Annotated in this window: 49 protein-coding genes and 1 pseudogene (2 of these 50 cut by a window edge); 28 read left to right on the top strand and 22 right to left on the bottom strand. The window is 60.6% G+C overall.

The window, feature by feature from the left end:
- The 6 genes from QF031_RS15175 to QF031_RS15150 all read right to left on the bottom strand — a co-directional run.
- Positions 1 to 227: the 5' portion of an HPr family phosphocarrier protein gene (locus QF031_RS15175; RefSeq protein WP_307429833.1), read on the bottom strand. 61 nt of this gene lie to the left of the window's left edge; 227 of the gene's 288 nt are visible here — the first part of the coding sequence; the start codon lies at positions 225 to 227; the stop codon falls past the left edge of the window.
- 57 nt (positions 228 to 284) lie between these two features.
- Positions 285 to 1796 carry a PTS ascorbate transporter subunit IIC gene (locus tag QF031_RS15170; protein ID WP_307429830.1) on the bottom strand — a complete coding sequence of 504 codons (1512 nt, stop codon included), beginning with the start codon at positions 1794 to 1796 and terminating at the stop codon, positions 285 to 287.
- Positions 1797 to 1873: 77 nt separating this feature from the next.
- On the bottom strand, positions 1874 to 2146 hold the full coding sequence (locus QF031_RS15165; RefSeq protein ID WP_307429827.1) for a PTS sugar transporter subunit IIB: 273 nt from the start codon (positions 2144 to 2146) through the stop codon (positions 1874 to 1876).
- Between the two features lie 36 nt (positions 2147 to 2182).
- Entirely contained in the window at positions 2183 to 2641 is a 459-nt protein-coding gene (locus QF031_RS15160; RefSeq protein ID WP_307429824.1) for a PTS sugar transporter subunit IIA, read from the bottom strand.
- A gap of 113 nt (positions 2642 to 2754) precedes the next feature.
- The gene (locus QF031_RS15155; protein ID WP_307429822.1) at positions 2755 to 3933 is read right to left on the bottom strand and encodes an ROK family protein; all 1179 of its coding nucleotides are present in this window, start codon (positions 3931 to 3933) and stop codon (positions 2755 to 2757) included.
- Positions 3934 to 4128: 195 nt separating this feature from the next.
- Positions 4129 to 4710, bottom strand: coding sequence for a TetR/AcrR family transcriptional regulator (locus QF031_RS15150; protein WP_307429819.1), 582 nt, complete (start codon positions 4708 to 4710; stop codon positions 4129 to 4131).
- A 152-nt stretch (positions 4711 to 4862) separates the two neighbouring features.
- Between QF031_RS15150 and QF031_RS15145 the strand changes: the two genes are divergently transcribed.
- Complete coding sequence (locus QF031_RS15145; protein WP_307429816.1) at positions 4863 to 6032, top strand: MFS transporter; 1170 nt, start codon at positions 4863 to 4865, stop codon at positions 6030 to 6032.
- A 100-nt stretch (positions 6033 to 6132) separates the two neighbouring features.
- On the opposite strand, the gene QF031_RS15140 is transcribed toward QF031_RS15145, so the two are convergent.
- Together QF031_RS15140 and QF031_RS15135 are read right to left on the bottom strand one after the other, a co-directional pair.
- Positions 6133 to 7062: an NADP-dependent oxidoreductase gene (locus tag QF031_RS15140; RefSeq protein WP_307429813.1), complete on the bottom strand. Its 930-nt coding sequence runs from the start codon at positions 7060 to 7062 to the stop codon at positions 6133 to 6135.
- A gap of 200 nt (positions 7063 to 7262) precedes the next feature.
- Complete coding sequence (locus tag QF031_RS15135; RefSeq protein ID WP_307429810.1) at positions 7263 to 8156, bottom strand: DUF308 domain-containing protein; 894 nt, start codon at positions 8154 to 8156, stop codon at positions 7263 to 7265.
- A 229-nt stretch (positions 8157 to 8385) separates the two neighbouring features.
- On the opposite strand from QF031_RS15135, the gene QF031_RS15130 reads away from it, so the two are divergent.
- Positions 8386 to 8508, top strand: a complete 123-nt coding sequence (locus QF031_RS15130; protein ID WP_307429807.1) for a hypothetical protein — start codon at positions 8386 to 8388, stop codon at positions 8506 to 8508.
- Here QF031_RS15130 and QF031_RS15125 read toward each other — a convergent pair.
- From QF031_RS15125 to QF031_RS15115, 3 genes are all read right to left on the bottom strand, one after another.
- Entirely contained in the window at positions 8495 to 10042 is a 1548-nt protein-coding gene (locus QF031_RS15125; RefSeq protein ID WP_307429800.1) for an HD domain-containing phosphohydrolase, read from the bottom strand. The genes QF031_RS15130 and QF031_RS15125 overlap by 14 nt on opposite strands.
- A gap of 46 nt (positions 10043 to 10088) precedes the next feature.
- Positions 10089 to 10841: a hypothetical protein gene (locus QF031_RS15120; protein ID WP_307429797.1), complete on the bottom strand. Its 753-nt coding sequence runs from the start codon at positions 10839 to 10841 to the stop codon at positions 10089 to 10091.
- 373 nt (positions 10842 to 11214) lie between these two features.
- A complete protein-coding gene (locus QF031_RS15115; RefSeq protein WP_307429794.1) occupies positions 11215 to 11955 on the bottom strand; it encodes a FadR/GntR family transcriptional regulator in 741 nt (246 codons plus the stop codon).
- Positions 11956 to 12051: 96 nt separating this feature from the next.
- On the opposite strand from QF031_RS15115, the gene QF031_RS15110 reads away from it, so the two are divergent.
- Genes QF031_RS15110 through QF031_RS15100 form a run of 3 tightly spaced genes read left to right on the top strand, consistent with a single transcriptional unit; the run spans position 12052 to position 15117 of the window.
- Positions 12052 to 12930 (top strand): carbon-nitrogen hydrolase family protein, encoded by an 879-nt coding sequence (locus QF031_RS15110; RefSeq protein ID WP_307429791.1) that lies wholly within the window; start codon positions 12052 to 12054, stop codon positions 12928 to 12930.
- A gap of 9 nt (positions 12931 to 12939) precedes the next feature.
- A complete protein-coding gene (locus QF031_RS15105) occupies positions 12940 to 14289 on the top strand; it encodes an APC family permease (protein ID WP_307429788.1) in 1350 nt (449 codons plus the stop codon).
- 48 nt (positions 14290 to 14337) lie between these two features.
- Positions 14338 to 15117 (top strand): carbon-nitrogen hydrolase family protein, encoded by a 780-nt coding sequence (locus QF031_RS15100; RefSeq protein ID WP_307429785.1) that lies wholly within the window; start codon positions 14338 to 14340, stop codon positions 15115 to 15117.
- Between the two features lie 97 nt (positions 15118 to 15214).
- On the opposite strand, the gene QF031_RS15095 is transcribed toward QF031_RS15100, so the two are convergent.
- A complete protein-coding gene (locus QF031_RS15095; RefSeq protein WP_307429783.1) occupies positions 15215 to 15847 on the bottom strand; it encodes a hypothetical protein in 633 nt (210 codons plus the stop codon).
- A 690-nt stretch (positions 15848 to 16537) separates the two neighbouring features.
- Here QF031_RS15095 and QF031_RS15090 point away from each other — a divergent pair.
- The 3 genes from QF031_RS15090 (at position 16538) to QF031_RS15080 (ending at position 18634) form a co-directional block, all read left to right on the top strand.
- Entirely contained in the window at positions 16538 to 17212 is a 675-nt protein-coding gene (locus QF031_RS15090; RefSeq protein WP_307429781.1) for a DUF6308 family protein, read from the top strand.
- Positions 17213 to 17215: 3 nt separating this feature from the next.
- Positions 17216 to 17656, top strand: coding sequence for a DUF7255 family protein (locus QF031_RS15085; protein WP_307429778.1), 441 nt, complete (start codon positions 17216 to 17218; stop codon positions 17654 to 17656).
- 756 nt (positions 17657 to 18412) lie between these two features.
- Complete coding sequence (locus QF031_RS15080; RefSeq protein WP_307429775.1) at positions 18413 to 18634, top strand: hypothetical protein; 222 nt, start codon at positions 18413 to 18415, stop codon at positions 18632 to 18634.
- A gap of 31 nt (positions 18635 to 18665) precedes the next feature.
- Here QF031_RS15080 and QF031_RS15075 read toward each other — a convergent pair whose 3' ends face one another.
- A complete protein-coding gene (locus tag QF031_RS15075) occupies positions 18666 to 20324 on the bottom strand; it encodes a thiamine pyrophosphate-binding protein (protein ID WP_307429773.1) in 1659 nt (552 codons plus the stop codon).
- Between the two features lie 119 nt (positions 20325 to 20443).
- Positions 20444 to 20695: pseudogene (locus QF031_RS15070) on the bottom strand (Lrp/AsnC ligand binding domain-containing protein); the annotation flags it as partial.
- A 272-nt stretch (positions 20696 to 20967) separates the two neighbouring features.
- Between QF031_RS15070 and QF031_RS15065 the strand changes: the two are divergent.
- The 6 genes from QF031_RS15065 to QF031_RS15040 all read left to right on the top strand — a co-directional run bounded on the left by QF031_RS15065 (position 20968) and on the right by QF031_RS15040 (position 28056).
- Complete coding sequence (locus QF031_RS15065) at positions 20968 to 22653, top strand: DUF4407 domain-containing protein (protein WP_307429770.1); 1686 nt, start codon at positions 20968 to 20970, stop codon at positions 22651 to 22653.
- 234 nt (positions 22654 to 22887) lie between these two features.
- Entirely contained in the window at positions 22888 to 23643 is a 756-nt protein-coding gene (locus QF031_RS15060; protein WP_307429768.1) for a vWA domain-containing protein, read from the top strand.
- A gap of 15 nt (positions 23644 to 23658) precedes the next feature.
- Positions 23659 to 24588, top strand: coding sequence for a protein phosphatase 2C domain-containing protein (locus tag QF031_RS15055; protein WP_307429765.1), 930 nt, complete (start codon positions 23659 to 23661; stop codon positions 24586 to 24588).
- A complete protein-coding gene (locus QF031_RS15050; RefSeq protein ID WP_307429762.1) occupies positions 24585 to 26186 on the top strand; it encodes a hypothetical protein in 1602 nt (533 codons plus the stop codon). Before QF031_RS15055 ends, QF031_RS15050 begins: the two co-directional genes overlap by 4 nt.
- A 56-nt stretch (positions 26187 to 26242) precedes the next feature.
- Positions 26243 to 26572 (top strand): hypothetical protein, encoded by a 330-nt coding sequence (locus QF031_RS15045; protein WP_307429760.1) that lies wholly within the window; start codon positions 26243 to 26245, stop codon positions 26570 to 26572.
- 5 nt (positions 26573 to 26577) lie between these two features.
- Positions 26578 to 28056, top strand: a complete 1479-nt coding sequence (locus QF031_RS15040) for a type IV secretory system conjugative DNA transfer family protein (RefSeq protein WP_307429757.1) — start codon at positions 26578 to 26580, stop codon at positions 28054 to 28056.
- A gap of 13 nt (positions 28057 to 28069) precedes the next feature.
- Here QF031_RS15040 and QF031_RS15035 read toward each other — a convergent pair whose 3' ends face one another.
- Both QF031_RS15035 and QF031_RS15030 read right to left on the bottom strand, forming a co-directional pair.
- The gene (locus tag QF031_RS15035) at positions 28070 to 29746 is read right to left on the bottom strand and encodes a hypothetical protein (protein ID WP_307429755.1); all 1677 of its coding nucleotides are present in this window, start codon (positions 29744 to 29746) and stop codon (positions 28070 to 28072) included.
- Positions 29747 to 29864: 118 nt separating this feature from the next.
- On the bottom strand, positions 29865 to 30368 hold the full coding sequence (locus QF031_RS15030; protein WP_307429752.1) for an Lrp/AsnC family transcriptional regulator: 504 nt from the start codon (positions 30366 to 30368) through the stop codon (positions 29865 to 29867).
- A 93-nt stretch (positions 30369 to 30461) separates the two neighbouring features.
- On the opposite strand from QF031_RS15030, the gene hisC reads away from it, so the two are divergent.
- From hisC to QF031_RS15015, 3 genes are all read left to right on the top strand, one after another.
- Positions 30462 to 31571, top strand: coding sequence for a histidinol-phosphate transaminase (gene hisC / locus QF031_RS15025; protein ID WP_307429749.1), 1110 nt, complete (start codon positions 30462 to 30464; stop codon positions 31569 to 31571).
- Positions 31572 to 31615: 44 nt separating this feature from the next.
- The gene (locus QF031_RS15020) at positions 31616 to 33028 is read left to right on the top strand and encodes an amino acid permease (RefSeq protein WP_307429746.1); all 1413 of its coding nucleotides are present in this window, start codon (positions 31616 to 31618) and stop codon (positions 33026 to 33028) included.
- A gap of 254 nt (positions 33029 to 33282) precedes the next feature.
- Positions 33283 to 35076 carry a serine/threonine-protein kinase gene (locus QF031_RS15015; protein ID WP_307429743.1) on the top strand — a complete coding sequence of 598 codons (1794 nt, stop codon included), beginning with the start codon at positions 33283 to 33285 and terminating at the stop codon, positions 35074 to 35076.
- Positions 35077 to 35128: 52 nt separating this feature from the next.
- Here QF031_RS15015 and QF031_RS15010 read toward each other — a convergent pair whose 3' ends face one another.
- Positions 35129 to 35380, bottom strand: coding sequence for an FCD domain-containing protein (locus QF031_RS15010; protein ID WP_307429741.1), 252 nt, complete (start codon positions 35378 to 35380; stop codon positions 35129 to 35131).
- A 750-nt stretch (positions 35381 to 36130) separates the two neighbouring features.
- The gene (locus QF031_RS15005) at positions 36131 to 36421 is read right to left on the bottom strand and encodes a hypothetical protein (RefSeq protein ID WP_307429738.1); all 291 of its coding nucleotides are present in this window, start codon (positions 36419 to 36421) and stop codon (positions 36131 to 36133) included.
- Between the two features lie 346 nt (positions 36422 to 36767).
- On the opposite strand from QF031_RS15005, the gene QF031_RS15000 reads away from it, so the two are divergent.
- On the top strand, positions 36768 to 39887 hold the full coding sequence (locus QF031_RS15000; RefSeq protein WP_307433396.1) for a DUF3427 domain-containing protein: 3120 nt from the start codon (positions 36768 to 36770) through the stop codon (positions 39885 to 39887).
- A gap of 54 nt (positions 39888 to 39941) precedes the next feature.
- Here QF031_RS15000 and folE2 read toward each other — a convergent pair whose 3' ends face one another.
- The 4 genes from folE2 to queC are packed head-to-tail and all read right to left on the bottom strand — an operon-like array spanning position 39942 to position 42438.
- Positions 39942 to 40757: a GTP cyclohydrolase FolE2 gene (folE2, locus tag QF031_RS14995; protein ID WP_307429735.1), complete on the bottom strand. Its 816-nt coding sequence runs from the start codon at positions 40755 to 40757 to the stop codon at positions 39942 to 39944.
- Positions 40732 to 41115: a 6-carboxytetrahydropterin synthase QueD gene (gene queD, locus QF031_RS14990; protein WP_307429732.1), complete on the bottom strand. Its 384-nt coding sequence runs from the start codon at positions 41113 to 41115 to the stop codon at positions 40732 to 40734. Before queD ends, folE2 begins: the two co-directional genes overlap by 26 nt.
- On the bottom strand, positions 41112 to 41747 hold the full coding sequence (queE, locus tag QF031_RS14985) for a 7-carboxy-7-deazaguanine synthase (protein ID WP_307429729.1): 636 nt from the start codon (positions 41745 to 41747) through the stop codon (positions 41112 to 41114). The genes queD and queE overlap by 4 nt, the downstream gene beginning before the upstream one ends.
- 1 nt (position 41748) lies before the next feature.
- Complete coding sequence (queC, locus tag QF031_RS14980; RefSeq protein WP_307429725.1) at positions 41749 to 42438, bottom strand: 7-cyano-7-deazaguanine synthase QueC; 690 nt, start codon at positions 42436 to 42438, stop codon at positions 41749 to 41751.
- Between the two features lie 110 nt (positions 42439 to 42548).
- Here queC and QF031_RS14975 point away from each other — a divergent pair, with 110 nt between their 5' ends.
- The 10 genes from QF031_RS14975 to dpdJ all read left to right on the top strand — a co-directional run.
- Complete coding sequence (locus tag QF031_RS14975; RefSeq protein WP_307429722.1) at positions 42549 to 43433, top strand: hypothetical protein; 885 nt, start codon at positions 42549 to 42551, stop codon at positions 43431 to 43433.
- On the top strand, positions 43430 to 44563 hold the full coding sequence (dbpB, locus tag QF031_RS14970) for a DGQHR domain-containing protein DpdB (protein WP_307429719.1): 1134 nt from the start codon (positions 43430 to 43432) through the stop codon (positions 44561 to 44563). The genes QF031_RS14975 and dbpB (QF031_RS14970) overlap by 4 nt, the downstream gene beginning before the upstream one ends.
- Positions 44560 to 45807, top strand: coding sequence for a tRNA-guanine transglycosylase DpdA (dpdA, locus tag QF031_RS14965; RefSeq protein WP_307429715.1), 1248 nt, complete (start codon positions 44560 to 44562; stop codon positions 45805 to 45807). Before dbpB (QF031_RS14970) ends, dpdA begins: the two co-directional genes overlap by 4 nt.
- Positions 45800 to 46903: a DGQHR domain-containing protein DpdB gene (gene dbpB / locus QF031_RS14960; protein WP_307429713.1), complete on the top strand. Its 1104-nt coding sequence runs from the start codon at positions 45800 to 45802 to the stop codon at positions 46901 to 46903. Before dpdA ends, dbpB (QF031_RS14960) begins: the two co-directional genes overlap by 8 nt.
- 393 nt (positions 46904 to 47296) lie before the next feature.
- Positions 47297 to 50515, top strand: coding sequence for a protein DpdE (gene dpdE, locus QF031_RS14955; protein ID WP_307429710.1), 3219 nt, complete (start codon positions 47297 to 47299; stop codon positions 50513 to 50515).
- Positions 50478 to 53090 carry a protein DpdF gene (gene dpdF, locus QF031_RS14950; protein ID WP_307429707.1) on the top strand — a complete coding sequence of 871 codons (2613 nt, stop codon included), beginning with the start codon at positions 50478 to 50480 and terminating at the stop codon, positions 53088 to 53090. Before dpdE ends, dpdF begins: the two co-directional genes overlap by 38 nt.
- Positions 53090 to 53923, top strand: a complete 834-nt coding sequence (gene dpdG, locus QF031_RS14945) for a protein DpdG (protein WP_307429704.1) — start codon at positions 53090 to 53092, stop codon at positions 53921 to 53923. Before dpdF ends, dpdG begins: the two co-directional genes overlap by 1 nt.
- Entirely contained in the window at positions 53923 to 56931 is a 3009-nt protein-coding gene (gene dpdH / locus QF031_RS14940) for a protein DpdH (RefSeq protein ID WP_307429700.1), read from the top strand. Before dpdG ends, dpdH begins: the two co-directional genes overlap by 1 nt.
- Positions 56918 to 57598, top strand: a complete 681-nt coding sequence (locus QF031_RS14935) for a hypothetical protein (protein ID WP_307429697.1) — start codon at positions 56918 to 56920, stop codon at positions 57596 to 57598. The genes dpdH and QF031_RS14935 overlap by 14 nt, the downstream gene beginning before the upstream one ends.
- Positions 57595 to 57671 carry the start of a protein DpdJ gene (gene dpdJ, locus QF031_RS14930; RefSeq protein WP_307429694.1) on the top strand. The gene runs 4324 nt beyond the window's last position, so 77 of the gene's 4401 nt are visible here — the first part of the coding sequence; the start codon lies at positions 57595 to 57597; its stop codon lies off the right edge, out of view. The genes QF031_RS14935 and dpdJ overlap by 4 nt, the downstream gene beginning before the upstream one ends.

Raw genomic sequence — 57671 nt, 5'->3', positions numbered from 1 at the left:
TGATCCGATCCCGGACCGTCGGCGCGAAGTACTACTACGTCGCCGCAGGAAGCGCCGAGGCTCATCAGGGAGAGGATGCTGGCCGCATCGAGTGCTTCATCGGAGCTCGCACCTTCGGAAGCGATGGTGACCTCCACTCCGAGTTGGCTGGCCGCCTCGGCGAAAATCGATGCGGGGCGGGCGTGGAGGCCCACGCGACTGGCGATGGTTGCTGTGCGTTTAGGCATTTGATTCCTTGGTCTCGGGGGGTGGGTGGGGTGAGCGAGGAGGCTGGGGACAGGCTGCTATGCAGCAGGACTCTTCTGCTTCGTTTCGCTCTTTTGCTTGGTTTCGGTCTTTTCGCTTTCCTTTGCTTCGGCGAGCCAGGCGTCGCGCTTAGCGCCGGGGACCCATCCCGCATCGACCACCCGCCGTTGGAAGACGACGGCGGCTGTCACCAGGGCAGCGGCGATAAGGACGGTCAGGATGGCACCGATGGCAGGGCCGCCGCTGAGGCTGACACCGATGAGGGTGCCGAACCATCCAAAGTCGGCGTCGCCGAAGGTGCTGTTGGCCAGTCCAAACTGGCCCAGCACGAGCAGCAGGACGGCGGGCAGGATGGTGATGATGATGCCGTTGACGAAACCTCCCAGCATGGCTCCTTTACGGCCCCCGGTTGAATTGCCATACACACCGGCACCGCCGCCGGTGAAGAAGTGCGGGACCATTCCCGGGAGGATGAGGGCGAGTCCGAACGCGGGATTCAGCCAGAGGGCGAGCACGCCGAGGGCCACAAGGCCTCCGGTAAAGGAGCTCAGGAAGCCGATGAGCACCGCGTTTGCTCCGAAGGGGAAAACGATGGGAATGTCGAGGGCGGCCTTGGCGCCGGGGACTACCTTGGCGGCGATGCCCTGGAAAGCCGGGACGAGCTCGCCCAGTACGGTACGGACGCCGTAGAGAATGACGGCCACACCGACGCCGAACATCAGCGCCTGTTTGAAGCCTGCCATGACGAAGGCTCCGGCGTCAGGGACGTCAAAAATTGCAAGCGCTTCTGCAGACGGAAGGGCGATAAGTCCCCAGATGGTGAAGACCATGTAGATCATGACCATGGACAGCGAGGTGGCAACCATTGAGTCGCGGAGGAACTTCAGCCCCTGCGGGAACTGGATGTCTTCGGCCGACTTGCTGCGCTTGCCGGCGGCCTGCCCAACGGCGCCCGCTGCAATGTAGCCCAGGGAGCCGAAATGGCCGATCGCGATGGTGTCATTGCCAGTGATTTTCTTCGTCCAAGGATGGAGGAACGCCGGCATGACCACCATGATCACGCCAAGCAGGACGGCCCCGAGGACCACCACCAGCCAGTCAAAGCCCTGTCCCAGGCCAACGGACAGAATGACGGTGAGCATGGTGGCCATGAACACCATGTGGTGGCCGGTCAGGAAGACGTACTTCAACGGTGTGAAGCGCGCCAGTACCAGCATGATCAGGAAGCCAAAGGTCAGGACGTAAGCGCTTTGGGCACCGAACTGTTCCTGGGCCATCGCGGTAATGACCTCGTTGGTCGGAATCACCCCCTGGGCGCCGGTCACGGTGAGGATGAGTTTCCCGAGGGGATCCAGTGATCCGGTAACAACGGTGGCACCCACGCCGAGGATGAAAAAGCCCAAGGCCGCCTTGAGCGCGCCTCCGATGACCTGGCCCGAGTTGCGTCGCAGTGCGATCAGGCCTGCTGCGGTAATGATGCCGATCAGGTACGCGGGCACGTTGAGAATCTGCTGCCCTATGAAATTCAGTACTACTACGAGCCAGTCCATGCCGTAGGCACTCCCTTATTGCTGAAAATGTTGGTTGGTTTTTGTGGTGGTGCGGGTGGAGGAGCCACCGGGAACGGCTACTGGACGGCGGCCGACAGTTTCTTGTGGATTTCATCGAGATCGAAGAAGTTCTCGATGACAATGACTCTTGCGGGGACATCGCCAATTTCAGGGGCGAGTTCCTCGGACGTGAGGACGATTTCGGCCGTTTGCGCCGCGCCTCGGGCCACCCCAATGTCGGCGGCCTCAATATCGGCGTCGATGCCGAGGTCCTGGAGGACCTTTTCTGCGTTCATTTTCAGGAGCACTGATGTTCCAATGCCCATTCCACATACAGCGACGATCTTCATGGTTCGTTGCCTTTCAGTTCTTTAGAAGGGTGTTGCTTATTTCGGGGAGGCGGCGCGCGCCAGGAGGGAGCGGACTTCTTCCGCGCTCGCTGCGGCGTCGAGGCCACTGCGGGTGGCCGGATCCGAAAGGATCCCAGCCACTGCCCTCAGGACTTCGATGTGTGCAGTGTGGTCAAGGGCCGCGAGGCCTATGACCAGGGAGACGGGGTCGTTGGATTTGTGCCCGAACTCGACAGGGGAGGCCAGGCTGACCCAACTCAGCCCTCCCTTTTTGACGGATTCTGAGGGCCGTGCGTGGGCGAGGGCGACGCCGGGGGCGATGACGATATAGGGGCCGTGCTCTTCCACGGCCGCGATCATCTGTTCGGTGTAGTCCTCGGTGGTGACGCCGCCGGCCACCAGTCCATCACCTGCGCGGCGGATCGCTTCCCGCCAGTCGGAAGCGGTGGCGTTGGTGGTGATGGATGAGAGTTCTTCAGCGAGGTTTATAGCCACGTCGGGATCCTTCAGTCGGCGGATCACATCACGACGATGTGAGTTAGATCACCGTAGCAAGGATTGGTGGCTTAAGTCTACAAGTAGACCAAAGTGTAATGTTGCAGCGCCCTCTATGCGGATGCCAAGGCAAGTGAGGTTGCGCCGCTGTGGGTGAGTCGGCTGATCCTGTCGGGCGCGAAGAGCGCGTCCTGGGCAAGCAGTGAAGCCCCCGTGAGACCCGCCTCGGCCCCCAGGCGGGAGGGTTCAACAACGAGGTCCTGGGTGGCGAACTCGCGTGCCCCGGCGTAGATGGCTTCACGGATGGGTCTGAGGAAAGGTTCGCCCGCCGCGGCAAGGCTCCCGCCAATAATCACCGCCTCGGGGTTGATCAGTCCCACGATGTCGGCCAGCGTCTGGCCAAGGGTGGTGCCCGTTTCTTCGAGGAGGGCGAGCGTTCGGTGGTCCCCGCTCGCCGCGAGCTCGACGATGTCGGCTCCTGTCCTGACTTTGTAGCCGCGCGCCACCAGTTCTGCGCGCACCACCGCTCCGCTGGCTACGGTTTCAAGCCGCTGGAGGCGGCCGCCGCCGATGCGCGGCCGGCTCAGGTCTCCGGCACCTCCGCGGGCTCCGCGGTATACAGCGCCATCCAGGACGAACCCGAGCCCGATTCCGATGCCGGCTTTCACGCCCACAATGTCCTGGTAGCCAACCCCGCCCCGCCTTGCTTCGGCCAGGGTCATGACATTCACGTCCCGGTCGACCGCGAGGACGGCATGTCCGTATCGGCTGGTGAAGTAGTCGCGGACAGTCACCCCGTCCCACTGCCTGTCGACCTGCGGCGACGCGAGGCGGCCGGTGGCCGTATCCACCGGGCCGGGGACGCCGACGCCGATCGCCAGGACGTTATCCCGGGTCTTGCCGAGGCGCTGCAGCATGAGGTCGAAGACCTGGCCGGCCCATTCAAAGATCTCGGCCGGGCCCTGGCTCGGCCCGATGTCCGCCTGGTCGACGCTGAGGATCGTGGATACCAGGTCCGTGATGGCCACCATGCTGTGCGAGCCGCCGATGTCCAGGGCCAGCAGCACGCCTGAGTCCGGCTTTACGGCGAACTTCTCAGGTGGGCGTCCACCGCGTGAATCGAGTTGGCCCACGCTCTCGATGATGGAGGCGTTCAATAACTCCTCAAGCCGCCGGGCGAGGGTGATGCGCGACCAGCCCAGCCGTTCCAGGAGGTCGGTCCTGGTGGTAGCCTGCCCGGACCTGATCAGATCCAGTACAACGCCTGATCCTGTCGATAGTGATTGCGCCATTCCAACCCCCATGATTCGGTCGCTACTGGGGCCTTTACCGGCCCGAGTTATGCATACTGGTATTCCAAAGCCTACCCCAATGTCCGGCCGTCTAACTGAGTTCAAGCAGGGACGAAGCTGTGAAAATGACGCCGTCGTACCGGTCGCCGGGACACCAGGGGAGGCGGGCCCCTTGACCAGCCAGATGGATATATGTCAGTGACGGCTGTGGGCTTGAGCTGCTGCATGGGCCAGGCGGCGGCCCACGTCAATCGGGGACTCAGGGAAACCGCGGAGGAACCCGGCCAAGGCCCCGCTGTAGGCCACAAGCACTTCATTCGCCAGGTCCTGGGCGCCCTCCCCGGCAAGAGGGCGGGACAGGTGGAGAAGGCGGTCGGAGAGCAGGGTGGTGTCACCGGCCAGGACGTCGCTGATTTCGTCCGTGGCCTGTGGGAGCTCGTTGGCTGCGGCCAGGAAGGCGCACCACCGTGACGGGTGGCCATGGGTGTCCCGGTAGGAGGCAAGAGCATCGAAGACCGCGAGTAACCGATCCAGGTCATTGTCCGCGGCAACGATGTGCTGGTCCCAGACCCTCTGCCAGTCCGACAGCCTGACTCGCAGCACTTCAGCAACCAAGGCGTCCTTGCTGCCGAAGTGCGTGTACAGGGTGGCCGCCGATACCTCCGCCTGGCGCAGCAGCTCATCGACTGGAGTGTCCCGGATACCGCGTTCGAACAGTACCTGATCGGCCGCCTCGAGCAGCCGGGTGCGTGCAGGAGATCGGGGGCCGGGAGTCATCAAATCAGTATAGATAAGCTGCACATAGAACGATAGTTGTGCTGTAGCATAACGATCGTTACAGACCTCTGAGGGAGGGCTGTGATGCGACCCACGGAGTGGTGGTCGGAGGCAGCGCGTGGGGTCAGCGCGCCAAATCGAGGATGATTTAGATGAAGCTTTCAGCAGGCGGTCGAATAGGTCTGGCCGGAGCAGCCGTCGTCGGAGTCGCTTTTGGCATGGCCCGCTACGCCTACGGTCTGACGCTGCCGAACATCCGGGAAGACTTGGGGCTGTCCGAGCTGGTGCTGGGCATCATCGCAAGTGCGACGTTCGCGGGGTACCTGGCTGGCTTGCTGCTGGCAGGGCCGCTCGCTGCCCGGCACGGTTCGCGTGCGCCCACAACCGTGGGCGGAGCCAGCGGAGTGCTGGGCGCTGTGATCGTGGCATCCGCGCAGTCCCCGGGGCTGCTCGCCGCCGGTGTCATCCTGGCCGGCAGCGCCGGCGGCTGGGTCTGGGCCTCCTACTCGGACATTGTGACCGGTGCGGTGCCCCTGCAGCAGCAGCCAAGGGCATTGGCGATTATCACAACCGGCACCAGCGGCGGGCTGGTGCTGCTCGGCGGTTTGTCCGTCTTGGCGGTACTAGGTTCCTGGCGATTGGTCTGGGTCGGCATTGCCTTGGCCGCGGTAGCCGCCGCCCTTGTGAACCTTCGCCTCGTGCCGAAAACCGAGCCAGTCCCGGTTGTGAACAACCGTCACGGTGCTTCCGCACTGTTTGCAGTGCTGCGGGGCCCGTGTGCCTACGCGGTGGCTTACTTCGCGGCCGTCGTCATCTACTTCACCTACGCGGCCGACGTCCTCGGCAGCGGTGCCCTCCCAGCGGGAGCTGTCCCCGCACTCTACGCGGGCATTGGCCTCTGCGGCGTGGTAGGTGTAGCGACTGGAAACTTCGCGGGTCGGATGGGCAGTTCGAAGGTCGCCGGACTGTCCCTTGGAGCCGTCGGTGCAGCACTGGCGATGCTCGGGTTGGCAGGCGATTCCTTGACCGCTACGGCGATCTCGGCATGCATCTTCGGAGTGGGATACATGACGGGATCTGCCGTGCTCGCCATTTGGACCGCCGAACTGGTGCCCGAGCGTCCAGGCGAGGCATTCACGGCTTGCCTAATCGTGGGGGCACTCAGCTCGGTCGCGGCCCCGGCCCTGGCCGGCGCGGTGATCCCCGGGGTAGGTCTGGGGCCGTTGTTGATCTTCGCCGCCGCGGCGTCATTGCTCAGCGGGACAGCGCTCGTGTTGCGTGCATCCCCGCAAAGGGCTGCCGTCGGTGATGCCAGGCCGTGATTCGTCAATGGTCTAGATGCCCTGCCGCTTGGGGCGAGGGCGCTCTACACGAGGAAGGCTCCGTCCCACGGGACGGAGCCTTCCTCAACCAGCAGTCGGATCAGGAGCCCTGGTCAACGGCAACCACGATCTTGCCGCGGGTATGGCCTTCCATGTTTGAGCGGAAGGCGTCAGCGGCCTCGTCGAGCGGGAAGACTTCGGCAACCGCTACGCGGAGCTTTCCCCTGTCCGCCATGTCGGCCAGTTCCTGCAGGTCGGCGCCCACGGGGGTGACCCACATCCACTGGCCGCCGTGCTCTTCCACGTCGCTGTCGGCAACCGAGGCATGCCGTCCGCCGTCGGCCAGCACCGCCAGCGTGGCTTCAAGGTTGCCGCCGACGAAGTCGGCAACCACCTCCACACCGTCGGGGCGCAGCGCGCGCACGCGGTCCGCGAGTCCGTCTCCGTAGGCGACCGGCTCGGCGCCGAGGGAGCGGAGGAAGTCGTGGTTTTTCTCCGAGGCAGTGGCAATGACGCTGGCACCCAAGGCGACGGCGATCTGGATGCCAAGCGAACCCACGCCTCCGGAACCGCCGTGGATCAGGACAGTTTCGCCTGACTTCAGGCCGAGCCGGTTGAGGACCTGGTAAGCGGTGAGGCCGGCCAGCGGCAGGCCGGCCGATTCGTTCCAGTCGAGCGCGGCGGGCTTCTTCGCCACCACCCGCTCCGGCAGCGCGATGTACTCGGCGAAGCTGCCGCCATGGACGTAGTCCTTGCGGCCGTAGGCGATCACTTCGTCGCCGGGCTGGAACTGCCGGGAGTCGATGCCGACCGATTCCACAATACCTGCCACGTCCCACCCCGGGATCGCGGGGAACTGCAGGTCCATGACTTGGTCCAGTCCGCCGGCCATGATCTTCCAGTCCACCGGGTTCACGGCGGCTGCCTTGACCTTGACCAAGACCATCCCGGGCCCCACCTTCGGCATGGGCTGGTCGCCGTATTCGAGGACGTCCGGGTTTCCGTATTCGCTGTAAGTAATTGCCTTCATGTTGGCGACAACGGCGTGGTCAGGCGCGGCTATTCCAGACCTGGGCACGAAGTGGTGCATCGCACGACGACAGGCGGGCGAGATCTGTCTTGCATTGCGGTTGGCCCATGGTTGAGAAGAGGTGTTTTTACAGAGTCACCCACTGAACAGAACAGGGCCTCCGATGACTACCGGAGGCCCTGCTCTGTTCAGTGGATGGGTTACTTGACGGCGACGAAGACCTTGTCGGCGATCATGCCGGGCCGGACAGCGAGGACGCCTTGGCCGGCGGTGGCGGTTGGTACCTGAATGGCGATGTTGCCCGTTGCAGTGCCATCTTTGTAAAGGGTGTTGCTATCGATGGCTTCAGGTGCAACGACATGGTGGTCGAACGAATTCACGGTTTTTCCGTCTGCGGTGACATAGTCCACAGAGACGAAAGCTGGTGATTGTCCATTGGCGTCATTGCCGATGTAAGTCGCCGAGTAGTTCACCAGTATGTACTCCGTGCCCGCAGCCGGAGCGTCGTTGAACTGGTTGGCCGCAACAACTGCATCGGTAGCAGCAAGCTTCACTGAGTTGACCACTACCCGCCAGTCCTTTGACTCCACGACCGAACCGATGGCTGAGGGGTTTTCGCGTGTCCCCGCCTTGGCAGCGGGCTTTTCTGCTGCCGGGGCACTACCGCCTGCTTCGGCGGTTGGTGCCGAAACTTTAGTGTCGCCACCGAAAGCGTCCTTGGCCGACGAGGCGACAACGGAAAAGAAGACAGTAAAGCCGACGATGGTTCCCACGATCGACAAGATCAGGGCTGTGATGCCCATTCCCTTGGCCTTGTCTTTCAAAAAGAGGGAAACAATTGCCAGGATGAACGCAATCGGCAGCAAGACCCAGCCGATGATGAGGGCACCTGGAATGCACGCGAAGATGAATCCCACAATTGCGGCAATCAGTGCAACGAGGCCGATAACATTGCGCTGTTTTTTGGCCTTTGCGTGGTCCTGAGGGCCGGAGGCGCCTGGGGGACCATAAGTCGGCGGCATAGGTGGGATTTGCTGGTTCTGGTGGGGCACGGTCTGCTGAGAGCTTGCCCCCGGAAGCTCTGGTGTAGTCATGTCATGATGATGGCAGAATAATTCTCTTTCTGCATTTGTGACCTATATGTCGGAAATTGCTTTCTTCCCCTTTATTCCCGCGGGCTTCGGTCCTCCATTGGAGAATCTTGCCTTAATGCTGTAACGATAACTGGTCTTTAGTGGGGGACTCCTGTGCAAATCTTGATGTAATTTTGATGGATTCGCAGCAACCGGGCCGAAGATAAGTTGATCAAGGAACAGCGGGCTCTTGCCGGAAGCACCCGCCACCGCATCCTTCGCTGCCAGGGTCGCGTTCATCCATTCGCTCGGCCGCGGTACCCGGGCCGGTGCCGCCGTCGAAGGAGGATTCGCAGGGGTCACCGCTCAATGAGGCCGTTCCTTACCGCGAACAATGTGGCACCCACCCGGTTGGTGGCACCGATCTTGGTGTAGATGTGCTCCACGTGGTTGCGAACGGTCTTGCGGGCGAGAAACAGGCTGGCGGCAATCTCGGCCGGAGTCATCCCGCGGCACAGCATGCCGAGGATTTCCACTTCCCTGGGGGTGAGCCCGGCCGGAGGGGCAGGCCGGCGGTGGGGCTGCTGGCCGGCCGCGACGAGTACGGACTCCGCGGCTTCGGTGCCGATCCGGCCGGCTGAAACCTCCTGTCGCAGCCTGGCAGTCGCAGCGGCCGGCGTGAGCGCGTCCCGGTGCGGACGCGGCTCCAGGGACGAATGGTAGGAGTCCGCGGCCGCCAGGATCCGCTGCTTGATCCCCAACTCCGTTCCGCCAAGACCGCGGGGGTAGCCGGAGCCGTCCAGCCGCTCATGGTGCAGGCCGGTCAGGGCCGCCTCGCCCTTCAGTCCGGGTACACGGCTTAGTATCCGTTCTCCGAGGTACGGATGCATGTGGATGCGTTCCAGATCCGCCTGGGAGAGAGGCTCCTTCTTGTCCCACACCTGGTTGGAGACTCCCAGCCGGCCCAGGTCGTGGACCCATCCCGCCCGGCGGAGCTCAGTCACGTCGTCGGCCGGCAGCCCGTGTTCCCCGCCCGCGGCGGCGGCGAGGGCAGCCACGGCGCGGGAGTGTCCGGCGGTGTAAGGAGACTTAAGGTCTGCGAAGTCACCGACTGCCTGGAGCACGGCGTCCAGCTGGGGGCCGGACAGGGGAGCGTCGGTGGGGGCCAGGTCCAGGGCCGCCTGCCAGCAGTCGATGTCGAGGAGTCCTTCGGTGAGCGCCGCGGCCTGGTCGATGAACAGCCCGGCCAGCGCCGGATCGAACTGGCTGCCGCGGCGGGCCCGCACCATCGCCACTGCACCGGCCACGCCCTCCTGCCGCAGGAACACCTCTGCCGTATCCGCGAGATGCATGATCCGCATTTCCAGCGGGATGTCCGGCCCCGCTATGCCCTCCGGCAGGCCCTTGCCGTCCCACCGCTCAAAGGTGTGGGCGAGCAGTCCTGCCACGCCGCCGTCGAGCCCTACACTGTTGGCCAATATTCCCGCGGAGATGCAGTGCGAGGCAATCATGCTCCGGACCGCGCCGCTGCCTGTCGCCGCGAAACGCGTCCAGTGTGCAACGCGGGCGAGTGGCGGGAGGCCTGCGCCGGCACGGCTGAACATGCCGGCGTACATGGGCAGGCCCCGCTGGTCGCGGTTATAGTAATCGGCGCGGAAAGCGATATCGTCCGTGAACAGCGCTGCCAGTTCGAAGGAGTCCGCGTGGCAGCCGATCCAGGCCAGCTGGTTGGCGTAGTAGAGCCGGCTCTGCCCGGCGGCATCAACTCCCGCCGCCTTAGCGATCCGCAGCGCCAGCAGGCAGGACCGCAGCATGTGCTCCATCGGTTGCCCGAGGCCCAGGTCAATGGCGAGTGACAGCGCGGCCAGGACTTCACTGCGGCGGGGTCCAGCAGGCGACTGCTTCACACCTGCCATTCTAGGAAGCCACTACCGCCGGCAGTAGGGATCGCGGTTACGCTGCCTGCTTCTTCCCGCGGCGGACGCCGACAGGTTCGACGCCGGGACGGGCTGTGGACGGGAACCGCACGCCCACCCGGGCCCCGAACAGTCCACGCTGCGGAAGCCAGAAGTCCGCCAGGTGGTCCTGCAGCTCCAGCGGCCCGGGCTGTCCGGCGTCCTCGCCCAGGACGGTGGCCTGGGAATCCATGACGAGCCACAGCTGCCGGGGCTGCGCCTGGAACGTCTGGCCGTTGGGCACCACACCGGAGACCTTCATCCTGCCGGCGTTCAGCAGCGGCCCGGCGAATGCCCCCATGGCGCGGAGCACTAACTCGTTGCGCCACAGCCTTTCGGGCATCCGGACGGCCATGGCGGTCAGCATTGAGGTTGCCGCGGAGGTGCCCAGCTGCAGGCGCCAGTCAACGACGCCCGGGACCGTGATCAGGGCGGTGAAGGGCCCACTCCACTGGATGTCGACGTCGGTCTCCACCGTGTGGTGCACGGCCGCCCCGAAGTAGCGTGCGCAGCTGAACTCCGGTGCGGCGTTGGCGTAAATGGTCCACTCGCCGGCCGGCGTGCGGTGCCAGACCGAGCGGTAGCCGGGGCCAACGGAGCTGACCGGAAAGTCCCGGAAGGCCAGGTAATGGCCGCTGGTGAAAGGCAACCCCAGGACGGCGTACCCGGCGAAATGCTCGGCTGGGTCCTCCGGAAGTTCGGCAAGTTTCGGTGTTGCCTCTGCAGATGACTGCGGCTGGTAGATGGTCATGGCCGCCTCCTTTTCTCTATGTCCCGAGCCTAGGAGCGGGCCGCCGCAAGGGCATGGGGCAACTGCCCCATTTGGCATTGCCTTTTACGCGGCGTCCATGGCTTCGAGCCATTCCGGAAACGTCTGGCGTCCGACGGCAGCACCCGGCGCCGGGATCAGGGAGCCGTTGCGCATTGCCTTGCCCATGGGGCCGGGAACGTGCAGCGAATAATCCGTTTCTTCTGCCGCCTCTTGGCCAGGTAGGCCGCAACCAAGGCTTTCAGCTGTTCGGTCCGGGGGCCACCGAGGTCCGGACGCGTCCCCTCGGCCCGGCCTCGGCCGCGTGGAGAAAATCCTAAGCCGGCCCTACGACACAAAGCCGGGTATGTTTCGCTCAGCCCTGCGCCAGCCCCATGAACATCGTCCGGTGCAGGATGTCCACGTGCTTCCGGGAGACCTCCACTGCTTCCTCGACCTTTCCCGCACGGAGGGCGGCCACCAGTGCGATGTGGTCAAGGTTCGATTTGTGCAGCTTTTCGATGGGGTAGGGGATGAAGTAGTCGTACAGCTCCGCGAGCGTCTCGTGATAAACCTCGACGGCGGTGTCCAAGCAGGATGCCGTGCCCACCAGCTGGTGGAACTGCTCGTCCATCCGGTGGTAGTAGGACCAGTCGCCGGCCTCGGCCATTTCGCGGGTCAGCCGCTCCAGCTCGTCCAGCTGCTCGGACGTGGCGTTCACCGCCGCATAGTGGGTGACCGCGCATTCGAACAGCAGCCGCCGGTCCACCAGCCGGTTCACGGCTTGGGACTCGGCGGGGGACGCCGAAAGTGACGCGAGCACATCGGCAGGCGGCGCATCCGCCACGAAGGTTCCGCCGGCCCGGCCGCGCCGCCGCACCACCACCCCCTGCTCCGCCAGGCTCGCCAGCGCTCGCCGTGCGGTAATCGGGCTGACCGACAGGCCAAGCGCCACCTCCTCCTGGTCCGGCAGCCGCTCGCCCGGTTTCAAGAGCCCCAGAGAAATGGCCATGCCGATCCGCATCCGGACCGCGTCCATGGCGCTGCGGCGCTCCATGCCCGTGATTCTGCCGGCGCCAAGCCGGGGCTCGGCGGTCCCCTCCAGCTGATCGGTCATAACCGCTACTTTACGGCTCACGCCGGCCCCCTTCCCTTTATTGGATCATTCTGATCTAATATAACCCGGATCACACCCCACAGCGGAGAAAAACCCATGCAACGCATCCTTCCCCTCGTCGCCGCACAAGCAAGGCCTCGGCTCATCGGCGAACCCGTCCCGGCCTTCGCGGACGAGGTCAAAGCAGCCCTCGACGCCCAGCCGCACAGCAAGCTGGTGGTCTTCCCCGAGCTGCACCTTTTCGGCGACCAGGACCCGGACCTGCAGCGCACCGAGATGCTCCAGGCTAGCGCCGAACCGCTGGACGGCCCGCGGGTCACAGAGCTCAAGCAGCTCGCCAAGGACCTCAACATCTGGCTGGTCCCGGGCAGCGTCTGCGAACGCGGCCCCGAAGGCCAGCTGTTCAACGCCCAGTTGGTCCTGTCCCCGGAAGGGGAGCTCGCCGGCTACTACCGGAAGATCTTCCCGTGGCGCCCGTTCGAGCCCTACGATCCCGGCGACCGGTTCACCACCGTGGACCTGCCCGGTATCGGCAGGGTGGGCCTGAACATCTGCTACGACGCCTGGTACCCGGAGGTGTCCCGCCAGCTCGCCTGGATGGGGGCCGACGTCATCCTCAACGTCGTCAAAACCACGACGCCGGACCGCAGGCAGGAGCTCATCCTTGCCAAGGCCAACGCGATCGTCAACCAGGTCTTCATGGTCAGCGTCAACTGCGCTGGCCCCACCGGCAAGGGCCAAAGCATCATCGTGGACCCGGAGGGCAACACCCTCGCCGAGGCCCCGGACGACCAGCCGGTGCTGCTCACCGCGGAACTGGACCTTGCCGCCGTCGAGCACGTCCGCACGCACGGCACGGAGAACCTCAACCGTCCCTGGTCGCAGTTCCGCGAGGGGGAGCCCGCCGTCGAACTTTCCGTCTACCAAGGCCGGATCAATCCGGCCACCTGGACACCGCCGTCCTACAAGCCGTAAGGAACCACCGTGACAACAACCCTCACCCGCACGCTGAAGCTGCCCTCGCTGGTCCTGTTCGGGCTGGCGTACCTGACGCCGATCATCGTCCTGGGGATCTTCGGCATCATTGCCGAAACCACCGGCGGCGCCGCGCCCGCCGCGTACCTCGTGGCGCTGGTGGCCATGCTGTTCACCGCGCACAGCTACGGCCGGATGGCCATCGCCCACCCCGTGGCCGGCTCCGCCTACACGTACGTCCGCCGCTCCATCGATCCTCGCGTGGGCTTCCTGGTGGGCTGGGCCGTGCTGCTGGACTACCTGTTCCTGCCCATGGTCATCTGGCTCATCGGCGGCTCCTACCTGACCGCCCAGTTCCCCGGCATCCCCATCGGCGTCTGGATCGTGGGGTTCATCGTCATCACCACGCTGCTGAACATCCTGGGCATCAAGGTGGCGGACAAGGCCAACTACGTGCTGATGGCGTTCCAGTTGCTGGTCCTGGTGTTCTTTGTGGCGCTGGCCGTCGGCAGTTTGGTGTCCGCCGGCGGCGCCGGGGGACTGGCCAGCGGGCAGCCGTTCTTCAATGACACGTCCAGCTTTGCCACCATCTCCGCAGGCGCCGCGATCGCCGCCTACTCGTTCCTGGGGTTCGACGCCGTCACCACCCTCACCGAGGAGACCATTAACCCGCGCCGCACCGTGCCGCGCGCCATCATGCTCGTGGCCCTGATCGGCGGCGGCATCTTCGTGGCGGTGTCTTACGTGACCCAGCTGGTCCACCCCGGCGGCGTGTTCGAGGACTCGGCGTCCGCGGCCAGCGCCATCGCCCTGCAGATCGGCGGGGAGCTGTTCGGTGCGGTGTTCCTGGCCGGCCTGGTGGTGGCGCAGTTCGCCTCCGGCCTCGCCGCGCAGGCCAGCGCCTCCCGCCTGATGTACGCCATGGGCCGCGACTCGGTCCTGCCCAAGGCCGTCTTCGGCAAGCTTCACGAGAAGTTCCATACTCCCGTGGCCAACCTGGTGATCACCGGCGTCATCGGCCTGATCGCGCTGTTCCTGGACGTGGCCACCTCGACGTCGTTCATCAACTTTGGTGCCTTCACTGCCTTTACGTTGGTTAACGCCTCGGTGGTGTTCCATTACGTGCGTCAGCGCCGGGGCGGGCAGCAGCTGAACACAGTGTCCTACGTGGTGGTCCCGGTGATCGGCGCGGTCATCTGCGCGTACCTGCTCTCCCAGCTGGACAGCAACGCCATTACGCTGGGGGTGTCCTGGCTGGCGCTCGGCATCATCGTCTTGGCCCTGATCACCCGGGGCTTCAAGGCGGCGCCGCCTGAAATGACGGCCACCGAGAAGGCGACGGTCGAGGCGGCCGCCTGAGCCAGTTGTGTTTGTAGCGTGGCTCTTGGGCCAAGGGAAGGAACATTCGTGAAGATAGCGCTGGGGCAGCTGGAGTCGGGCGCCGACGTCCGGGCCAACCTCGCCGCGATCGACCGTTTCGCCAACCAAGCAGCGCGCGACGGCGCCGCGCTGGTCGCCTTCCCGGAGTACGCCACTTACGAGAAGAAGAAGGTGGACGCCACGTTCCCGGCGGTGGCTGAGTCGCTGGACGGCCCGGTCTGCCGGGAGCTTGCCGCCATCGCCGCCCGCCACCGCATCGCGCTGCTGGCGGGCGTGGTGGAAGCCTCGGACGAACCGGGCAGGGCGTACAACACACTGGTGGCTTTCGGGCCCGACGGCGGCCGGCTGGCTTCCTACCGGAAGATCCACCTTTTCGATGCGCAGGGTTTTGGGGAGTCCGAGTTCATCAAGCCGGGCCCGTCTACGGATCCCGTGGTGTTCGAGCACGGGGGAGTGCGGTTCGGGCTGATGACCTGCTACGACCTGAGGTTCCCGGAGCTGGCCAGGTCATTGGCCGACGCCGGCGCGCAGGTCCTGCTGGTCTGCTCGTCCTGGGTGCCGGGCGAGCGCAAGACGGAGCAGTGGCTGGCGCTGAACGTGGCGCGGGCGATCGAGAACAGCGTGTACGTGGCGGGCGTGTGCCAGGCACCGCCGGTGTCGGTGGGGCGGAGCGTGCTGGTGGATCCGATGGGGGTTGTTGAGGCTGACCTTGGGTTGGAGTCCGGGGTGCAGGCGGTGGAGGTGTCGCTGGAGACGCTGGAGCGGGTGCGGGAGTCGTTCCCGATGTTCCGGCAGCGGCGGTTGTAGAGGCCGTGCTGAGGCTGGGGCGGCCAGCCGAAGAATTCCGGCCCAAAGCCACCTGAGAAGGCAACAAATTAGCTGCCCGTGCGGCAAGACTGTAAGTCTAGGTTCTGCCATCGCCTGTATCCAATTCCAGGAAGGAAAGCGGACGAACGATCGGTGCGGAACGCCGGCCATAGAACGACGTTTCCGGCAGCGGCTGAATGTTTAGGCCGGATGCGCGGATCAGGGCGTTTGTATAGTCGATATTTCGGACCCACGCGCCACCTGTTCGCCCGGCCCCGGAGCGGTTCTTAAAGACGTTGCTCCCGGGAAAGATCCAATTCCGCTTACCGTCGAGAATTTCGTCCACGACGCGCATGAGTGGCAACTGCGTTCCCCTCAAAGTGCCTGATGAATCATCCAGCCTGGCGATAGTTCCTGCAACTTCCATCACCGGAACACAGCGGGGTGCCCCTTGTTCCCACGGCTTTAGGGCTACATAGGGCTGATCAAAGGTTCTCACCCTAATGAATGCTCCCCGTCCTAAATAGACTTGGTGCCGCATTTCAGGTGACAACTGCGCCGAGTCGGTTATCAACCATAGAACCTCATGGCCTAGAGATAGTCTGTGCTCAGTCCTGTGATGGATGTCTGTGTCCCAGCGCTGCACCTCGATCGCGAGGGACCGGTTGGTGACGTCATTAAGAATAAGAACGTCTGCGTTGGACTCGTAGTCCTCGACAATTGCCCTCATGCGGGACCGTCTTGACACCTGCTTGGCTATCTCATGCTGGTACCACCGATGTTCGTCAGACATTGGTCCGCCGCCCCGAGTCGAGTGATCCGCTGGACGGGCTGTGAAATGACGGCAGTCAATAGAGCCTGCTGCATTCCGGAAGTGGCGAGTGCCTTGTCGATCCACAGCGACGAGCCTCACGTTACAGAGTTTCACCGGGCACTTGAGCACCGGTTTATTGCTCCGGATATACGACCAGTCACTCTCGTTATGAACGTTGTAGATCTTCCCGATTGGTTCTTCCCACAGAACAGCGTCCTGTTTTGAACCTTGAGCGGGAACTTCTATGTGCTTCTCCTTCATGCTTTCCCCCTGAACACGAACGGTAACGAAAATGCGGTGGTTCTCTAAGCGTAGGTATCAGCACTGACAGTTCGCTGCTTAATGTGTTGGTTCCGCCGTAATACCTACTGCGAGCTGAGCGGCGAAGCAGAAGATCGACAAGTTTTTTCTTTGCTACCCTCGGTGCGGAGGGCTACCGTCGCCCGCCGGTTGCCGCACATCAACCGGCTGTGCTGGACGTTAGACGTGGCTGGGCGCGACTTGAAGATCTCCACGGAGTGAAATGCCCAGGCGTCTTTGATCTACTAGCATTCCTTGTTGTGCGGCAAAGCCGCTATAAACTCAAAGCTGGGGACAAAGAACTTTATGCCAAACGAAATCCGGCGGGCCGAGATCGCGGAGTCCCTTGCCGTTATCACCGAAGATACCGCCCTCGCATATCTCCATAGGTATTACGGGCTCGGTCCATGGGATGGGCTCGCCTTCACGGGGTCCCACTTTGATGGTCGTTCAAAAGTGTCCACTAACAGAATTGTTGCGGAGGACATCATCGCCGTCGGTTGTTTGTCCATTCACGTCCCGGCGGCGGCGTCAGTTGAGATCCTGGGTAAACAGGCGGACGAGATCGCCTCGCTGTTGTCCGACATACCGGACCTGAACCTCGAGGACATTTCACCGGAACAGCACGAAGAATGGCTTGGGGATGAGTCTGCGGCTTTCAGGCTTTGGAGGTTGCTTCGCCAGTTGGATGGGGTGGGCCCAACCACCGCCAGTAAGCTCATGGCACGGAAGCGTCCCGGACTCATCCCAATTTATGACTCCGTGGTCGCTCGCGTAACTGGCTTCCACACTTCTGCGGGGACTTGGCATGCTTGGCACAGCGCCCTTTCCAATGAAGCATTCAAGGAAAGTCTGCAGAAGATTCGCTCGTCCGCTGCACTGGAACACATCTCGTTACTGCGAGTTCTGGACGTGGTTCTTTGGATGGAAGGTAAAGGGTTTCAACAGCCGGAGCGAGTCGATCAGGAAGTAAGTGCCTGAAGAATGCCCGTTGGAGCCTCACAGGCAGATTTCGCTCGAGCGGCGGCGCGGGATGGCATTCAACTCGAGACTGCACGGGTTCCTTGGATCAACCAGCAAGGACATTTTGCCCTTCCACCTCCTGCCGCTGAAGCTGTCAGCACGGCTTTGGACGCCATATTTCGGGCGTTGAATGGAGAGGCTGCAGCGCAGGTGGGCAAACGCCAGACAGCCCTGCCTGGGGATTTTTACCATGCACCCACAGGGACCTTCATCGAAACCGATGAAACCCAGCACTTTACAAGCTTCCGGCTGCTGACGTTTGAGCTGTATCCACACGGTGTGCCATTGGGATTCGATCGCCGGTTCTATATGAATTTATGCCGGCAGTGGGCACCAGTAGCCGACCGCTACCGGGCTGCAAAGGCTGCAACCGGCTTCGGAATCGGCGGAAGGCAAAAGTAGCGCGCATACAATGACGCCCTGCGCGATTTAGCCATTCCGGCTATGGGACATCCACCCGTCATACGGGTACCGATTCTCGACGGTGACGGCAGGGCAGCCTACGTAAGATACCGGGAAGAGCTCCTCCAAGCTTTGTCTGATTAGACCGTTGCTCCTGGCGAAAGTGTGGCAGCCGGTATTGATATAGAGGTGCGGGTTTGGACCCGTGCCGGCACCACTCTAAGCTCAGATCGCCGTCCGGCACCTAGGGGGAACATCATGACAACAGCGACGCGTGTGACTTACGAGACGAGATCTGTGAAGACCGTGCGGGGCCTGGAGGCGAGAACGCGAGCCAAGTTGGAGCAAGAGGGCTGGGAGTTCCTCTCTCAAGAGCAAGGGAAAGTGCGATCTGATCTAACGTTCCGGCGACCGAAACCCCCAACTCCGTGGAAGCTGATTGGAGCCGGAGGGGTACTTTTCGCCTTTGTTATCGTCGCAGTGCTGCTAGGTAACGCTTTTGGGAGTGACAATAACTCGAAGGTTGAAGCGGTCAGTCCCACCTCTCAAACTCCTTCCCAAAGCGCATCGGCTCATTCTGGGATAACTTCAGTCGTCCCTTCGCCAACTTCAGTAACCACGACACCGGCCGCCGCACCGCCTAGCGCTCCTTTGGTCTCGGACACCACAGTCGACGAACTGCTAGACCGGCTAAATTCGGCCCAAATGGGCGGTATCAAGGTTGGAGACCGATTCCAGCTGACAGGGGAGTTGTTCATGTCAGATCTCTGGATGACCGGAGCAGCCGGGGAGTACACCGTCATGCTCAAAGCTCAAGGAGGCGCCCAGGACCTGTCCGTCTTTGTGGACAAGTCAAAAACTGCTGGCTGGCGGGACGGTAGAAAGGTCCAGATGATCGTCGAAATGGGCGAGGCAACCATCAATGGCGAGACTACCGACGGTTGGCTGAGGGCCGTTTCTGCGGAGATCCTTTCTTAGCTGCCTCTCATGCCGGAGTCGTAGGGGTACTTTATCCCGCCACCGCAGCCTTCGCTGCCCGGGTGGCGTTCATCCACTCGGTCAGCCACGGCGCCCGGACAGAGGCCGTGATCCGGCAGTCCGCCACGAAGGTTCCCTTCGCACCGGCGTAGATCCAGTCCTGCAGCGCGGAAAGGTCAGCAAGCGAGCGGATGACGGCGGACTCGGCCCCAAGCGCGCGGGCGACGCCGCTGAAGTCCACCTCGGGGATCAGCATCGGCTTCTCGGTCAGGCCCTGCGAACCGTACTGGTGGATCTCGGCCCCGTACGCGGCGTCGTTGTAAATCACCACGATGGCGCTGCGGGCCGCGCCGATCAGCGATTCGAGGTCGGCCAGGCCCATCAGGAAGCCGCCGTCGCCGGAGGCCAGCACCAGGGTACGGCCGTCCTCAACCGCCCGGGCAGCCCCGACGGCGCTCGCCAGCCCCAGCCCGATCGACTGGAAAGCGGTCCCCACCATCACCAGGTCCTGCGGCCGCGGGATGTTCCAGTACATGGGTGCCCAGCCGATGAAGTGCCCGCCGTCCTGGACCACAGTGCGGCGCGCCGGCAGCACGGCGTCGAGCGCGGAGGCGAGGGTGCGCGGGTCCAGCCGCCCGTCAGGAGTCTCGGTGGTTCCCGACTCATGCCCCGGCCCAGCAACCATGCGCATAGAAGCTTCCTCGCGCCAAGCAACAGCCGCAGCCCCTCCTGCAACCAAAGACAGCAGGCGCGCAGCAGCAACCTTCACATCCGCCTGAACGAACAGGTCCACCCGTGGATTTGTCGGTTCCACCGCGGTGTCGATCTGGATGACCGTGGCGTCCGGGCCGAGCAGGTGCCCGAACCGCATGGTGAACGGGCTTAGGCTGGCCCCGGCCACCAGGACCACGTCGGCCTCGCCCATGAGCCCGGTCGTGGTGTCGGTGCCGAAACCGCCGGCCACGCCCAGGTACCCCTCGCCATTGAGGAGGTTGAGCGCCAGGGCGGTTCCGGCGGTTAGTGCGCCGAGCCGGTCGGCGAGTTCGCGGAGCTCCGGGCCGGCGCCCGCCAGGTGCGCGCCGCGGCCGGCGAGAATCAGCGGGCGCCGTGCCCCGGCGAGCAGGCGGGCCACCCGCGCAAGGTCCGTGCCGCCGTCGTCCGTCACCTCCAACGCCGCCGGCTCCGGAAGGTCCTCGTCCTCAGCCTCGACTGCAGCCAGGTCGTAGGGGATGGCTAGCACGACGGCGGTGCGTCGGGTGAGTGCGTACTCCACCGCCTGCCGGGTCACGGCGCCCGCGGCGTCGCGGGTGACGGTGAAGGTGGCCGCCCCGAGGCCCGCGGCGATGGCGGCCTGGTCAACGTCCCAGGGCCGGGTGCCGCTGGTGGGGGCGTCGCCGGTGACCAGCACCACCGGGATCTGCGCCTGGACGGCCTCGGCCAGGGCGGTGAGCGCGTTGGTGTAGCCGGGGCCGTAGGTGGTGGTGCCCGCGGCGAGCCGTCCCGAGGTGCGGTAGTAGGCGTCGGCCGCGGCGATGGCGGCGCCCTCGTGCCGGACGGGCGTGAAACGCAGGCCCTGCTGCTCGGCGGCGTCCAGAAAGTAGACGTTGCCGTTGCCCATGACGCCGAAGACGTCGCTGACATAGCTGCTGAGAACCTGTGCCACGCGGCCCGAGACGGTAAGTGAAGTCATGCAGGAATCCTGTGACCCGGCATTCGGATCGGCAACACCCGGATATTTGGCTGGGACTTTTGGCAGCAGAAGCAGCAGAAACTGAGAATGTGCGCAGTTGTGGCGTGGATCACCCGGGTTTAGTCGCCGGGGCGGGATTCCTGCTCGGAGAGCCGGGCCAGGAGGCCGTCGTACCGGGGCGGCATGAGTTGGAGCACTGAAATGGCCGTGCTGGTGCGCTGGATGCCGTCGATCTCCAGAATCTGGTTGGTCCTGCGGTAGAGGTCGCTGGTGCCCCGGGCCACCACCTTGGCCATGAGGTCCGCGTCGCCGGTGGTGGCATGCACCTCGATGACCTCCGGGATCGCGGCGAGCCCGTTCTCCACGGGGCCGCCGAATCACGTTGACTTATCTCGCTCGCCTTGCGTATTTCCATTAACGGGGTGCACTGCAAGGCGTGCGTTACAGATCAATCAAGATTGGCTCAAGATTTGCCACTTTTATGTGAAAGAAAGCGGAGTCGTGCTCTCGAATCTGTCTAGGGGAATTAGGCTCGATGGCAACCACGCAGCATGCATTTCTCATGACATACAATCACTGCACATCAACGCGCTATAAGCCATAGAGTTCCACGGAGCGTATGGACTGTTTGAACTGGGGGAGCATGCGCTTTATCGACAAGTTAGCCGTTCTCGGTGGTGCGGAGCCGGCTCTCCTGAAATTAGTACCAACTGCACTTGGCCAGTTCGTCCAGTTTGCCTTCGTGCTTTTAGGCACGGCCCTTCTGGCGGTAGTTTCGATGTGGTTCGCCCTGGTCCAGGGCTTGAAAATCAATTCAATCTTAGCCCTCCCGTTCGCGGCCCTCTGGGGCCTCCTCATCCTGAATATAGACCGCTTCCTCACCACGAGCATGCTGTCGTCATCATCCTTCAGACGAAATCTACAGATGGCTGTTCCTCGGTTCATCATGGCTGCCTTGATCAGCACGGTCGTTTCGACACCGCTGGTACTGAAGGTGTTCGAATCGGACGTCAACGCGCAAATGGCTTATTACAATTTGCAGCAATCGCAAAATAACAAATCGCCTCTGGAGGCCTCTGCATTCCAGAAGAACGTGGATAGCTTACAAGCCGAAGTAACACGTCTTCAGCAGGTGCAGGCAGGTAATAACGGTGCGGTAGTAAATCCAATCGTGGAGGAGGATAAGAAACGAATTACAGAGCTCACGGACTTGGTGAACCAGCAGCGCCCTATTACAGATGAAGCTTATAGATTATATCAGTGCGAGCTTAACGGAAAGGGTCGGGAGACCCTCAAAGACCCGAGCAAGTGTAGCCCTACGGCTGGCCCATTCGGCCCCTTTCCCCAAATCGATGCTGACTTCAAAAAACAGACACAAGTTTTGAGCGACCTTGAAAGTCAGCTCCAGGCAGCAAGGGAAAAATTACAACAAGATTCCAGCACTGCAACCGCCCAGCAGGCCGAGGCTCTCAAGTCTGCTCAAGCAGCTGCATCGCAGCAACTGCCGGTTGCGGAGGCTCAGCTGGCCTCTGCAAGAGACCAGCTAGCTCAAATCCAAAACCAGGTGAACTCCGGAACACTTAATGATCAAGGCATTTTGGCTCAGTTGCGCGCTTTATTTACGCTCGGGGAGTCTAACCCTCTTATGGGTGCGGCGCACTGGGCTGTTGCCGGACTCTTCTTCATGATCGAGCTCCTTCCCGTCCTCGTTAAGTTATTGCTCAATTCCGGACCGCCTTCACTCTACGAACAAGTTAAGAAATTGGACGGAGACTCACTAGTAGACGAGGCAAAGGTTCGTCGCAACGCAGATCGCCGACGGATTGAGGAAGAATCGAAGAAGCGCCGCGACATCGAAGACGATATGCGATCGCGAGAGAAACGGTTAGGGATTAAAGCGAACGTGTACGTAGCAGGCCAGATGGAGAAGTACCTAGACGCTGCACTGCAACAATGGAGCAGGCACGTGGCGTCCACCTTGCAACATGCCGCTTCTTCAGCGGCTGCCTCCAACGGTGCCACGACCGTGCCCTACACACCCACCCAAAGGGGTGTGCCGGCCGTTCCGAGTCAGGCGCCGGGTGGGGCTGTGCCGGGTGGTGTGCCGGTCGTTCCGAGTCAGGCGCCGGGTGGGGCTGTGCCGGGTGGTGTGCCGGTCGTTCCGAGTCAGGCGCCGGGTGGGGCTGTGCCGGGTGGTGTGCCGGTCGTTCCGAGTCAGGCGCCGGGTGGGGCTGTGCCGGGTGGTGTGCCGACTGCTTCAAACGGGGCCAATAGAAAGCCGCCCAACGCATTCACGAATTTTGACATCACTTCTGGCAGCAGTAACTAACCGTCCTAATGGACGGGAGATGACCGCTTGGAGACACAGCGTGCCGGTCAGGTACCGCTTGCAATGGGCCACGTACGAGTTGTTCGTGGATAATAATTTCGGCATCCTTAACGGTCGTCTTGCTCCAGCCGGGTCGACATGTTTTAAGGAATAAACGGACTTCGTTGAATTGCGTCCCGAAATCTGATTAGCATGACGCAAAACCGCCTTATGGGATACCGACAGGGAGAAAATATGAGTGATTACACTGAGGCTGAATACAAGTTCGAAGGCGCGGGTGGGATCGATATTGCCGAGGGGCAGGAAGTGATGCCCTTCTATCTGATTCTCGATCAGTCATATTCCATGGAGGGTGACCTCGGTATCTTGCGACAAGCCGTGGAGCAGCTCATTGCGGAGTTGCGCTCGGACCCCGAGACCGACGACAGTGCGATGCTCGGAGTTATTAGCTTTGGCAGCACGGCGCAGGTAACGATTCCTCTGTCGCGCTTGTCAAGCATTGGGATGGTTCCGCAGCTCTCGGCTCTAGGGGGTACGGACTTCAGCGATGCGTGGCGTGCGTATGATTCGGCCGTGAAGGCCGATACGGCGAGAATTCGCGCGAAGAAGGGCCGGATTCATCGTCCGTGCGTATTCTTCCTGACGGACGGTGAACCGGCTGATCGGCGCGCATTCCGAAACGTGTTCCTGACGACCCAGGGCAAGGACGCTACGAAGATGTGGCCTTACGTCGTCGCTTATGGCTTCCGCGAGGCCCCCGCGGAAGTGCTGAAAGACATTGCTTACCCAGATTTCGGCGAGAAACTAGGAAAGTGGTTTCTGCTGAAGGACCGGGACCCGAAGGCTGTAATTGAGCAGGTAAAAAACCTCGTCAACCAAACTATTGTCCAGGCGACCAGTACGAATGCTATGGGACAGCGTGATCTTCAGGCAGTTGCACCGCTTCCTGCCGCGAACGTTGAGTATGGCTCGGTTGATGAAGTGTTCTAGGGCGGTTGATCGAGGGTGAATCGATTGAGGGAGATTCCGTTTGCCATCGGAGATCCTGGGCGCCTGGCTGCTGAGGTTCGGCTGGGGGTACCGCTCGGGCTGTCGGCTGCGCACGAGATCGAGCTTGCCGAGCACGATATCGGTGGAGTGGCGGTCCGTGCCGCTTCCGCGCGTGGGCTCTCGCACAGGCAGAGGGGAACCGAGCGGCAGGACGCGTTCTTGTGTTCTTGGGATGCCGCCAAGGGTGCCCTTTTCGTCGCTGTGGCCGATGGCGCGGGTTCGAAGGCGCGCTCTCGCGATGCTAGTGCCGCAGCGGTAAGGGTCGCGGCTGAAGCGTGGGCTTCGGGGGCGAATAGCCTCTCGGAGATCGTGGACCACGTGAACAACCATCTGTTGGAAGTCATTCCGTGCAACGAGGATGGCTTCCGCGTCGGAGCGACCACCCTCACGCTGGTCGAGATTTCTTTGGAGGGCGGACAACTTGGTACAGCCGACATAGCGTGGGTTGGGGACACTCCCGTGTGGTTGCTTTCGGACGGTGAGTGGTCGGAGGTTACGCCGCAGGAGGACGACGGTGACGGATTCGCGGCGCCGATCCCTGCTCTTCCTTCGAGGGATCTGCGGGTCCAATCCGTTGTCACGCCGCCCGTGGGCGGTGGCTTGTTCGTTATGTCCGATGGTGTGGGCAACTCCATTCGTGATTCGGCTGAGGCCCGTGAGGCGCTGGCAGAGTGGTGGGAGGAGCCTCCTGGCATTTATATGTTCGGGGCCCAGGCCGAGTTCGCGCAGAAGAGCCGCAAGGACGACCGAACGGTCGTGGGTATCTGGCCGGCTCGTAGGGCCCCGGAAGCTGAAGAACCTGCACTTCGTGTTGGGCAGATGAGGAACGCTGCGACTGTGCCTGTCGAAGGGATCGAAGAGGCTGCTGGGAACGATCCCGGATGAGCGTAGAGTTATCCGGACTGACTGTCGACAAGGAGCTCGGGCAGGGCGGATTCGGTGTTGTGCACCGGGTGCTTGGGTCTCCTGTGGCTGGCGATCCGCGCCCGATGGTGATCAAACGCCCGAAGCCGACGCTTGATCCCGCGAATATCCCTACCATGTTGGACGGGATGCGCCAAGCAGTACTGTTTCGTGACGGGCTCGATCCTCGCGACCGACAGGAGATCGACGAGATTGCCTCGTGGCCCGTCGCGATGGTCACCGACCATGGTAAAGAGGTCGGTTGTCTGCTGCCTCTGATTCAGTCTGAGTACTTTATGGATATTCCGGCGAAAGGTGTCTTCCCTGCGAAGCGGGAGCAACGCGTCATCGGGTATCTGGCCGCACCAAAGAAGGCGCGGAACCAGGTGGGTTATGACAATCTCGACTTCCACGATGACGCGCTTAGGCTGCACTTACTCTCCAAGCTCGCCGGCGCGATCGAGCTGCTTCACCGGCATGGCTTGGTGTTTGGAGATCTCAACCCGAACAACGAGGTCTTCTCATTCGCGCCCGCGCACGTGTTGCTCCTTGACTGCGACGCAGTTGCGCACATTTCTGACGGCTCACGCGCGTCACGTCAGGGGCACTTTCCCCGGTGGACGCCGCCTGAGATGAATGGCCAGCCCGCCTCGCCTAAGAGGTTGCAGAACTTCCAATCGGATGTCTACAAGCTTGGGCTCGCGTTCGTGAGGTTCATCAGCGGGGCTACCGGAGCCACTCAGCGTATGGCACTCCCACTGCCGGTGCCGTCCGTCATAACGCCGAAGCTAGCAGACCTCATTGGTCGCGCGCTCGACCCCACTCCCAGCGCAAGACCGACTGCAGGGGAACTACGTCAGGCAGCGGAGGATGCCGTTCGCTCGTTGGTGGCTCCGCCGGTGGTGACACAAGCAAGCCTGAACAAGGTGGTGGCGTTACGCGGACGAGACGTCATCGCCTCGTGGTCCATAAATGCAGGAAGCCCGTACCAGGTAGAGCTAGTGGGTCCCGGGGCACAGCGGATGAAGTGTCCGCCTGGCGTCAATTCGGCAGCCGTCAAGATCACAAGTGCCGGCCCCATAAGCCTCCACATTCAAACGAAGTATGCAAGCGTCACCTACCTTGTCGGCGAAATTGACTGTTACGAGCTGCCCTCTTTCGACGTGCAGGTTGGAATGCTTCCAGTGCCTCACATCCCGAAGCTTCCTGCCTTCATCGTCCCGAGTGTTCTTCGTCGCGACATCGAGGTGCCGCTTCCCCAATGGCCGGTAATGATGCAGCAACTTACCAATGGGTTCCCAACCCTTGAAGCCATATCCCCGTCGCCAGAGGCGATCAGTTCAGCCGTGCTGGACGCGATGCATGATTCTGGCCTGCCGTCGTTTGGGGGCGACCTTGTTGGCTCCCTTTCGATGCCCGAGATGCTCTCGCTCGGTCCTACTTTGATTTCGAGCCTGCAGGAGCAGTTCAGTGACTTCCGTAATGCCAATTCAGTCCCGAACGCCCAAACCCTTGCGTACAGGCAGACCATCTACGAACTCACTAGCCACATAGTCAAGCTTGAGGCTGGGAAGCCGTAATCGATAACTGCCCAGTATCATTACCGGAGAGTTCAATTGGACGGAAGCGAGTGGCGATGGACTTCGATGACGCACGAGAGAAGCTTGCAGAGCAGTCCAAGCGAGTCGGGCGCGCTGTCCACGGCAGCGCCGTCGCTGCTGAACTTGCATGGACAACACTCGGCTCTCCGATGCCCGTTGCACAGCAGCCTAATCTTGATCAAATACGAGATGCTCCAGTCTCATGGCAAATCGATAATCCCTTAGGTATTCAGCAGCAGGCACAGAATTTCGCCGACCATAACGAGCGGGTTCAAGAAGCGCGGCGTCGGCAGGCTTTCGAGGAGTCTTTTTCCCTGCGCGAGCCTGACAAACGTGAGGAACGCCCTCGCGAACGAGGACGTTAGCAGCTGTGGGAGGTTGGGGGTCCGGCGCTTGGCGTGCCGCCGGAGTGATTGGGCACGGCGTGGACCGTGTAAGCGGTGCAATTGCTGCCGCAGCCGCAGCGAATGGGGTCCGGCCCGGGCGACACGCTCGCCGTAGCGGAGTGCTTGGCCCGGACGATCCGCCACCATCCGGGGCTCGAAACACGTATTGGGACTTCCGGTACGTGCTTCTTCCTAAGCAGGTCCGCGCACTGGCGCAGGGGACGTTCCCGCTAGGAACGGTCGTGCATCCACAGCGGCGGGGCTCCGAGTTCCCGGTCTACTTGGAGTGGGGCAACTTCGAGAAACACACCGCAATCATCGGTCCGCCGGGGTCCGGCAAGTCTCGATTTCTGATCGCTCCCTGGATCGTACAAGCCACCATTCATGGCTTGACCACAATCAATGTCGATACTAAGGGAGACCTTGCAGAGACGATTCGAGACGCCAAAAGGGAACTTGGGGCTCTAGGATCGTTCCGCGTCAGGCGCTGGGACATAGGGGCTCCCCAGAAATCCAGGTCATGGAACCCAATCCGTGAGGTGCGATCCGCGCAGGACGCCGCGCAGGTTGCGCAGGCGCTTCTCGGGCCAGTGGACCCCGGCAGTACCCACCGTTTTTTTGAAGAGCGGGACCACAGGTGGCTACGTGGCCTGCTTCGAATGCTTGCTGCTCAACCCGCAGCTCCGCACCCCAGAGAGCTATACCGGATGGCAGTGAGCCAGCTCTATCTCAAGCAGCACGTCGCAGCCGCAGGGAGCCGGGCGAATGATGTGTTGGACATGGCACAGCTCCCAGCAGCCGACTATCCTGCTGCCACCGCGGGGCTCACGAATCGTCTGTCATGGTTGGCGGACCCAACGTTCGAGGACATGCTCGCCGGGACCGGACCAAACGCGATCACTGTCGACGAGATACTCACGAGTGGCGGAATCTTCATCATTGGCGCGCGTATGGCTTTAGGAGAACTCGCATGGGCAGCTTCATCAATGTTGATTTCGCTTCTGAAGTTGCGCGTCATGGAACGCTTTGGACAAATGGCCGCTCCGATCCTCTGGACTCTGGACGAGGCCGCCCGGTACGGAGAGCAGATCAACCTTCAGGAGATGCTCGACGTCATGCGCGGGGCGGGGTCCTCTATCTGCATCGCTGTCCAAGATGTCCAGCACCTGGGTGACCCGCACAAAGCTGCGGCCACACTGGCGAGCTGCGATACGTTGATAACCCTCAAGGGTGTCTCTCCAACGACAGCAAATATGCTGGGGGATCGTCTCGGCAATGTGTCCGCCCCAGTCCTCTCCCACTCCGCCGGACCCAACGGCGCATGGCAGCCGACCGTGTCACACCAGATGCAGCCGATGTTGGGACCAGGTGAAATTATGAACCTGCCGATGACACGACGAGGTGCAACTGTACACTTACGCTCAGCCAGCGCCGCACCCTTCATTATCGATCTGGAGCCCTGACACTGGTCGGCAACTACATGTCAATCTGCCCGGGCGGAATGATCTCAGGAGAGGCGAGCACCTTACTCAGGAGTATCGCCACTCCATCCTGCTCGGCATAGAGAACTCGAGAGGGGCGGTCGTCCAGCTCCGGGGGAAATTCCATCCAATGGGAGTCCCCGACAAGCAGCCAGGTCACGGACTGCACGTCGCGTAACAGGGCGAGGTACGCGCTACTTGCGACAGAGTCCACGTAGGGCGGTTCAGTAGCAAAAATCACAACGTGTGGCGGGTCCACCTCGTGACCACGCAGCCGCAATGAAGCATTGTCGCGGTCGAATTGCATCGACAGTTCTGCGGCGGCATCGCCGAGGTCGAAGTCATTGTTACGCTCAATCCGTCGCCAGTCATGAGTGACGCTCTTGGGTGAATCTGGACCGGCGACGCGCGTCAGTGCGCTGCCCAAGTTGAGAGCGACGGCGATCCAATGGCGATCTAGCGCATCGGAGAGAAGGGTTAGCGCGGCGTCGCGGGTGCGGACAGCTTGCTTATCCCATCCCATCGACGCTGCCAGTGCAAAGTAGATTAGCGGGCGCTGAGATCCCTGATGCACGGGCAGACGTTCCAAGGCAGAAACCCCGATCTGCTCTTCGGCGCGGCGCACTTTAGTGCGTCGGGCACGCCACTGATCAACTTGCGAGGTGACCGAACTGACGACATTTTGGACGACGGGAGGGATCCATGTAGGGCTCGCCGAATCAGCCTGCGGGTAGGGGGAGGCGGGTGGTCCTGAGAACACCGCTTTATCAGCCGCACCATATCCATGGTGAAGGGGGGAACTCAAGTCCGACAAAGCTGTGGCACCAGGTTCCGCGTAATGAGATAGGGGCTGAAAACTGTCCGCAGTGCTCCCCATGAAGTTATCATCATCAGTTGGATTTCCCGTCTGAACGCCGTGGAGGTTCGACGTCAGAGAGCCGCTTTCGTCTGCAGCGTGGTCGCCCATATCTGGGTCTGGCCAGCCCACCGCAAACTTAGCCTGCTCTGTTTGTGCATCCCCGGCGCTCGGGGTATTGAACGCCTCCGGACCGGAGAGCTGGAGGCTATAACCAGCGTTAGCGGTTAAGGCCACAGGGGAGGAAAGGTCGGGGGCTCCTTGAACAGAAGTTCGCGTCCGTTCCCTGCCGCGAAAAGACTCTGCGTTAGCAGGAGGTTCCTGTGATCGCTGGGTTGGTTTGCGGAACCCCGTGACCGCCGCTTCGATGCTGTCCCGCGGAGCTCCCGCAGTATCCTCTGCCGCGTCGAGGGCCCTGATCACAATGTCACGTATCGCGGTGGGGACGTTCGTTGATGCGTGCTCAAGGGTTCCGAGAGTCGGGAAATCGACTTGAACAGCGTGCAGGGCATCAAGATCACGAGTCAGAGGGATATCCGCAACACCCTTGTCCGTGCACCACACGAGGGAAATGGTCTTTGCGTCAGTCTCAGTGATTACTTTGAGCAGCACAGCGTCCAGCGAGGGCGATGTCGATATGTGCTTCCCAGGTGTCGAGAGAACGAGGTGGACGCTGACCTCATCGAACTCTGGCGAGGCCAGCACCTCATCAACAGCATCCTGAATGGAGCCTATGATGTGCCGCGTGGCTTCTTCGGCGGGCAGCACTAGCACGACAGCGGTGTGCGTCCAGTCTTCAGTAGGTGAACTAGTCATATGTGCTCCCCTGCAGGCGATATTTCTGTACTAAGACACTAACGGTCCACACGCAAAATTCTTGCCAGCCAGCCAAGATTTGCTCACTGGGAGCGGAGCTCCCTTGGCACTCGGGCCCTTAGTCCGCCGTGCGGGCTTCCTCCTTCGACAACCGGCTGATGAGCCCGTCGTACCGGGGCGGCATGAGTTCCAGGATGGAGATGGCGGTGCTGGTCCGCTGGATCCCGTCGATTTCCAGGATCTGGTTGGTGATGCGGTAGAGGTCGGCGGTGCCGCGGGCCACCACCTTGGCCATGAGGTCCGCGTCGCCGGTGGTGGCGTGCACCTCGATGACCTCCGGGATGGCGGCGAGCCCGTCCTCCACCGAGCCCGTCCGGGTCTGGCTGATCGACAGGGAGAGGAAGGCCATCAGCTCGTAGCCGAGCGCGGCGGGGTCAAGCCTGCGGCTGAAGGTGCGGAGCGCGCCGCTGCGTTCCAGCCGTGCCAGCCGGGCGTGGACGGTGTTGCGTGCGACGCCGAGTGTCCGGGAGAGTGCCAGGGCGCTGGCTTCGGGGTCCTTGTCGAGGGCAAGGATGATCCTGCCGTCGAGCGAATCGAGGGTACGGGAGGCAGCGATGGTCATATTTTCACCAGAGGTACTAGAAGTTGAGCAGAAGTCCCAAACACAAAAGCGTATCTTGCAATGTGGTCCGGGTCACTTCCATGATCGGTCTTCATGAGCCCTGAACTACTCCTGGCCGAACCCGAGACAGCGCTGCCCACCCTGCGCGCCGCGGTGACCGGCCTCCCGGCCTACGTCCCCGGCCGCCGCAGCCTCGGTGCGGACGTCGCCACCCTCGCCAGCAACGAAAGCCACTACGAGCCCCTGCCCGCCGCCATAACCGCGGTGGCCGAAGCGGCCGGCAGGATGAACCGCTACCCGGACATGGCCGCCGTCGAACTCCGCGAACGGATCGCCCGCCACCTGGGCGTCACCGCGGAGGAGGTGGCGGTGGGGCCGGGCAGCGTGGGTGTCCTGCAGCAGATCATCACCGGACTGTGCGACGCCGGGGATGAGGTGGTGTTCGCGTGGCGTTCCTTCGAGGCGTACCCCATCCTGGTGGAGCTGGCCGGCGCCCGGCCGGTCCGCGTCCCGCTGGACGACGCCGAGGGCCACGACCTGGACGCCATGGCCGCCGCCGTCACCGGCCGCACCAAGGTGGTCCTGCTCTGCACCCCCAACAACCCCACCGGCGTGCCGATCAGCCACCACCGCCTCGAGGCCTTCCTGCAGTCCGTCCGCTCCGACGTCCTGGTGGTGATCGACGAGGCCTACGTGGAGTACGCCGACGCCGGCAGCGGCCCCGGCTCCCTGGCGCTCTACCGCCGCTACCCGAACATCTGCATCCTGCGCACCTTCTCCAAGGCCTATGGACTGGCCGGCCTCCGCGTGGGCTACGCCGTCGCGGCGCCCGCCATCGCGGAGGGACTGCGCCGGACCGCCCTGCCCTTCGCTGTGAGTGCGCTGGGCCAGAAGGCTGCCATCGCATCCTTGGACGCGGGGGAGGAGATGGCAGCGCGGGTTTCCTTGGTGAAGCAGGAGCGTGTGCGGATGGCCGCTGCGCTCGGGGCGCAGGACTGGAAGCTGCAGCCGAGCCAGGGCAACTTCCTGTGGATCCGCGCCGATGAGGACCTTCGGGGCCGGCTGGTGGAGGCATTCGATGCCGCCGGCATCCTGGTCCGGGCGTACCAGGGCGACGGCGTGCGGATCACCGTGGCCGACCCCGCCTCCAACAACCGCGTGCTCCAGCTCCTCGCAGCCTACGCGCCCGTGGCAATTTCCTGATCTTTTTCTCCTTCCGTTCCACCGACAACCAAGAGGAATCCCCAATGGAACCCCAGACAACGACGTCTGCCCGCGCCCTCGGCTCGGCCCTCAAACCACGGCAGCTGACCATGATGGGCCTGGGCAGCGCCATCGGCGCAGGCTTGTTCATCGGCTCCGGCGCGGGCATCCAGGCCGCCGGCCCCGCGGTGCTGATCTCCTACCTCGTGGCCGGCACCCTGATCATCCTGGTGATGTGGGCGCTCGGTGAGATGGCCGCCGCGAACCCGGACAGCGGCGCCTTCTCCGTCTACACCGCCAAGGCCTATGGACCGGTGGCCGGCGCCACGGTCGGCTGGCTATGGTGGATCCAGCTGGTGGTGGTAATCGCCGCCGAGGCGCTGGGTGCGGCCGGCCTGCTGGCCACCATCTTCCCGGCCCTGCCGGTGTGGCTGATGGCCTTCGTGTTCATCGTGGTGCTCACCGCCGTGAACCTGACCAGCGTGAAGAACTTCGGCGAGTTCGAGTTCTGGTTCGCCCTGCTCAAGGTGGCGGCGATCGTCGGGTTCCTGCTGGTGGGCTTTGCGCTGCTTTTTGGCTTGGTGCCGGGCGTGCAGTCGCCTGGCCTGTCTAATTTCAGGGGGGAGGGCTTCGCGGTCAACGGGTTTGGCGGGATTGCGACGGCGCTGTTCGTGGTGGCGTTCGCGTTCGGCGGTACCGAGATCGTTTCCGTCGCTGCAGCCGAGACCGCCGAGCCGGCCCGCAGCGTGAAGAAGGCCGTCCGCACGGTGCTGTGGCGCATCCTGGTGTTCTACATCGGTGCGATCTTCGTGATCGCGGCCGTGGTACCCGTGGGATCGGCTGGGCTGAAGAGCCCGTTCGCCGCGGTACTGGACGCCGCCGGCATGCCGGGCGCTGCCACCGCCATCACCCTGGTTGCCGTCGCGGCCCTGCTGTCCGCGCTCAACGCCAACCTGTACGGTGCCTCGCGCATGGCGTTCTCCCTGGCCGAACGCGGTGAAGCGCCCCGGTGGCTCGCTTCCGTCTCCAACGCCCGGGTTCCGGTGGTGGCAGTCCTGTCGAGTGTCGCCTTCGGCGTGGTCACGGTGGTGCTGGAGCTGGCCTTCCCGGAGAAGGTCCTTCCCGTCCTGCTGAATATTGTTGGCTCCACCTGCCTGCTGGTGTGGACGTCGGCGCTCCTGGCCCAGCTGGCGCTGCGGCTCCGCGCCGACCGCGAGGGAACTGAGCTTCCGCTGCGGATGCCCGGCTTCCCGTGGCTCACGTCCCTCGGCCTGCTCATCCTCGCGGCGATCTTCACGGTGGGCTTCATCGGCGAGGATTCGCGTCCGCAGCTTCTGAGCACCTTCGGGCTTGTGGCGCTGCTGGCGGTGGGGTGCTGGATGAACCACCGGTCTGGCAAACCGGCCGGCCAGGTTGAAGCGATCGACGGTGACAAGCACCCGGTTCTCATCGACTGAGCAGGGCGCTTTGAACCACTTCGGTGGTTTCCTGCAAGGAAGGGCGCGTCTGGCTATAGCCGGGCGCGCCTTTTCTCGGACTTGGGTGACCCGGTTTGCTGTTGGACGTGGTGACCTGGCGAGAAGCCCGAATGCGGAGCCAGCCTCATCGGTTGAGGGTTTCAGCGGCACCAGCGGCTGTGATGCTCTGGCCATCGCGCAGCGCACATCGTGGCATCGGCGATACTAAGCGCCGATTCAGTAGGCTGCTCATTATGAACGAGCGGACCACTGTGGAAATCAAGGGTGTCTCTTACACACTCGGGCGACAGCTAGGACAAGGAGGGGCTGCCACAGTCTTTGAAGCGCGTTCCTCGGCGGATGACAACGTGTACGCCCTCAAGCAAATCGAGAAGTCTGATCAATCAGGCCGCAACGAGCGATTTCGTCGGGAGATCGAGTTCGGTATGGCTTCGAGGCACGATAATGTTGTGAGAATTTACGCGCAGTGCGAGGATGATAATTACTTTTACTACACCATGGACCTGTATCCGAAGAGCCTGCGCAAAGTAATCTCGGAGGAATCGGATTATCTGGTACTTCTCGATTACCTCTCTCAGCTTTGTGACGGTCTGGCTTATGTGCATGGACAAGACGTTGTGCACCGGGACATTAAGCCCGAGAACATCCTCGTCGACGGTGAGACTAAACGATTGGTCTTGGCGGACTTCGGGATCGCTCACTTCAAAGACTCGTCTTTGACCCAAAAAGGTGATCTCCTGGCCAACCGCAACTACCAGGCGCCGGAGCAGATGGCGAAGACCGATGCCAGAGGCATCGGTAAGCCTGCGGACATCTTCGCGCTCGGACTAGTCATCACGGAAGTCTTCACCAAGCAGAACTCTCGCGGCGCTCGGCATCAGCGGATAGGCGATATATACCCGTTTCTCTCCAACCTCGACCTACTCGTCGAGAGGATGATGCTTCAGGACGAAACGCAACGCATCACGGTCCAAGCCGCACGCGACTCTCTCAACCTGATCCGCAAGCAGGTCGACTTGCACATTGAAGAAATAATGGAGGAACTGAGACGGAGCGACGAGCCAAACAGCGAACACATCCCTGAGGCAGATAAGGTCCTAGAGCGTGCTGGCATGGATGTCCTGTCTGCCAAGTACATTTTCGAACGGGCCACCGACGAGGAACTATCGCGCTACAACCAGAATTACCACTGCGAAATCAGCTACAGCGTAAGTGATGAGTTGTACAACGGATGCGTCCAGTCACTGCTGTACTCGATGTGCAAGTCGAAGTTCGAGTACGAAGCTAAGAGCACTCCGAGCGAATCCGATCTTAATTTGGTGATCTCCCCGCTTAAGGCGCAGCTTCAAAGCGAATTCGAAGCCATACAGCGCCAGTACCCGCTTGCGAGTAACTGCATCTGGGCCGGGCTGCCACTTATGGCTGCTAACTACTTCCGGTTCTGCAAGGACTACCGCTGCAAAGAAATTTTAGAAACGGCCCGTCGGGAACTGTCTATCACGCCCTACACAGGAACTGGATCACTTCATAGTAGTCTCGTGGACGCCCCCATTATCTGGATTGCCAGCAGCGTCAGGTGGTACCTCAAGACCGACCTATTCGAAATGTCCCCGCAGAACCTTCAGCGGGTCGAGTTCGAACGCCAGGTGAGCGTCCACTGGGATGGAACCGATCCGAATAACTCCGATCGAAGAACCCTTGGTGCCGATCTCTCTAATCAGTCTGGCGAGACAGAAAGTGTGCGCCCCATACTCGAGGAACTCAAGAACAAATGGGACACATCGTACGCGAAACAAGGCGACGGAAGGTACTCAATTCATTTCCGATCACGTGATGAGTACGAGTTGTTCCGCAAGCAGGCGCTTTCCGTTGCCGCCTCGGACTTTGTGTTCGAGGGCGATGTGCTCGATCTGCTGAGACCGGTAGATGAGTACGACGATCTCGTCGCACTCATCTGGGAGCCCACCTTCGATATCCCCAACACACTGGCCAAAGTCTTGGCCTTCGGACGATATAGGAGGCCCTAAGGCTGTCGGCCCCACGCTCTGCCACCGCTGGGAAACCTTGTGGGATCGACCGTCAGTCCGACACCGAAGGTTTGCCGTCCGCGAGCCCCATAAACATCGTCCGATGCAGGATGTCCACGTGCTTCCGGGAGACTTCCACCGCCTCTTCCACGTTGCGGGCTCGCAGGGCGGACACGAGGGCGATGTGATCGTGGTTGGATCTGTGCAGCTTCTCGATGGGGTAGGGGATGAAGTAGTCGTACAGCTCGGCGAGGGTCTCGTGGTAAACCTCGACGGCGGTGTCCAGACACGACGCCGTACCCACCAACTGGTGGAACTGCTCGTCCCATCCGGTGGTAGAACGGGCCCGCCTCGTGGTCGAAGGAGGCAGCCGGCTGGACAACACGAGATGACACGTCCGGCTCGCTATGAACCTCTGCTCTCGTCTTCTTTGCAGCATGGCAACGGGAAAGGATCTCAACAAAGGTACGGTCTCAGCGCGGTGCAGTACGGTCCTCGGATCCTCGCGGCCAGACCTCTTACTTGCGTGTCCAGCTTTCGGCGGTCAGTTCAGCCGGAGACCGTCTCTCAAGTGACAGGCCCGCTCCGTTCTAGCACATGGCTGAAGTGTGATTCAGCTTTCCCGCCATGTAAGCCGCATGGAGGGTATAGGCGTCCGCTTTGGAAGTGGTCGCGGCGATAGCAGGCGCCCCCGTGTTGTACCTGACGGCGATACTCGCTGAATGGAGCCTGTTGTACTGGGCGTAATACGGCCGGTACAACCAAAGGACCATGTCCTTAACGCCCATAGAACGCCCACCATTCTTGGGGTTTCCCTGATGATGTTCTGCGTCGCGGTCAGTGGGCTGCAGGTATGGGTTGGCCGCCGTTAAACGAGCAGGGTCTCCGAAGATGGGATCTTCGAGGAAAGCTACTCGGACAAGGTGATAGGCGGAATAGAAGTACGCCACGGATGCCCACTCGTTACCGGCTGCTAAGAGCTGATCCCCCGTTTGGAGGTGATTCCCCACACGATCTAGCCTCACCGACACCTGATCGATGGAGCCGCCTGACGTCATGCGAAATAGGCGAGCTGCTTAGCAGGAGTCCTCTTACGCCGCATGGACTCAACATCGGATAGGCAGACGTCCATTGAGACATCATCAAAGAACATCATCTCGACTTCGGCGAGCTTGTTGAAAGCGCGGAGCTGTTCTTCTTCAGTGTTTTCTTCAAGCGCGACGGTGACCGTCGCATGATTGCGCTCTACGTCGAGCTGCACTGATAAAGCCTTTACATGGTCCTTGCCTACCATGCCTAAGCTGCATTCCCCCATGGAAGTCACTAAGGACTGGGTCTCATTCATTTGAGCCTCCTTACGTTCCAATATACGGGGACGTGTCAAATCCCTGTCTGTAGATAACCGGATACTACACGGCGCACCTGGGGACTTGGACTGGGCCCAGCATTTCGGGTGCGGTCTTCGGCAACTGACTTCTCGTCCTATGGCTCGTGCAGGCTGGGAAGGCGAGGGTAATCGGGCTGGTGCGTCTGGCGGGCGACGAGCTAGAGAAATGCCACCTAAGAACGGCGTGATCGCCGAATTTCGGGGTATGGCTTTGGATGCCCTTGTTGCGGCAAGGGCAGAACAGGGCTTGATCGAATACCCTGGCGCAGTGACTGATTTCATTGGGGGAGAGGCAGCGGAGCGGCTGCCCGAGGGGTTGTACGAACTGCTGAACACGGACCTACTTGGCGAGCGACTGGGTCACGAAGCAGAACTGCAGCCGAGGTTCGCAGACTTAGAAGACGCAGACACCCCGGAAATCCTTTCCCGCCACGTAGCCGATGCCGTACGGCAAGCCCTCGCCGTAGCCAAACCAGCAGACAGAGTCGGCCTGGCGAACCGGCTCCTCCAGGAACTGAACATCGTGGACCGAATCATACCCGGGCCCAGTCAGCTCCAGTCGCTCCACCGTACGGACGCCCTCAAGCGCCGTCGGCTACGTCGGCCTACAACAAGGCTGAGCGATTCCACCCTGCTCACCAACAGCAAGGACGAGCCGAATCTCGCCGCGGAGCTCCGGGCCGAGATCGAGTCCGCCGACACCGTGGACCTCCTCTGTGCCTTTGTCCGCTGGACCGGGATCAGACTCCTCGAGCCGGCACTCGAGCAACTCAGAGACCGCGGCGTGAAACTTCGCGTCATCACCACCACCTACATGGGCGCCACCGAGCGCCGAGCCATCGATGAGCTCGTCAACCGGTACGGGGCCGAGGTGAAGATCAGCTACGAAACCCAGGCAACAAGGTTGCACGCCAAGGCCTGGCTGTTCCGCCGGAACACCGGTTTCGACACGGCCTACGTCGGCAGCTCCAATCTGAGCCAGGCTGCCCTCCTCGATGGGCTGGAGTGGAACGTCCGGCTCAGCTCTGTCGCAACCCCGGCACTCCTACGGAAGTTCGAGATTACCTTCGACAGCTACTGGGAGCAGCGGGCCTTCCAAAGCTACGACCCAGAGCGTGACGGCGAGAGGCTGGACGCTGCCCTGGAACGCAACGGCGGCCGACGCACCGCGGCGCCGGATGCCGCCACCGGCCTCGAAGTTCAGCCGTTCCTCCACCAGGAGGAGATGCTGGAGGACCTGGAAGCGGAGCGCGTCAAGGGTTTCAACCTCAACCTCCTGGTCGCAGCCACCGGAACCGGCAAGACAGTTATCGCGGCCCTGGATTACAAGCGGCTGTGCGAGGCTGCCGGCCGCGATCTGAAGCTGCTCTTCGTCGCCCACCGACAGGAAATCCTGAAACAAGCGATGCGCACCTACCGCGATGTCATGCAGGACGGCGCCTTCGGTGAGCTCTACGTGGGGGAGCACAAGCCGCAAGAGTGGAAGCACATCTTCGCGTCCGTCCAGTCGCTGTCTTCCCTCGGCATCGAGCAGCTGGAGCCCGACTTCTTCGACGTCGTCGTCATCGATGAGTTCCACCACGCGATGGCGCCCACGTACCGCCGCTTGCTGGATCATCTGGAACCGCAGCAGCTCGTCGGACTGACGGCGACTCCGGAACGCGGCGATGGAGTCGACGTCGCCGAACAGTTTTTCGACGGCCGTACGGCCAGTGAGCTTAGGCTCTGGGACGCTCTGGACGCTGATCTGCTGGTGCCGTTCCACTACTTCGGCGTCTCCGATGACGTCGACCTGAGCCAGTTGGAGTGGAAGCGCGGCAACTACGACACCACGCAGCTGAGCGCCCTCTATACGGGCAATGACGCCCGCGCCGCCAAGGTGATCCGGGAACTCAGGGACAAGGTCACCACCACCAGCCATATGCGGGCCATCGGCTTCTGCGTCTCGGTGCAGCACGCCCACTACATGGCCGAGGTATTCAACCGGGCCGGCATCGCCTCCGTTGCCGTCGATGGGACCACTGACAATGCTGACCGCGAGGAAGCCCTCAGGCGCCTGGGCAAGCGGGAGATCAACTGCATCTTCGCCGTCGACCTTTTCAACGAAGGCCTGGACCTGCCGCAGGTGGACACTATCCTGCTGCTCCGGCCCACGCAGAGCGCGACGGTCTTCCTCCAGCAGCTGGGGCGCGGGCTGCGCCGAGCCGAGGGCAAGGCGGTGCTGACGGTCCTGGACTTCATCGGCCAGCAGCGCCGTGAGTTCCGCTTTGACCTGCGCTACCGGGCTCTGACCGGCTACGGGCGCAAGGAGCTGGAGAAGGCTGTCGAGGACGAATTCCCGTACCTGCCGTCGGGCTCGCAGATCGTGCTGGACCGGGTGGCGCAGAAGGTGGTGCTGGACAACATCAAGGCACAGCTCCGGTTCAACCGGGCACAGCTGGTCCAGGACATCGCCTCGTACGCCGAGACCGAACTGCAGGCCTATCTGGAGCGGTCGGGGAATGAGGTGAAGACGGTCTACCGGTCCACCAGGGACTCGTGGACCGGTTACCTCCGGCAGGCAGGACTGATCGAGGGGCTTTCACCCCTGGAGACCGTGTTGCGCGGGAAGCTCGAGGAGCTGTCGGATGCGGAGGAAAAGAAGCTGCTGGGCCGCATGGCCGCGCTGATTCACGTGGACGATCCGGAACGTGCTGCCGCCTATTCCATGCTGGTCGCTCCCGACGCGCCCCGCTACGCGGAGCTCGGCATCCGCGAGCAGGCTTTTGCACGCATGCTTTTTTACACGCTGTGGGATGACGGCGGTGGATTCAAAACGTACGACGACGGCCTGGACCACCTGCGCGGCTACCAGTTTGTGTGCCGCGAGATTCGCCAGGTGGTGAAGCTGGGAGTGGCCGCATCAAAGCACGCAGCGAAGAGCCTAGGCGCAGGCCTGCAGCACATCCCGCTGCTGTCGCATGCCACCTACCGGCGCGAGGAGGTTCTGGCTGCATTGCAATACGGTTCGCTGGAGCAGGGAAAGAACGTGCAGCACCGTGAGGGCGTTGCATGGTGTCCTGCAACTTCCACCGATGCCTTTTTTGTCACCCTGAACAAGGACGACAAGAAGCACTCGGCGACCACGATGTACAAGGACTATGCCATCAGCCCGGAACTGTTTCATTGGGAATCGCAGAACGCGACGTCACCGGCGAGTCCAACTGGCCGGCGGTACCTGGACCGACTAAAGCACGAATCTCATATCCTTCTCTTCACCCGGGACACTGCCGATGACGAGACCGGCCTGACCGTTCCCTATGCGTGCCTTGGCCCGGTTGATTACGTCCAGCACTCAGGTGCGAAGCCGATTGCGATCACATGGAAACTGCACCGGCCGATGCCGGCGGATGTGTTTGCGACGGCGGCGGCGGTCGCCCAATGACAAAAGCGCCAGACGCTGCACTTGCGGCAGTGTCTGGCGCTGTGGCATCAGAGACTATGTCTGGACAGTCGAGGCCGGCGGGGGAGCCCATGAAACTGAGGCAACGGCGTCGTGGCTATGTATGCTCTCCAAGTTGCGGATTTGCACACTGTGGCCGACGTTTCTTCCGCGCAACTCCAGCGAGATGTCTCGGGCCATGTCTTCGACGAACGCCGGGTTATCGTAGGCGATCATAGTGATGGCTCGTTCATCGGGGCGCTTAACGACGGGGTAGACAGGGCATGAACCGCTTGCTCGGATAAGGTCGACAAGATCCTTGATGTTGATGGGGTATGGGTCGCTGTCCGTTCCGGAGACCGATACCTTCACATCGCTGCGTTGATTATGGGCACCGTAGTCACTAATGGTCTTGCTGCAGGGGCAAAGGCTGGTTACCTGTGCAGTTATCGACGTGGTAAGCCGAAATGAACCCGTGTCAATGGTGGCTGACAGATGCAGGTCACTTGTCTGTAGCGCTTTCAGATCAGACACGGGCGAGACGACGGTAGTGGCTACTGGCAATGCAACCCGAACGAGTGCCCTGTCGATGTCCATTCTGGCTGCGACATGCTTCATAACCAGCGGCAGTTCTCGCGGATCGATGACTGCCAACTGCTCCTGTACCAACTGAACCATGCGACTCATGTGCGTACCCCTGCGATCTGAGGGAAGAGTCACCAGCACATCGAACGAGCCAATGCCTGCCTGTCGCGTTGTCCCGTCTGTAAACTCAGTTGGATACCTGAGCCCTGAGATTCCCACTTCATCCAGTGCAATGCCCCGGACGTCGACTTCGTCTTGTACGTCAGGCAGCATTGCTTTTTTCTCCACGGTAGATACATCCCGAGGTGCACGTCTCGCGCACCTGTATCGCGGAAAGATTGGGTAGCACGCTCACCAGGCGGGTCCAGATCCACTTAGCAAGAATCTCGCTTGTGGGATTCTCCAGACCCGGTACCTCATTGAGGTAGTTGTGGTCGAGTTGATCTTCCAGAGGCTTGAAAGCAGCTTTAATGTCGCCGAAGTCCTGCACCCACCCTGTGTCGTCGCCGACTGCGCCGGTGACATGAACCTCGACTCGATACGAGTGCCCGTGCAGGCGACTGCACTTGTGTCCCTCAGGAACGTTCGGCAGTCGGTGAGCCGCTTCAAATGTGAACTCGCGGTATATCTCGGCGGAGAAGGTCATGGGATTCCTAAGTACTTGTGGGTTTGCATGCTCAGTTGCCAGTTGGGGTGCTCCAAGCAGAACTCGACGGCAAGCCGGGTGTTCTCGACGACGTCTGGGCCATCCATGGGTTGGACCCGAAACGTCTGGAAGTCCAGTTCTTCAAAGATTCTGGGATCGACGCCTGCTTGCGGATAGACAAACTTGAGTTCCTGGCCCCCCGTAACGACTAGGTCCGCACCAATTTTGGGACTCACGCATAACCAGTCGACGCCGTTGGGCGGCACCCGAGTGCCGTTTGTCTCAACTGCTACGTAGAATCCGCGACGCTTTAACGCTGCTACTGCTGCGTCATCTAATTGCAGGAGCGGTTCGCCACCGGTGCAGACAACCATCCTGTCTTCCGTCCAACCCGCAGGCCATGCAGCCTCGACGGCATCAGCAAGGTCTTCAGCGGTTTCAAACTTTCCTCCGCCCTCACCGTCCGTTCCTACGAAGTCCGTATCACAGAACTTGCAGATGGCCCGGGCGCGGTCCGCTTCGCGGCCCGTCCAGAGGTTGCACAGGCTGAAGCGGCAGAACACGGCCGGTCGGCCGGCGTGTGTACCCTCGCCCTGGAGAGTGTAAAAGATCTCTTTGACCTTGTAGTTCAAGCTACACGCCCTGGTAAGTGATGGGATCGCTGCTGCCGGCCTCCGCGAACCCCTTGAGCCGGAGAAGACAAGAATCACAGTGCCCGCAGGATCGGCCACTTTCGTCGGGGTCATAACAAGAAGATGTCAGGCTGTAGTCGACGCCAAGGGCCAAGCCCATCTGGACGATTTCGCCTTTGGTCTTGTCCATTAGGGGCGTGTGGATGGTGATTGCTCCACCCTCAACCCCGGCCCGGGTGGCCAGGTTGGCCATGCTCTCAAAGGCTTTAATGAATTCTGGGCGGCAGTCCGGGTAGCCGGAGTAGTCCAGAGCGTTCACCCCAATAAAGATGTCGGTCGCCCCTACTACCTCGGCATAGGCAAGCGCAAAGGAGAGGAACACTGTGTTCCTTGCCGGGACGTAAGTAATCGGGATATTCTCTTCTACTTGGTCGACAGACGAGTGCTTTGGAACTTCAACGTCTGATGTGAGGGCGGAGCCGCCGAACACTCGCAGATCTATATCGCAGACAACATGGTCCGCAACACCTTGGGCCTCTGCTACGCGCTTGGCTGCGGCCAGTTCGACAGCATGACGTTGGCCATACCGGAAGCTGAGGGCGTAAGGATCGAAACCGATGCTCTTCGCGTGCGCTAGGACCGTCGTCGAGTCCAGTCCTCCGCTCAGGAGAACTATAGCTTTCCTTGTCATGCCGTCCCTCTCGTTGCTCCGCAAGCAGTTTCCGTTTGTCGTGCCTGCGATGAAACTACACGATACAGTAGGTCCAAGACATTCGCAGTTTAGGAGCAAGGGTACGTGGTGTGGCAGAGAAACTAACGGTGGTCGTAACTTGCACCGACCGCAAGTCTCTGACGCCCGCTGAACGCTTACGAGTAGAGAACCTTCCCGATGGGCACCAATCGCAGCGCGTTGAACAGTGGCGTACTGCACTTCGCCAGGAGACCGCGCGCGTAAGCTTGCGGCGCCTGTATCAGGGTGACGCATGGAAGCAAGCCTTTGAATTGGAGCGCACTCTTCGTGATGTCGGTTTTGAGCCTAGTGTTCTAGTTGCTTCAGCAGGCTTGGGGCTGGTGCCCGTCGACGAAGAGTGGCCCGCGTACGCCGCGACGTTTTCGTCACGTCATGCGGATACCGTAGGCCGCAACGCGGCAGACATCAGGGCGTGGTGGAAACTTATCACCCAGGAACAGAAAGGGTTGGTCGAACATGCAGAGGGACAAACGCTCATGGTTCTTTCCGAAACCTACAGTTCTGCCATGGCCGAGGATTTAGCCGCACTTAAAGGACGGGACGACGTCGTAATTTTTGGCGGTTCAAAGGACGTTCCAGGGGAGTTGAGGATTCCAGCTGACGCTGCACTTCGAGGGAAGCTTGGGGGTACTTCGGGCAGCCTCAATGTAAGGACCGCCAACGCGTGGATCGCCAGGCTTGATTCGCCGAATCTCGTTGGACAACGCAATAATGGCCGATGGCGGGCTTGGGTGGATGAGGTGCGTCGTCCCGAGGTATACGAACGCAAGCCTATGACCGACGACGACGTCTTAGCCTTTATTCGCGAAGTGCGTCTACGCGAGCCCACGATGAGAAAGACGGCTGCGCTTCGGATACTGAGGGACAACGGATTGGCTTGCGAGCAGCGACGTTTCGGTGGTTTGTTCAGTGCTGTAGAGAAAGAGGACAAATGACCGAGGGCTGGTTGGAACGGCGGTGCCTCAAGGTACTTCAGAACGAGGACACACCGCTTTATCTTTTTGCGCTGGCTGCAGAAGAAGTGGATCTTATTGCCTCGGTCGCGCGCATAGGACGCGATGAAGCTGGCAAGCTTATAGGCTATCAACGCCCTGAAAAGAAAAAGCATGTAAAGCAAATTCAAGACTATCTGGATAGCGCCGACGTTCTTTTTCCGAACGGACTGATCCTGGCGTTGCCTCCCGAGGTGCGCTTCAAGTCCAGCCGCGGACCGACCACCAGTGACGGTCTCGTTGTTGCGGGAACCCTGGAGATTCCACTGAGCCAGGGAGAAGACGGTCCTAGACCTGCCTGGATTGTCGACGGACAGCAACGGAGCCTTGCGCTTTCCCGGACCAAGAACCGCCGACTACCAGTGCCGATAGCCGGATTCGTTGCCGACAACCTGGAGATACAGCGCGAGCAGTTCTTGCGAGTGAACACAGTACAACCTTTGCCCGTGAACCTGGTCACGGAACTGCTGCCAGACATAACACGTGTGCCGTCGGGTCGCATGCCCACCCGGAAACTTCCTTCAGCCCTAGTTGACATGTTGAATCAGGACCCACTTTCCCCGTTTGCGGGACTTATCAAACGCGCTTCCACAACTGACGAGGCCAAGAAGATGGCCATTGTTACCGACACCGGTCTTGTCGAAGCCCTAAAGGAGTCTCTGGAATCGCCGTCTGGTGTGTTGTTTCCGTACCGAAACATCGCAACGGGAACAACTGACACGGAGGGGATCAGGGACGTATTGATCACCTACTGGACTGCCGTACGCAATACATTTTCGGACGCTTGGGGCTTGCCGCCCACCAAATCCCGACTAATGGGCGGGGTCGGAATTCGCGCTATGGGCCGATTGATGGAACGGGTGATGGCCCATGTCGATGTGAATTCGCCGACTGCAATAGAAGACGCCGAAAGAGAGTTGGGCATTATTGCAGCGAATTGCTTTTGGACCAAGGGCGTATGGCCAGAGTTGGGCTTGCCTTGGGATGAATTACAAAACACGCCCAGGCATATCAGTGCACTCTCAAACTATTTAGCGAGAGCGTACGTGGCAAACCGGGCGGCCATGAAGTGAAGTTCTACTTTCCCGATAGCCAGGACTTGGTCAGTCCGACATATGACTTCCAGCATGATGAATACTCTCCTCTGCGGGTGAGGCAGAGAGACGATCTCTACGCGCACGAAATTTTGGACACTCCGCCTTATAGTGGCATTCTCGTGAGCAAATCCATCGTCGACGGGGCGATGAAGGGTGCGGGGAAATACACGAGCGCGCAGAGAGCTCGCCTGTATAGGTTAGGAGTTGAGCGCTTCTTTCGGCTGCCCAAGGGTGTTGAGTCACTGGGTGACAATGGCGCCTTCAATTACGTGGATGAACTGGTGCCGCCAGTGACGGTCGAGGAGACCCTAGACTTCTATATTGGATGTGGGTTTGACGCGGGTGTAAGTGTCGACCACATCATTTTCGGATACGACCCTTTGGCCTCATTGGATGATGTAGATCCCGCGTGGGCGGAACGCCGTCGAATCACCCTTCGTCTCGCTGAAGAGTTCATAACACAGGTGTCAGAGCAGAACCTGAATCTCCAACCAGTGGGTGCTGCCCAGGGCTGGAGCCCTACAAGTTTTGCTGACAGTGTCGAACAGCTTCAGAAAATGGGCTACCAGCGGATTGCCCTAGGCGGCATGGTCCCGCTGAAGACCAAAGACATTCTGGACTGCTTACAGGAGATTGATAAGGTTCGCCTTCCAACTACCGAGTTGCACCTTCTTGGCGTCACGCGGGTGGAATCAATGGATTTGTTCAGCGACTTTGGGGTTACGAGCTTCGACAGTACATCCGCTTTCCGACAAGCCTTTATGGACGATAGAAATAATTTTCATACGGAGAACGACGCATTCATTGCACTGCGCGTTCCACAGGTTGACGGAAATCCAGCACTGAAGCGCGCGATACTGGCTGGCAGAGTCTCCCAAAAGGACGCAATTGCCCAGGAACGAGTCTGCCTTCGCGTCCTACGCGAGTTCGATGGCAGTGCTGGGGCCATCGAACGAGCCATCGCAGAACTTGATGCCTACGAAACGATCTGTCAGGTCAACAGAAGCCACCAAGCGGAGTACGAGCGCACACTTACTGCTGCCCCTTGGAACGAGTGTGAGTGCTCGCTCTGCAAAACCCTTGGCATAGAAATCGCGATCTTTCGAGGGACCGAAAGAAATAAGCGCCGAGGATTTCACAACATGTCGGTACTGGCAAACAAAATGAAAAAACTCAAGAGCAACGTGCTCACGTCCACAACAAGGAGTAACCATGGCTGACCGCTACGAGATGAGGCTGCCGGCAATCCGACTCCAGCAGGGCGCACAGCATATTTACTGTTTTGGGGTGGACGGCAAACGCATTCACGATTTCGCCACAGTATCTCGCGTTCACCGCGACGACGACCAGTTGCAGGGCTACCAGAGGCCAGAGGTCCTGAGCCACATACGAGCAATTCGCCGCTATCTAGAGTCAGACTCGCCTCTCCTTCCGAACGCCATCGTTTTGGCCTTTGATGAACGCGTGAAGTTTGAGCCGAGTGCACCGGTGGGGGATTTATCGTATTCGGTCGTTGGCGAACTGATCATCCCGGTGGATGAGGCGCTGCCCGACGACGAGAAGCCAGCCTGGCTGGTGGACGGTCAGCAGCGCAGCGCGGCCATTCGGGATGCTGATCTTGCCCAGTTTCCGGTTGCTGCCGTCGGATTTATAGCGCACGGTGAGGCTGAACAGCGTTCCCAGTTCATCCTGGTGAACAACACAAAGCCCCTGCCAAAGGGCCTCATACACGAGCTTTTGCCCGACACAACAGGGCATCTTCCTGTTGCGTATGCCCGCAAACAGTTGCCTGCCCTCATCATGACCCGGCTGAACGCATCGGCCAAGGAAATTGGAACACCTTTCGGCGGAAGAATTTCCACCCCGACCACACCCGATGGCTACATCAAAGACAACAGCATTTTGAAGATGATTGAGAATAGTCTTTATGAGGGCGCGCTTTACCAGTATCGGGATCCGTCCGATGGTTCAGCGGACGTGCAGCAAATTGAACTGCACCTCAACTACTTTTGGACCGTTGTACAGGCAGCCTTCCCCGAAGCCTGGAATTTGCCGCCGCTAAAGTCGCGCCTGACACATGGGGCGGGCATTCAGTCCTTGGGCTACGTGATGGATTCCCTAACCGAAGGAGTTCCTGCCGCTGAACTTCCTGGTCTTGATCTTGAGAAGGCTATTAGTAAGCTCAAGCCAATCGTTGCCTGGACAAGTGGAACATGGGATTTCGGACCGGACAATGTAAGGCGGTGGAACGGCCTTCAGAATACGCCCAGCGATGTGAGCCTCCTGACTAACCACCTGCTCAGGGCGCTCCGGTGAAGTTTCACGTTCCTGTAGGGTGCCAATGTTCCACCTGTTGGTACGTAAGTAACTGGTGAAACCTACGCACCGGGCTACTCCCTAGGAACGCATCAGGGCTTCATCTGGTGTGGCTCCGCCGGTCATTGCCCGTCATAGGAGGATAGTTTTCAGGCACGAGCATGAACTTCCCGAGTTTGCTCCAGGAGGCAGTTCTGAAGATCTGAAACAGTTTGGACGCTTCGCAGTGTGGCAATTATGCCAAAGTCGCATCTCGGTGGTTAGATTGCAGCACTCTGAGGCGGCACGGCTGCGACGCCTTGGGCTTCCAATTGGGGGACGCAGCAGAGCAAAGGAGCGCGTGCAATTGCGTGCATTGGGACCTGTCGTTTCGCGACAACGCGAGTTGAGTCCATGACCACCGACAGGCTGGGCATCGGCCAGCATGTCACTTTCCCAGGTGCGCCGGGCATCGGTCGCCTGACAGGCCTTCGTGCTGACGCCGCGACAGTGGAATTCTTTGAGTCGGTGGCAGAGCCTTCGGTAGGGGTGAGGGCTGTACCACGCACGTCACTAAGGGTTGTCCAGCTTGAACGCGAGACTCGTGTCTTCTTTCAGGATGAAGATCTGCAATGGCGCGCCGGGCGGATAATTGCAGCGGCCACCGATTCTCAAGACCGTGCGGGGTACTGGGTTCGGCTGCCCAATACGTTTCAAGACACGCTTGTGTTGATCGCTTGTATTCGCGTTCGATGGGACAAGAAACCACGAGATCCACTGCAAATTCTTCTGGCGGGAGGCAACGAGACTCCCCGTTTCCGTGACGCTCGTCAGCCCGTACGGGCGTTACTTCTTCAAGATCGCGCGTCCGCTGCGTCCACCACTGGTATAGCCTCGGCCGGTGTGCAGATGCATAGTCACCAAGTGGCGGCGGCCTTCCGAATCCTTCGCGATCCTATCCAGCGATACTTACTGGCGGATGAAGTCGGGATGGGAAAGACTATCGAAGCTGGCTTTGTTATCCGTCAAACTTTGATTGACGACCCTAAGCGGAAGATTGGGGTAATCGCGCCGGATTCACTAATTGAACAGTGGAGGTCCGAGCTTCGCGACAAGTTTTTCATCGGTGATTTCGGAAGGCGAGTAGCCGTCGTTGGCCACAGCGATCTATCCGGCTGGAAGCGGTTGATGAACGTTGATCTTCTCGTCGTCGACGAGGCACACTTGCTCGCTAATGATGGGTCTCCCTTGGATCCGACATATGCGGAGCTCAATAAGCTGGCGAAGAGTGCTGCGCGGCTCCTGCTGCTCTCCGCGACGCCATTCACTCAAGAGAGCACCACCCACCTTGCCCTGCTCCACCTACTCGACGGTGATCTCTTCTCCTGGGAACGGCAGGCGGAGTTTGAAGCACTTCTTAAAGCACGAAGCGAACTGGCCTATGCGGTTTACCAATTGGACGAGGAGCCTGACCCCGAAAACCCTGAGTACCTCCAATATCAATTGGACGGTCTTCGCTCTCAAGTTCCCAATGACGTGCTCCTAGACGAGCTAGTGGCAGAAGTGATGGCCACTTTCGACTTCTCGCCGGTTAGCGCAGAGTTGCTCAAACGACGGACTGCAGCGGTACGTGCCCACGTGTCCGAAACTTACCGTTTACATCAGCGGGTCATACGGAACAGGCGCCACAACGTCCTGCAGCAACGCCTGGACGATGAAGGCATCATGACGCCTTTCTCGCTGACTGGGAGGATTAAGCCGCGACTCGTCCGACTCCAATCGGAAGAAGTAGATACGGCTGCTGGGTTCGTTGAAGAATGGCTGGCTAAATGCAGCGTGCATGTTCTGGACAACGAAATGGATTCCTCGAAGTACGGAGCTGTCGGGGGACTGCTCGTTTCTCGGCTGGGTGGACCGTTGAAGGATCTCGCGGAAATTATTCAGTACCGGGCCGGGCTCTTGGGCCCTCCGATATCGCTTTCCAGAAACGAGATGGCAATCTTGAAGGCGGCGCCTACTCTTCCTTTTGAAAATGATTTCGCAGTCCTCGCAGAGCCAACTGCCATCGATGCCGTTGACGCCCTCGCAGCGACCATCATCGGTCGCTCAAAACCGGCCCAACGAGTGGTCGTTTTCTGCGGACACGGTACGTTTGCGAAAGATTTGGTAGCTACGCTCCAAGAATCTTTGCGCGGTCGGAAGTCTGCATTTGCGCATCTAGCTAGCCAGTCCGATGAGGAACGTGAAAAGTCAGTTCACGAATGGCGCAGGCGCGGTGGTGTCCTAGTCCTGGACGAGTCAGGAGATGTAGGGCGCAACCTCCAGGACGCAAGCCTCGTGGTGCACGCTCGCCTGCCGTGGAGTCCAAACCTCCTTGAACAACGCATCGGGCGCGTGGACAGGTATGGGCGCAACGCGACTGCTCAGGGCTTGGTGGTGACTGACAGCAACCCCCACGGCATCCTCACGGCATGGGCTCGGTTGCTGTCTCGGGGGTTCAAAGTATTTGAACGCTCGATTTCTGCTGAGCAAGAAGTAGTAGAAGAGTTGGCAACGACTGCTTGGGAAGTACTTGTTGGCGAGGGTATCGAGAAGTTTGAGTCTCTTGCTGAAGAGACAAGCGCCTCTATCGCTGCCGAAACCCGCCGCATCAACGAACTAGATGCGCTTGAGTCCAGTTGGGAGTTGGCCGAAGAACTCGGCTTGCTTGCGGAAAACATCTCTAGGTATGACGAATGCCACGCAGGGATTGCGACTTCCTTTCGGACCCTGCTCGACGAGGGCTTCCGATTCGAGGAGCGTCAATGGGATGGCAGCCTTCGATTCTCGATAGATGATAGGCAAGAACCGTTGATCAGCCCCCGACTCGCGACCCTCCTGCAGGTAGCTGAGAATTCCCGGATTGGCGGGTTTGATCGATGGCGGGTATCGCCGGGAAGGCGCCTCTTTCGACGGGGGAACCCGTTCATCGACGGACTCGAACGAGTACTCGAATTAGATGACCGCGGTCAGGCAAGTGCTTTGTGGCGCATTGATCGTCGTTGGGGCGGCGATGCTCTCATTTACTTCGCCTTCGATTATCAAGTGGAAGCGAACCCTGAGCCGCTTATGCAGTTGCTCGGTGGCGAGCGGAGGCACCACGCGACAGCCATGCGGCGCTGTGACTGGGCTTTGTCTCCATTTGAGCGCCGAATATGGATCGACACGAGTTCGATGGCAATGGTTGAGTCACGGGACGAATTAGATTTCCTCAACGCGCCCTTCGCGGAACCCCGGGACAAGAACCTGAACCCCGCCCGGATCAGGTCACTTCACAATCTTGTAGGAACGGGAAACCTTTCCCGTGTGGCAAGTGCAGCAGCCGAGACAGCGCGTGCCGAGTTGCTGCGTACGACTGCTTTGCGGGAGGCATGTGCACAAGCATCACTGCGAATTGCTGCAGAAACTGAAGTGAACGTAGCCCGCAGTCGGGCCCGCTCGGCTGCCACCAGAATGGTCGCCGATCCTGAGGCATTGGACTTTGAAATAGCGATCGGGCGCGCCGTTCAGAGAGGCGTCGAAAATCCAGTGGTGAGTAATGTTGCCGTGACCTGCCTTGTGCGCGCTGCGGAAGGGTGGGAGCACTTTGCATAGCGCCGATCTGGCGGCAGCACAATCGGCGATCGAACATTGGCCTGATGCTGCTAACCTTGCCGATTTCCATGGTGGAGATTCCTGTCGCAGGCTCCTCGACGCCTTGCAAGGGTTCGGAAACGAACAGAGGGCGACCGGCTGGCGAGACGTCGCGACTTTGGTTAGGCAGACACTGCTCACTGACCACTTTTCCTTTGGCGGAACGCCGCAATTGATTGTGCCGGCTTCTTATCCCTGGCCGACAGCGGAGCAGTGGCAGGATGCTCACTGCGACGCATTCAACGTTGCTGGAGAGTTGCTCCGAATAACGGCCAGGCATTGGGAGCCTAGCGTCGCGGAAGGAGACCAGGCCCGCATTATCGCCAGGGCAAGAATAGCTGATGTATTTAGGGGCGAGATGACTCTGGATCCAACAAGTATCCCGGCTGACCCCTTTTGGAGAATGGCCCACGCATATCCGAGTTATCGGGGCGTGGCACAGCAACAGGCGGCGCGTGCGGGCGTGACGAGGGACGGAAGGCCTTTACTTATTTCCCTTCCGACGGGTCGGGGTAAGACCGCCGTGGTATGGTCCAAGCCGCTCCTAAGTTCGGAGGGTGTGACGATCGTTGTCGTTCCGACTGTCGTTCTAGCCCTTGATATGGAGCGCCGGACACGGGAGCAAGCACGGATCAAAAAAAAGCAACTGAGCCCGCTTAACCGCTACGCGTACATCGGAAGCCTCGATCCGGATGTAAAGCGAGCGCTAAGACAAGCCATCCGATCAGGCAAGCAACGCATTCTTTACACGAGTCCAGAAGCGTTCGTCTCAGGCTTGAGCGGTGCAATCCTCGACTGTGCGAAAAGTGGCCTTCTCCAACAAATCGTCGTTGACGAGGCGCATCTGGTTGACCAGTGGGGGGATGACTTCCGGCCGGAATTTCAGGTTCTGCCAGGGCTGGCCCTCGAGGCGTCTGAGGTTGCGCCGGAGGACCGCAAACCATCGATCCTGCTTATGAGCGCCACCGTCGCGCAGAGGCAAGTCGATAAGTTGACTCGTCTCTTCTCGTATGACGGGTCGGACCTTGAACTTTTTTGGGGTTCGGCGCTCCGTACAGAACCTGCATACTTCACGCATCAGTTCGACGACGACGAGACGAAGCATGCAGCGGTCATCGATGCCGTCTCTTTGCTCCCGAAACCCCTTATCCTCTACACCACCACGGTAAGCGACGCCAACGAATGGGCTGACCGTCTAAGGTCGTTGGGAATGGCGCGTATCGGCGTCGTCACTGGTAAGTCTTCTGACGAGGATCGCCAGACGGCCGTCGAACGCTGGAGGGGGCTTACCGCTGAAGGCATGAGTGCGCCGAGCCGTTTTGACGTGATCGTTGGCACGTCTGCGTTCGGACTGGGCGTGGACGTTCCCAATGTGCGAACTGTTGTGCATGCCTGCATGCCTGAATCCGTTGACCGGTACTACCAGGAAGTAGGCCGTGCTGGACGAGACGGGCGGGCGACGGTGGCAGTCCTGTATTCCGGGCCTCGCGATCGACGAGTAGCCGCGAATTTGGCTGGGGCTACCTTCATAGGATCAGACAAAGGGTGGACTCGCTGGAGAGCGCTCATGGAAACCGCTGAAAAGGTTGAGGGAGCTAGCAATCTCCGCTTCCGCGTGCGCAAGAGTGCGTTACCGACGTACCTGGATCAGGGCTACGGACGTAGTGCCCAATGGAACATTCGAACGCTGACCTTGATGGCCCAAGCAGGAATCATCAAGCTTCGGACACCGACATGGTGCCCGCCCGAGAAAACGGCCCCCGAACAGGTACAAGCACTACGCGACGCATTTCTCGAAACAGCAAATGACCTCATTGACTTCGAGTTGGTCGACGGAGCCCTCCTCTCTCGGGAGAAATGGACCGAGTCGATGGATGTGGAGCGTGTCGGTGCACGCGCTAAGTCAGCGGCGTCGCTTGACGCGGTTTCTAGGGTGATAGGGGCTAGTCAATGTATTGGACGCATTCTCGCGGCTCACTATGAGGTCCGCACCGATGATGGTGGGCGTCTTACTACTTACCCAGTTTGCCGCAGTTGTCCCTCGTGCCGCGCTGATCCCGATGCCGCTACAGGCATCGCCGGAGACGAGTTCGGCTATCCACGCCTTCCGGGTCGTCGTGTAGCGGTAGATCCCCTCCGGAGTTGGCGCGGAAAGTCATCAGCCCTCTTCATCACCCTGTCTGGACAAGACAACGCCTTTAATCTCCTGAGACGGTTGGCTGGAATTGGTGTCGAGGTCTATTACGGGCTCAATTCGGAAGAAGGACTGCGACTCCAGGCCGCAGTTGGGAGCAGACCAATTATCGTTGATGACGACAGCCGGGATGTTTGGCCGCTCGCCTGGTATCTCGAGGACAGTATCGTCGTCGTGGTTGGCGACGGCGTTCCGGAAATCGCGTTGCAGCGGATGGATCTCGGTCTGCCTACCTACCTGATTGGCCACGAGGATCTAAAGCACCCCGTGCGTCCGGAAATGAAGTTCGCCGATCTGCAAGACGCGGTAATCGACGCAGCCGCTCTTTTGAAGGAGTTGTAATGGAGTTGTTGAACATCAGCCCTGTGGCGATCCTGCCACGAACCATGTGGGTGGCGTACCGCGCTCTGCATGCAACTCCAGAACTCGCGAAGCAGGAACTCGAGGACGCGGTCTGCCCTTTGGCGATGAGAGACGAGACTCCAGGTAAAGGCGCTCATGTCCAACGTGCCGTCGACGCGCTATTGAAATTCGGACTGGTAGACGTCGCCCAACAGGGGGAGTCAGAGGGGCCAATGCTGTCCGCGTCAGTTGATGGTTCGCTGGAATCATTCACTCGGAGGTTGCGTGAGGGTGTCCTCGGTTCAAGTGTCACGGATGAACCGATGCCGCAGGACCTTACCCGAGCCGTCGTGTGGTTGCTATCGCAGTCGCCTCTAGATGCGTACGACCGCACGCGGGCCGATCAGGAACTGGGCGGATTCTTCACCAACGACACTCGATGGAATACGTTCAGGTACTGGGCAACCTTCCTGGGGTTTGGCCGTGAATGGCCTCTCGAAGGCGGCGGCCTTTCCGTAGACCCCACACCGGCTGTCAAGGACGCACTTGATAGCTCTAAACGCGGCCATTTGGCTACCGGCACTCCAGTTGAAGCTCAGGACCTTGTGAGACATATCAAGTCAGAGTTGCCAGTGTTTGCCCATGTCGATACTGAGTCAGTTGAGACCATTCCAGCCTCGCTTGCCTACGCGTTCCGTTCACTTCAGCAGAGCGGCAGACTCAGATTCGAGAACCGATCCGACTCTAGAGCTTTCATTCGATTGCCTGCAGGTGCTGGAGCCGCGGATGAGGCCTTATTCTCGCACGTCACTATCTTCCAGGTAGGAAACTGATGACTTTCGCTATGAACCAGGTTGTGTGCTGGCGTCCAGACGATGTGGCAAACACCATCCCGACCGAGGCAGCCAGTCCCTCGAAGGCAGTGCTCCTGGCCACCCACACTCCGCTAAAGGTCCGCAAGGCTGGCCCAGGTGAACCTGGAGAATCAATCACCGAGGAGGACTTCCTCGATGAATTCCTCAACAGTGTCCCGAAAGAAGGCGTCCGAATTACGCCTGTTCTTGGACAATCGGGATCAGGAAAGTCACACCTCGTTCGCTGGGCAGAGGCTCGTATAAAGCCCATCCCGGGGCGCCGCAAAGTCATCTATTTGCCGAAGACCCGCACCAGCCTGCGGGACGTTCTTGAAGAGCTACTTCAGGGCCAGACTGGTGGGGCATTCGATGAAATCCGCAGCCAACTGGGCGGCTTACGGGAGTCAGTTGACCCAGAGAAGTTGGAGCGCCGAATCCTTGACGAGTTGGCAGAGTCCATACGTGAGGCGAAGGCTGAGCACTTCCTTACGAAAGTACTCGTCGGCGAACGCGGACTCTATGTTTTGCTTCATGACCCGTTATTCCGTGACTATCTTCTGCGTCCAGGGGCCTTCGTCCCGAAGCGAGCAGCCCACGCGCTTCGAGGGCGGGGCGAGGACGAAGAGGAGATCCCTCCTGCCTTTACGGTGGAAGACCTACCGCTCTCTATCGCGGACCACGCAAACATCCTCGATGCCGGCTCTGCAGCACGCTTGATGTTCAAGCGACTCAGCGCCGATACAAAATTGCAGACGGCAGCGATTGAGATGCTGAATGAGCACCTGGACGTGGCAGTGATGAGAGCTGCGGACCTAGGTGTCGGCTCTGTCCAGCGCGCGTTCATGAAACTCCGCGAACAACTTGTAGGACAAGAAATCATTCTGCTTATCGAGGACTTTGCGATCATCCAGGGCATCAGGCGTGACCTGCTCGACGCCATCGTTGAAGTCGGGGTTGTCGGAGGCGTGGAGAAATACGCTACCGTTCGAACAATGATGGCCGTGACATCCGGCTACTACGACAAGTTGGACGACACGTTCCGCACTCGTGCGGAAGCAAGTTCCCCCGTCTACTACGTTGATGTGAGCATCGACAACGTAGAAGACGGCGGCTCTCAACTTTTCGACTTCGTGGGGCGTTATCTAAACGCGGCGCGGCTGGGCAAAACGAAAATCGAGGCAAGCGCTGCGCCACTCAATGCATGTGACGGCTGCCCATTTCGTGACGAGTGCCACGCCACCTTCGGGGCGACGCGAGACGGTCACGGTCTCTATCCCTACAACGAACCAGCCCTGCGCCGCGCCATAAAGATAACCGCGAACCCGAACCGCCGAGACTTGTTCAACCCTCGCACGGTCCTGTCGAAGGTAGTGCGCCCCTTGCTCACCAACGAGGCCAGTGCGATTCGAGAGGGACGGTTCCCTTCGCCTGATTTCCTGCGTCAGGACCGCGCAAGAGACACAAATGAATCCGTGGCAAATCGTTTGCCAGATCTGCCACTTGCTGTCCGTCATGCGTTGGATGAGCGCTATGAAGGGCTCGATCAGGTCCGGTACCTCGCAACACTGCAGTTCTGGGGAGACGTCTCGACCAATGTCCACCCGGGCATCTATGCTGCATTCTCGCTGCCCGCTGCTGATCTCGAGACTGACGGTCAGGAAGGACCTGATAAGCCTGAGCCACCCCTGGGCCCCCAAGTTGTTGAGCCCAGTCCAATCAATCCAACCCTGCGCAGGCAGTTAGAGGACGTCGACAACTGGTCGAAGGGGAGTCCGCTGCCGCAGACCGTTGGACGTGAGATTCGCGGTATCGTTCGCCAAGCGATGGTCGCTGGTCTTGATTGGTCCGATCCTGTCATGAAAGATCCGAGCGCGGTTACCCTTGCAAAGGCGGTGCCGGACAGAACGCAGATTTCCCAAACAGTCTCGATCGAGGATAGCCGCGAAAATCGTGCCGCAGTCGTCGAACCCATCGTGTGGTTTGCTCGGACGCCAGCCAATGCGCTGCTCTTTCAGACTCTGCTGCAGTTCCAGCACAACCCCGCTTCGGCACCAGAAGGACTTCTGCGTCTTCGTGAAATTGCCGACCAGCATCGAGAAGTAATATCTGCTCGGGTCATCGCAGCGAGTGACTTCGCAACGGAGAAGCTGGTTGCGGTGGCAGCCTCGCTGATCTCGGGTGCAGCTCTTTGCGGTCAGATGCCGGCCAAACCGAAGGCCACTGATTACGTCGCCGCAGCGCTTTGGAGCGGCCAGGACTACATCCGGGCTGATACCACCCGTAGCGAAGCGTGGAAGAACGCGGAGGCCTCGTATCTCGCTGCACGGAAAACAGTCGTTGAGGCTTTTAGGTCGGCTGTTGGAGCGAGCCAGGGGTCGACGGGTTCGGTTCACGCCATTGACGACCCTAGAGTACGAAAGATCGCAGAGGCTGCGAGAAAGCTGCTCACTCTACCTGACCTCAATCAACTGCCGGATTGGGCTGTAGGAGCCGAACGGAAGCGCGAGACTCTCGAAGCCAGCGCTCAACTACAGATTGCTGACTGGCAGAACACCGTGAATGAAATCCGAAATCAGGTCCCAGACGGGACCTCTTTCTCCGCTACCGTCGACGCGGTGACCGCTGCCACTGAGGTCGGTCAGACACACGGGTATGTCAAGGAAAAGTTGCCAGATGTTGTAGCAGCGAACGCTCGGGCCAAAACACTAAACTTCAGTTCCGTGACACGCCTTGAGTCAGCCCTCTCCGAGGTAGAAGGGAAGAGTGGCCTTTTGCTGGCGCTAGCAATCGGCGGAATCGATGCCCGTGATGCCGTGAGCATTCGCAACTATCTGCGCTTCACAGTGGGATGGCTGGATGCAGGCCTGATTGCCGCAGAGTCACAACAGCGAGAGGGTGTCTTGGACGTCGATGAAGACATAGACGCGGTGCTGAGCAAATGGGCAGGCATTCTTGGACGAGAGGAAGGCCCGAGTGATGTCGAATGAACTCCTGGCTCGAGCCAACCGCCTGGAGCGGTTGGCTAAGTTGGCTCACGACAGCGAAGGCGACAAACAGAACCTTGAACGCGTGAAATTGGCCGTCGACAAGTTGTCCGGCGCTGTCGATCGGTTGGGTTCCGTACTGGCTACTCGCCGCGCACTAGATGACCTCCATATTCCCCGTGAGATTGCCCTCGACATTGATTCGGTCTTCGTGTCTCTCCGCGACGTGACAGGGGCTCGAGGACGGCCCAAACCCGAGCGCCTGCAGCGTGTGAACGCAACTGTTATTCGTCAGATCGATGAACTCGAAAAAGAAGCACGGAGTCGATGGATCAGGTGGACTGCAGATGCCCTGAACGAACTGCCCAAGCACAAGGTTGCGGCCCTTCCCCAGCAGGACCGGGCCCGTGTAGAGCGCAACGTCCGCAGCCTCGAAGGGATGATGCGTCTTCAGCCGAGCGCGACGCAGGTCAGTGCTTTCAACAGCCTGCACCGACTTGTTAACGAAGAACTCGGCGAGATCGAATTGAGCGGACCTGTCCTCCGCGTGCTCGAGCGCTTTACGTCGCCAACTGGCCTTGCGCTCGGCGAGCTGACTGACGCAGATATTGCCGCCCTTCGCTCTGACCCGTCAATCGAGGCGCAATTCGTCATCCGGAGGCAGGTGTGACCGAGGACAGGTGGGCAGCAGTACCAGAACTCCTTACAAGGCTTGAGGATCTCGAACTCCCTCGACTCTCCTG

The organism is Pseudarthrobacter defluvii (genome assembly GCF_030816725.1).
Lineage (GTDB): Bacteria > Actinomycetota > Actinomycetes > Actinomycetales > Micrococcaceae > Arthrobacter > Arthrobacter defluvii_A.
Note: the sequence above shows the minus strand (reverse complement) of the source record. Positions and strands in the feature narration are given on the sequence as shown.

Coding starts and splice junctions, on each gene's coding strand:
- QF031_RS15170 (WP_307429830.1), bottom strand. CDS start 1,796: ATGGACTGGCTCGTAGTAGTACTGAATTTCATAGGGCAGCAGATTCTC.
- QF031_RS15165 (WP_307429827.1), bottom strand. CDS start 2,146: ATGAAGATCGTCGCTGTATGTGGAATGGGCATTGGAACATCAGTGCTC.
- QF031_RS15155 (WP_307429822.1), bottom strand. CDS start 3,933: ATGGCGCAATCACTATCGACAGGATCAGGCGTTGTACTGGATCTGATC.
- QF031_RS15150 (WP_307429819.1), bottom strand. CDS start 4,710: ATGACTCCCGGCCCCCGATCTCCTGCACGCACCCGGCTGCTCGAGGCG.
- QF031_RS15145 (WP_307429816.1), top strand. CDS start 4,863: ATGAAGCTTTCAGCAGGCGGTCGAATAGGTCTGGCCGGAGCAGCCGTC.
- QF031_RS15140 (WP_307429813.1), bottom strand. CDS start 7,062: ATGAAGGCAATTACTTACAGCGAATACGGAAACCCGGACGTCCTCGAA.
- QF031_RS15135 (WP_307429810.1), bottom strand. CDS start 8,156: ATGACTACACCAGAGCTTCCGGGGGCAAGCTCTCAGCAGACCGTGCCC.
- QF031_RS15120 (WP_307429797.1), bottom strand. CDS start 10,841: ATGACCATCTACCAGCCGCAGTCATCTGCAGAGGCAACACCGAAACTT.
- QF031_RS15115 (WP_307429794.1), bottom strand. CDS start 11,955: ATGACCGATCAGCTGGAGGGGACCGCCGAGCCCCGGCTTGGCGCCGGC.
- QF031_RS15110 (WP_307429791.1), top strand. CDS start 12,052: ATGCAACGCATCCTTCCCCTCGTCGCCGCACAAGCAAGGCCTCGGCTC.
- QF031_RS15095 (WP_307429783.1), bottom strand. CDS start 15,847: ATGAGGGCAATTGTCGAGGACTACGAGTCCAACGCAGACGTTCTTATT.
- QF031_RS15090 (WP_307429781.1), top strand. CDS start 16,538: ATGCCAAACGAAATCCGGCGGGCCGAGATCGCGGAGTCCCTTGCCGTT.
- QF031_RS15085 (WP_307429778.1), top strand. CDS start 17,216: ATGCCCGTTGGAGCCTCACAGGCAGATTTCGCTCGAGCGGCGGCGCGG.
- QF031_RS15080 (WP_307429775.1), top strand. CDS start 18,413: ATGTCAGATCTCTGGATGACCGGAGCAGCCGGGGAGTACACCGTCATG.
- QF031_RS15075 (WP_307429773.1), bottom strand. CDS start 20,324: ATGACTTCACTTACCGTCTCGGGCCGCGTGGCACAGGTTCTCAGCAGC.
- QF031_RS15065 (WP_307429770.1), top strand. CDS start 20,968: ATGCGCTTTATCGACAAGTTAGCCGTTCTCGGTGGTGCGGAGCCGGCT.
- QF031_RS15060 (WP_307429768.1), top strand. CDS start 22,888: ATGAGTGATTACACTGAGGCTGAATACAAGTTCGAAGGCGCGGGTGGG.
- QF031_RS15050 (WP_307429762.1), top strand. CDS start 24,585: ATGAGCGTAGAGTTATCCGGACTGACTGTCGACAAGGAGCTCGGGCAG.
- QF031_RS15045 (WP_307429760.1), top strand. CDS start 26,243: ATGGACTTCGATGACGCACGAGAGAAGCTTGCAGAGCAGTCCAAGCGA.
- QF031_RS15035 (WP_307429755.1), bottom strand. CDS start 29,746: ATGACTAGTTCACCTACTGAAGACTGGACGCACACCGCTGTCGTGCTA.
- QF031_RS15030 (WP_307429752.1), bottom strand. CDS start 30,368: ATGACCATCGCTGCCTCCCGTACCCTCGATTCGCTCGACGGCAGGATC.
- hisC (WP_307429749.1), top strand. CDS start 30,462: ATGAGCCCTGAACTACTCCTGGCCGAACCCGAGACAGCGCTGCCCACC.
- QF031_RS15020 (WP_307429746.1), top strand. CDS start 31,616: ATGGAACCCCAGACAACGACGTCTGCCCGCGCCCTCGGCTCGGCCCTC.
- QF031_RS15015 (WP_307429743.1), top strand. CDS start 33,283: ATGAACGAGCGGACCACTGTGGAAATCAAGGGTGTCTCTTACACACTC.
- QF031_RS15005 (WP_307429738.1), bottom strand. CDS start 36,421: ATGAATGAGACCCAGTCCTTAGTGACTTCCATGGGGGAATGCAGCTTA.
- queD (WP_307429732.1), bottom strand. CDS start 41,115: ATGACCTTCTCCGCCGAGATATACCGCGAGTTCACATTTGAAGCGGCT.
- queC (WP_307429725.1), bottom strand. CDS start 42,438: ATGACAAGGAAAGCTATAGTTCTCCTGAGCGGAGGACTGGACTCGACG.
- dbpB (WP_307429719.1), top strand. CDS start 43,430: ATGACCGAGGGCTGGTTGGAACGGCGGTGCCTCAAGGTACTTCAGAAC.
- dbpB (WP_307429713.1), top strand. CDS start 45,800: ATGGCTGACCGCTACGAGATGAGGCTGCCGGCAATCCGACTCCAGCAG.
- dpdE (WP_307429710.1), top strand. CDS start 47,297: ATGACCACCGACAGGCTGGGCATCGGCCAGCATGTCACTTTCCCAGGT.
- dpdG (WP_307429704.1), top strand. CDS start 53,090: ATGGAGTTGTTGAACATCAGCCCTGTGGCGATCCTGCCACGAACCATG.
- dpdH (WP_307429700.1), top strand. CDS start 53,923: ATGACTTTCGCTATGAACCAGGTTGTGTGCTGGCGTCCAGACGATGTG.